Source organism: Chitinophaga japonensis (genome assembly GCF_007830125.1).
GTDB classification, from domain to species: domain Bacteria; phylum Bacteroidota; class Bacteroidia; order Chitinophagales; family Chitinophagaceae; genus Chitinophaga; species Chitinophaga japonensis.
In genome coordinates this window covers 288358-346028 of record NZ_VLLG01000004.1, presented here as the reverse complement: position 1 = coordinate 346028, position 57671 = coordinate 288358, and the positions used below count along the sequence as shown (strand labels likewise).

The window sequence follows — 57671 nt, the reverse complement described above, 5'->3', positions numbered from 1 at the left end:
GATAAAAAACTGCGGGATAAATATTAACAGATGAAAAAGATCAAGCTGCTGCTGGTGGAAGATGAAGTGATACTGGCCGGCGTGGTAAAGGAAACACTGGAAATGAACGGCTTTCATATCCGCCATGCGGAAAACGGGCAGCAGGGCTGGGAACAGTACCTGTCCTTCCGGCCGGAAGTATGCATCGTGGACATTATGATGCCCCGCAAGGACGGCATTTCCCTGGTGAAGGACATCCGCGCCGTGGATGAGCAGACGCCCATCATTTTCCTGACAGCCAAAAGCGAAACGCAGGACGTGATCAAAGGCCTGCAGACCGGTGCGGATGACTACATGAAAAAACCCTTCAGCCTGGAAGAGCTGATCCTGCGGATCAAAACCCTGCTGAAACGCGCCGGACAGGCCACTGCCGCTAAAAACAATACCGGCATTTTCCTGCTGGGCAGCTATACTTTTGATCACAACCGGCAGGAGCTGCGGCATACAAAGGAGCATATCCGCCTTTCCCTCCGCGAAGCGGACATACTGAAAATGCTGGCGGAGCGCCCGAATGCCACCACGCACCGCCGGAACATCCTGCTGGAGCTATGGGGCGACGACAATTTCTTCAATGCCCGTAATATGGACGTGTACATCAGCAAGATCCGCAAGTACCTGCAGCACGATCCTTCCGTACAACTGGTGAACGTAAGGGGGCTGGGCTACAAACTGGTCTTTTAACACTCATTAAGGATATACCAACACTCGTTAACCCGGTGCGGCAGCACGGCCCGCTACTTTTGCATGGTCAACAAAACACCGCAGACCATGCGAAACTTTACGACCCTTTGTTTTATTCTTTTTATACTCCTGGCAGGCGCCGGCGCCAGGGCGCAGGAGCGGGACACCATCCCGGCGGACAGCAGCCGGAGCGGCCCCCCCTTACGGATACGCACACTGAAGGAGGTGGTAGTGGAAAGCAGGCCGCCGGTGCGCCTGAAAGGCGACACCCTGGAGTATGACGCATCCCGCTTCAAAACCCGGGAAAACGCCGTGGTGGAAGAGCTGCTGCAAAAGCTGCCGGGCGTGAAGGTGGACAAAGGCGGCGCCATTACCGCGCAGGGAGAAACCGTGCAACGGGTGCTGGTGGATGGGAAGGAGTTCTTTGGCAATGATCCCGCCATCGCCACCAAAAACCTGCCCGCCGATATGGTGGACCGGATACAGGTGCTGGACAAAATGAGCGACCAGGAAGAATTTACCGGCATCGACGACGGCAACAAGGTCAAAACCATCAACATCATTACCAAAAAGGACCGCAAGCAGGGTTACTTCGGCAATGTATCCGCCGGCGGGGGACCGGACGGGAAATATGAGGGCGGTCTGAATATCAACAGCTTTGCCGGCGATCAGCAACTGTCCCTGCTGCTGAAGGCCAACAATGTGAACAAGAGCGGCTTTTCCGCTTCGGAGCTGCTGCGAATGGCGGCCGGCAACCCCGAGCTGTTCAATAACCTGCCGGCCTTTGCCATTTCGGAGCTAAGTAAAATGAAGGGCGTGCGCATCAACAGCGATGACCCTGCAGAAAAGGCGGAGCTGGCCCGGCCGGCCGGCAGGAACAACACGCAATACGGCGGCGTCAATTATAACAATGACTGGGGCCGGCGGCTGCAATGGCGCAGCAGCTATTTTTACAACCGCTTTACCAGCAGCAACGACTATACGTACAACCGGCATTACCTGCTGCCGGACACCGCGTACCAATTCCTGCAGGATGGCACGGCCTGCCAGTCCGGCAATGACCACCGCCTCAATGCCAGCGCGGACATTCGGCTGAACGAGCGCCATTCGCTGAAAATATCGCCCCAGGCCGTTTTCAATACTGCGGAGCAGTCCGGCAGCCGCCGGTACAGCTCTTCCGGCGCGGACGGCCAACAGCTACTGAACCAGGGATCGCAGGACCTGCATACCAGCAGTCACACCACGCAGGCCGGGGCGGACATCCTGTACCGGCGCCGCTTTGCCAAAACGGGGCGCACCCTGTCCGTGCAGGTAACGCCGGCCAGCTTTAATATGAGCAGCGTATCTTTCAACACTTCCCGGAACCAGTACTATAACACCGGGGCCGGGGAAGTAAGGGACAGCATCCGGCAGCAGACCAATGCCCGTTCTGAAAGCTATTCACTGGATAACAGCATCGTATACACGGAACAATTATTCCCCCACCTGGCGCTGAAGCTTCATGAGCAGTTGTGCTACAGCCAGGGGCGGTATCGGCAGCAAGCCCTCAATTTCAACCCTGCCGGCGGGGCCTACAACCTGGAAGATGCGCGCTACAGCGACCTGTATGGCAGCAACACCTTCAAAACCCTCACCGACATTGCCCTGGCAGGCAGCTACCGCCGTTTTAACTTCACGGCAGGCGCAGGTTGGCAGCATAGCCGCCTGGATGGCAGCTCCGATTACAAAGGCTACCAGGTGAGGGGCCGCTACGGCGCCTTCCTGCCACATGCGTATGCCCGCTACCGTTTTACCAGGTCCAAACGCCTGACGCTGCATTACAAATCCCGGGCAGTGCTGCCCGGCCTCAGCCAGCTCAGGCCCCTGGAAGATATTACGGACCCGCTGTACGTGCGCAAAGGCAACCCGGACCTGCAGCAGGCGGTAGATCACACTGTAACGCTGGCTTATCTCTCCACCAACGTGTACCGGAATACCTTTACCAATATACAGTTGCGGCTCTCTACCGTGAAGGACCAGTTTACCGACCTGTATACCACGGATAGCAGCGGCCGGCAACTGATCACCCCCATCAATGCCAGTGATAACTTCTCCGGCAGCCTGCATGCAGAAAGGTCCGTACCGCTGGGGGACAACGGCTCCAACCTCACCATGGGCGCGGCGCTGGCCTATGACCAGTATCCCGCCTATTTTAACGCCGTAGCGGATAAGATACAACAGTGGTCCCTCACGCCGGACCTGCAGCTCAGTTATTATCCCCTGCATGCCCTCAGCATCACAGCCAGGGGCAACGCCGCCTGGAATCACCGCCATAACGCCGCGGGCAACAGCCTTACGCAACAGTACTGGTTCCTGGACTACGGGCTGGAACTGGCAGCTATCCTGCCGGGGCAGTGGACGGCAGATGCCGGCCTGGCCTGCTATACCACCACGGGGCTAAGCGAAGCATATAACAATACCATTGCGCTGCTGAACGCCGGCATTACCAGGGACATCGGGAAGCGCTACATGCTGCGGCTGGAAGGACAGGACCTGCTGAACCGCAACAGGAGCTTTACCCGCCTGGCGCGGAACGGCTATACGGAAGACCGGCGCAACCAGGTCCTGGGACGCTACTTCCTGCTAAGCCTCATTTACAAGCTCCGGCATTTTACCAAAGGCTGATCATCACACTAAATCATATGAATATGTACAGAACACTCATGATCACAGCAGGGCTGGGATTGCTTTTTAAAACCGGCGCCGCGCAGGACAGCACACAGGGAAAGATCCACTACGAGATCACCTATCACCTGCACGCCGCCCTCAAGCCGGACCAGCAGCAGTACAAGGACCTGGTGCCCGAGAGCAGCACCGAAAACGCCGTGCTGGTATACAAGGGACAGCGCGTAAAAACCTTCCTGGACGATGCGGTGGACAAAGAGCAGGACGGGGTGAGCACCAAAATAACGGTATCCTCCTCAGAAGGCACTGAAAGATACCTGGACCTGGAAAAGGGTATCCTGTGGTGGGTGAACAAAGCGCAGGAACCTCCGGTCCTTGTAGAGAAAAAGCTCAGCGAAGCCGCGGCAGAAGAAAAGGTCAGCGAAAGCGCCGGCACCCGCCAAATACTGGGCTACACCTGCAAAAAGCTGGTAGTGAAAGCTAAAAAAGGCGGTACGCAAACGGTATGGTACACCACCGCGCTGCCCGTAAAAGCCGGCAGTCCCATTGGCGTGTATACGAACAGGGGAGTGGTGCTGGGGCTGGAGAGCAGGCTGGTGACCCTCATGGCCACCAGCGTGGAATTTGTGCCCGTAACGGAAAAGGAAGTACAGCCGCCGGCAGATATGAAAGTGGTGCAGCAGTAGGAAAAGCCCTTATTTTTTCAGATCTTATTACCTATCTTCTGAAAAAATAAAGGTTCATGCGTATCATTTTAACCAGCCTGTTGTTGTTTGTTGCAGCACACACCCTCCACGCCCAAACCGTGACCCGCGCCCGGGACCGGGGGATCACCATCGGCGTGCTGCCCACCGGGAAATGGAATGCTATTACGGATGTACCGGGCGTAAAGGTAGGGCACGCCACCCTGGTGAAAGGAGACCGTATACGTACCGGTGTAACGGCCATATTGCCGCATGACGGGAACATCTTCCAACAGAAGGTGCCGGCCGCCATCTTCGTGGGCAATGGCTTTGGCAAGCTGGCCGGCAGCACGCAGGTAGCGGAGTTGGGCAACCTGGAAACACCCGTGGTGCTTACCAACACGCTGAACGTGGCTACCGCCATAGAAGCCGTGATCGAATACACGCTGCAGCAACCAGGGAACGAGTCCGTGCAGTCTGTGAACGCTGTGATAGGGGAAACCAACGACGGCTGGTTAAATGATATCCGGTCCACGCCCGTGCGCAAGGCGGATGTGCTGCAGGCGATCCAAAGTGCGCAAAGCGGGCCCGTTGCCGAAGGCTGCGTGGGCGCCGGCACAGGCACCATCTGTTTTGGCTTTAAAGGCGGCATCGGCACAGCATCGCGGCTGTTGCCCGCAAAGCTGGGCGGGTATACCGTGGGGGTGCTGGTGCAGAGCAATTTCGGCGGCGTGCTGCAAATTGCCGGCGCACCGGTAGGACAGGAGCTGGGCAAATACTACCTGAGCGATCAGTTGAACAACATGGTAGACGGCTCCTGCATGATGGTGGTAGCAACGGATGCGCCACTGGACAGCCGCAACCTGGAGCGCCTGGCTAAAAGGGCTTTTATGGGACTGGCCAGGACCGGCGGCATTGCCTCCAATGGCAGCGGGGATTACGTGATCGCTTTTTCCACCGCCGGCGCCGCGCGCGTGCCCTATGTGGCAGACCAGCCGGTACAGACGGTGCCGGTACTGCATAATGAATTTGTAACTCCGTTGTTCATGGCCGCTATTGAAGCTACGGAGGAGGCGATCATCAACTCACTGTTTGCCGCTACCACTACCATTGGCAAGGACGGGCACAAGATCGAAGCGTTGCCGGTGGAGCGGGTAATGGAGATATTGCGGCAGTATGGGCGGGTGAAGGGAGAGTAGCGGGTATGGAAAAAGCATGTACGCTTCTTATAGCGTACATGCTTTCCAGTTAGCCAGTGAATAAATAGATGGAAATTTAAGCAATCAGTTTAAATAATAAGTGTGGATACCGGAGCCACTGCCTTTGGAACCGACGCCGCTCATGGAAACGCTCCATTTGGCGGGCTTGCCGCTGTAGGAGAATTTGAAGCTGGCGGTGGGGGTAGCCCATCCATAAGCCCAGGTAAGCTGCGCGTAGGTGTTGTAACGCTTGTAGCTGTTCTTTTTAGCAGCAGCGCTGCCCGCGCTCATCCAGGCTTCGGAGCTGCCCCAGTTGGACGTGATCCGGCCACCATCCACCAGGATGCTGTGCTTGATGATCACCTTGCCGCGGGTGCTGCCCCAGATCCATTTGATGGTGATGTTCCTTACTGTGGCAGTGTAAGTTTTCCGGAGATTGGCATCCTCCGATTCCGTTTCATCTTCCACCAGGAAAAGATTGGCCAGCATATGATCATATACCAGCCCCTGCTCGTTATACACGCACAAGGTGGTGAACCGCCTGCCCTGGCTGGTCCATTGCAGCTCCACTTGTCCCTGGCCTGCCCGCAGCAAGGTATCCAGCGCCTGGCCCAGTTGCGCGCGCAGGCTCAAACCGTCCTGCTCGCCGGCTGTACGCAGGGACTCTTCATTCCGCTCGCTGATGGAGCTTAAACGAAAAGATGAGGCATGCTCGCCGTCAAAATAGGGGACCAGGTTGTTACCGTCCATTAATTGTTTCCTGACATCGCTCAATTGCTGCGCGCTTACAGGCGTTTCAAGAAACCGGTACCCGGTGAGCCTGATATCCACCACGGCATGCTTGTTCCAATTACTGATAGTGGAATCCAGTTGCGCGCGGATGCGCACCTGGCTGACGTCCTGTTGTGCCGGTAAAGGGGCCGGGGCTTGTTGTTCCTTTTGACAGCTACAGAAAACAACAAAAGCAAAAAGGGAAACGACCAATGTTGATCGTGTTGTAGGGTAATGCATAAGATGAATTAGGTTAAACGGCTAACTGCATTCAAGTTAATTCCTTTTGATGAAGGGGGGAAAAAATAATTTTTATTTAAGGGAATATTAATATTAGCTTTTTTCAAAAAAAGTTGTATTTTACATATAGCTTCTTCAGGAGATGATTTTAACCCTAAACTTCAACCCTCAAAATTTAACAATTATGAAAAAGCTCATTTTTTCAGCCCTATGCTGCCTGGCTTTATCAGCCGTTGCCTTTGCTAACGAAGAAAAGAAAACCGATTCTCAAATCCCGGTAAAAACAGTAAAAGTAGAAACAAAAGAAAATAAGCCCCTTTTTGATTGTACTGTTACGCTTGACTGCGGCAATGGTACAAGCGCCTCCGGTACTGCGTCAAACTGCGCAACAGCAGGAAAAATTGCAGGTGCCGGCTGTGATGCCGTTCTGGAGCCAGCGGAACCATAAGATTACTTCCTGGAGAAGCATTCTTTTTAATACAATCCCTATATGAAAAATAAATTCCTGATAACCCTTGGCATTGGCATCTGGCTAATGCTCTGTACCCGGAGCGCCTATCCGCAGCAATACGGCGTAATAAAATATTATGCACAATCCGGCAGGCTTGCCCTCGCCTCGCCTCCAAATGAAAACGGCTATCCTTTTGAGTATGAAAATGAAGAAGGTATATTGTATTTCAACAATACTGTTTCATTGTATCAACAGCTTCAAAATGAAACGATCACGCAAGTAAGAGTAGGGCCGGAAGGAACAGAGCGGATAAAAGTATCCCGTCCGAACCGGGATACAACCGGATGGCTTTATTTTAAAAATATACCGGAAAGAAAAATTTTGTGCCGGGAATCATATTGGAACAAATCGACATTTGTTTACATAGGAGAAGAGCTTGATCAAATTGATTGGAATATAAGCAACCAGAAAAAGAACATTGGTAAATACGTTTGCGTGAAAGCCACTGCCAATTTTCTAGGCAGGAGTTGGATGGCCTGGTTTGCTCCCGAAATTCCTGTAAGCATTGGACCATGGAAATTATGGGGATTGCCGGGCGCTATACTGGAAGCTTCCGATAGCCAAAAGGATTTTCTGTTTACACTTAAAGAAATAGAGATACCATCCCATGCAGCGGATAAAAAGCTGAATGCCGGCCAAATGACCGGGCATACGACAATAACCAGGGAGGAATACAGAAAACAGAACACTGAGAAGAAAAATAAGTACGTAACCTATATGCAGACGGTTGCCAATGAAAATGATGGCACGGTTGAAATAAAATTTTACCCTGAAATAGAATTATATTGATATTTGAAGATAACAATTCCCAGGCTAAAGTGGCGCCTGACGCTCTTGGCTTTATTAAGTTATAGTAACGTTTTCCCTCAGGATAAAAAAATTGAAGGCACTGTGAAATCTGTAAAAGGAGAAACTTTGCCCTATGCTACTGTTACAATCAGGAGCCTGGACAAAGACGCTGCAATAATTGCGTTTGCCCAAACCAATGCAAACGGGTATTTTAAGCTGAATGTGCCTGTTGATGGTAATTACCTTTTAAATATAAGCATGCTGGGATATGAAGCTGTGAGCATTCAGGTGAATGCGGCCCCGGCTCCTCTAAGCATTGTTCTCACGCCCAGGGATATTCATCTCCGGGAAGTGATTGTGAAGGATTTTACTCCTGTAAAGTTCAAAAATGATACAACTTCTTACACCCTCAGCCATTTTAGCGATGGAACGGAAAGAAATATGGAAGAAGTGTTAAAAAAACTTCCGGGAATAAGGGTAAGTGACAATGGGACCATTACATTTAATGGTAAAAGCATAGACAGGATACTTATTGACGGAGAGGATTTTTTTTCCAGAACTTATAAGGTGCTTTCAAAAAACATAACCCCTGGCCTTGTAGAAAAGGTGGACGCCATTGAAAACTTTAACGAGGAAAAACTTTTAAAAGGAATACAGCGATCGGATAAAGTAGTACTTAATTTTAACTTCAGAAAGAAGCTGGCAGCCAATGTTTTTGGCAGTGGAAGTATGGGTGGCGGAATAAAGGACAGGTATATTGCCAATACAACGCTTTTTTCTTTCTTAAACAAAACGAGATTAGGAGTAATAGGCAATATCAATAATGTAGGTATAGAAACCCTGGATGAGGCGAAATATAATCTGAACATCCGGGAAGTTGACAACCCCCAAAGCCGCGCTGAAGATAATCCGTTAACGCTTCCTGTTGATATTCCAAAGCCTTTTGTACCTAATGTTGATCAAAACAGGTACCTGAACAACCGGGCCCGCCTGGGCGCTGTACAGGTAAATCATACGTTTAGTAGCCAGCTAAAGCTGAATGCCTATGGATACTTGCAGCGGGACCGTAATACCGGTAATGTTTACTCATTAAGCCGGTATTTTTTGCAGGACTCGATATTACAGATAAGCGAGTCGGGGCAAAATATGTATCATTCAAAACAGTCATTGCTGCGGTCCAGGCTGGAATATGCCCCTGACAGCCTCTCCGTTGTAAGACTAACAGGCCTGTATGCGGTAAATGATCCCTACAGCAATACCGGACTGGTAAGCAGTGTGGCGGAAAGGATAGAAACTATTAACGGAATGGCCGGAGAGCATGCAGCAACAGCATTTATCAAACTAGGCTATTTAAGAAGATTGTCCGCCTTTACCGCAATAAATCTTGAGTATGAAAGAACGTCCATTAATACGGAACAAACATTATTACTACATTCAGACAGTGCAGACAGGTACACTCTGCTGTTTGCCGGAAAAGACTCGCTATCCGGATTAATACAACAGTTTAAGCTCCCGCAATATCGTAGCTCGTTCAGAGGGCATTACATGGGGGTAAGAGGTAAACACAGCTATGAAGCCAGTATGACACTGGCAACTGATGAAGCGATTGTAAGATCCGATATTTATGTAAATGGCACCGAAAGAATAGAAGAGGCCAGCTACAGGAATGACCTGCATTTTAAAAGAACACAATATGCTTTGGAAGCCAGGAATGAAATGGCTTTTAATAATAAAGTAAAGGTAACTGCCGCTTTGTCCGCCAATAACATACAGTTACAATGGCGGAATAAAATAAATGCACAGCATAAGTCCCTGAGCGTGTTTTTTCTGCAGCCAGCGATAGCTGCCAGGGTAAATTTTAAACGTACAAGCAGGCTTTCACTTTCAGCAGTATTGAATACACTTGTATCGTCGCCCACTGATTTATACACAGGATGGGTGTTTACTGATTACCGGAATGTTTTAGCCAATAAGCCAGAATATAACATCAGCCGGGAGGCCGCTATAAATATTGCTTATGTTTATTTCAGCAGGGAAAAATACCTGAATCTTTTGGTTAGTGGAGATTTCAGATGGCGCACTTCTCCCTATATCATTAACTATCAGGTAAATGAATTATTAAATATCTATAACAGGACGCCTGCAAATGTTACTAATGCCAATATGAATATCAATGCAGTGCTCGATAAATTCATTTATACACTAAAAAGCAGGGCAGGGTTGAGGTGCGGCTTTTCTGACATTAGCATAAACAGGCGTGTTAATAATGCGCCAATCAGGTCTGACAATGTTTATAATTACGGGGTGGGCGGATTTATAGTGACGGCGTTTGACAAAATGTTCAATTTCAGTGTAGAGTCAAAATTCAACAAAATTGCGCTGGCTGGTAATAATAAGTCCTCCAGTTTTAATCCCCTGATTTTACAGAATAAAATATCTGTAAAGCTATCCCCGGTAAAATCAGTAACGGCCAGAATATCATTTGAAGAAATTAGATGGCCTAACCTGAGATCAGATTTTTTGGATGCAGTGGTTATATTCACCCCCCGGCATAATACGAAATATAGCTTCGAAATACGGGGCACCAATCTACTGAATACATCATCCCTGTCATTTGATAATATTACAAACACCGCTGCTAACAGGAATATATACTCCCTCGTTCCCCGAATAATTTATGGCAGCGTACTTTTTAATATAGGGAAGGGCCGTTAACCACTTCCCAAATAAATTTCAGGGCATAACCGGCAGTTGCCGGATGCGCTTACCCGTAGCGGCAAATATCGCGTTGGTGAGGGCCGGCATGATATGCCCTACGGCGGCTTCCCCAACACCGCCCGGCTTCTCCCGGCTGGGCACGATGTAGGTAACCACCTCCGGCATTTGTTCAATGCGCAGGCTCTTGTAATCATGAAAATTCCTTTGCTGCACCTGGCCGTTCCGGAAAGTAACCTCGCTGTACAGGGCGGTGGACAATCCATGCCCGATACTGCTTTCCATTTGCGCTACCACCGCATCCGGACTAACGGTCTGGCCGCAATCTATTACGCAGGTTACTCTATGCACTTTGACAACCGCATCATCTGACACGGACACTTCCGCCACCATGGCGGTAAAGCTGCGGACCGCTTCAAATACGGCCACCCCTCTGCCGCGGCCTGCAGGCAGGGGAGCACCCCACCCGCTTTTCTCCGCAGCCAGGTCCAGCACATGCTGCAGCCGGGGCGCTTCTTTGTACAACATGCGGCGGTAGGCTACGGGGTCCATTCCCGCTGCCAGGGCCAGTTCATCGGACAGGCTTTCCATGGCGAAAATGGTATGGCTGAGGCCTACGGCCCGCCAGTTGTCTACCGTGATAGGCCATACGGGCGTATTCAGCTCTATGCGCTGATCGGGGATCGTTTTTACATAGGGCGCGGTGTGCATTCCTTCAATAGAGAACTGGTCGATACCGTTAATAACGGCTAATTTTTCGAAGGGGCCGCCGGTCATAACGGACTGCCCTACACTGACCTGTTTCCAGGCAACGGGGACGCCGCCTGCATCCAGTCCCACCTTGAAACGGTGCAGGAAGGCCGGCCGGTACATGCCGCCCTGGATATCATCTTCCCGGGACCAAACCGTCTTTACCAGCTTGCCGGAGGCTTTGGCCACTTCCACGGCTTCCCGTACAAAATCCGAGCGGGTCACGTTCCTCCTGCCGAAGGAGCCGCCCAGGAACAGGGTATGCACGAACACCTTTTCCAGGGGCAGGCCGGTGATCTCCGCCGCCGCGCGCTGATCGTCCGTTTGCGTTTGCGTACCGGTCCATATCTCGCATTTGTCCGCGCTCAACCGCACGGTGCAGTTCAGCGGCTCCATGGGGGCGTGGGCCAGGAAGGGCTGGTAATATTCCGCTTCCACCACATGCGCGCAACGGCCCAAAGCCTCGTCCGGGTTGCCGGCCTGCGTGGCGGTGAGCCCGCCTTTGTCTGCACGCTGCCGCAGCTCCGCCAGCAGCGCATCACTGTCTATACCGGCGCCTTCGCCCAGGTCCCACTGCACCTGGAGCGCATCCCGGCCTTTCTTCGCCGCCCAGTAATGATCCCCCAGCACGGCAACGGCGCCGGGAATGGCCACCACCTGGCGAACACCGGGAACCGCCAGGGCAGGAGCCGCATCATAGCTTTTTACCCGTGCCCCGGCCACCGGGACAGGCGGCCGCGCTATTACGGCCGTGAGCAGGCCGGGAAACTGCACGTCCATCCCGAAAACAGCCTGGCCGTTGACCTTGGCCGGCGTATCCAGCCGCTTTACTTTCCGGCCGATGAATTTCCAGTCCGCCGGGTCTTTCAGGGGCACTTCTCCGGGAACGGGCAGGGCGGCGGCATCTTCCACCAGTTCGCCATAGCGGATCTTTTTATCGCCAATAATAACCTGCCCGTTCTCCGTGCGGCAGTCCTTTGCATCCACGTGAAAACGGTTGGCGGCCGCCTGTACCAGCAGATGCCGGGCGGTAGCGCCGGCCTGGCGGTAACGGTCAAACTCGGAGAGCAGGCTGGTAGAGCCGCCGGTGCGCTGCGTACCGTACAGCGTGTGAAAATAATCCGGCGCCGCCGGCGCGTGCTCCGGCTGCATTTTTGTCCAGTCGGCATCCAGCTCATCGGCGATGAGCATGCAAAGGGAGGTCCAGATGCCTTGTCCCATTTCACAATGGGAAAGCAGGACCGTCACAGAATCATCCACGCCTATACGCAGGAAGGCGTTCGGCGCCAGGTCCGCGGCGATGGCCGCATGCTTCATACGTTTTCCGGCGCCGGCAGCCGGTATGGTAAAGGCGATCACCAGTCCGCCGGCAGCCATAGAGGCTGTGCGGAGAAATTGTCTGCGATTGAGCGTTTGGGGAGCATCCATAGTAGCTGGCTTTTATTTTAAAGAACGCGCGTATACGGAAAGTGTTTGCGGAACAAGGGGTTTATACAAGGAAATACAGGATATGTACAAGAGATGGCCGCTGCGGGGTGGAAAATATCGTAATTTCATTCCCCGGCTGCGCCCTCTAAATGATCGTATATGTTAATTGCAGGTATCTATTTAAACCCGGTGATCTTTTGTATTATCCTGCTGGAAATCATTATCTTTTGTAACCAGTTACAGTCCTTCCTGGCCCGGCGCCATGAAAAGGAGCGGTTATGGCATCTCATCCTGGTGGGGTTGTTAATATTATATAACCTGGCCGAGAATCTTGTTATGCTGCCGGACCCGCGTATACCTGTTCCCATGACCCTGCAGATCATCATCAACCAGGGGTTTGGCTACCTGGTAACCGCTTACATGCCCTATTATACGGTAAAGACCACCCGGCTGCAGGGACTGGAGTTTCACCGCAAATACGGGTTCCTGTTCCTGGTAGTGCCCTTTTTAGTTTTTTATGTTGGCTATTTCCCGGTTACCCGTGATCTTGCCAATACCCTGCTGTACACCTATATTATTACCGCTTCCTATGCCTGCTACGCCCTGTTTGACGTGGCCAGGGTGCTGATAAAAACACAGCGCAGGGAAAGGAACTGGCCGCTTTTCCGGGAAAGAGCCTGGATCTATGCCTCCCTGGTCTTCTGGTGCAGCTCCCCGGTGATAGGCGTGTTCCTGGGGCAGCCCAACTGGGTGGTAGGCGTATTCAATAACGTGGTGTTCATGCTGTTGAATATCACGCTGATGCGGCAAACGGTGCAAAAATCCCGGGCGGAGTACACCCAGTTGCAGCAATACGCCCTGAACCTGGAAAAAGAAGTGAACAAACAAACGGCGGAGCTCAAGCGATCCAACGAGCAAAGGACCAACGCCTTCGTGAACCTGGTGCATGAGACCAAAACGCCCATCACCCTCATGAATAACTACCTGGAAGAGTATATCCAGCAGCATGGTTATAACGAGGACCTGCTGATCGTGAAGCGGAACCTGGCCAAGCTGAATAATGATATCAGCAACCTGTTTGACCTGGAGCGGTATAATAAAGGCCTGCCCATCTACAATTATGCCCAGGTGATCAGCTTTAGCCAGGTGGCGACCGACAACCTGGTCCTGTTCCGGAATTACTGCCGTAAAAAGAAGCTGGCGCTGAAAGAGACCATTGCAGCAAACGTGCTTGTGAAGGCTGATCCCGAGGCGGTCAGCCGTATTGTGGTGAACCTGGTGGAAAATGCCATTAAATATACCGGGGAAGGCGGGGAGATCAGCGTTTCCCTGGGCATTTCCGGCAACCAGTTGCGCTTTACCGTGCAGGATAACGGTATCGGCATTGAGCCCGGCCTGCAGAAAAAGATCTTCGAGCCCTACTACCAGATCAATATACAGAAGAAAAGCGCCCAGGGTATGGGCCTGGGCCTGCCCATGGTGAAGAAGATCGTGGACAGTTTGCAGGGGAAGATCGTCATTGACAGTGATCCCCGGAAAAAGAAAGGCACCCGTGTTACCGTGCTGCTGAACCGGCATGTGCTGGCCAGGAACGAGGCCGTGACGGAGGACTTTAGGATCAGCACCTCACCGGGACTAGAGGCGCCGGATGTCAACATCAGCGATACCCCTTACGATCCCCGCAAGCAAACCATCCTGCTGGTGGAGGATAACCAGGCCATGATCAGCTACCTGCTAAAAAAGCTGAAGGAGAAATACAATGTATGCGTGGCGTTCAATGGTAATGAGGCCCTTCGGAAAGTAAAAGGGTATCCCGTTCCGCCGGACCTGATCATCTCCGATGTGATGATGGATAAGGTAGACGGGTTCAAATTTGCACGCATTATTTCCGAAAGCCCGGACTATAACCATATCCCTTTTATTTTCCTGTCGGCCAAATTCACCAGCAAAGACAAGCTGGAAGGGCTGAAGCTGGGCGCCCTGGATTATATCCCCAAGCCTTTCCGTATGGAAGAGCTGATCCAGAAGATCAATTCCGTGCTGGACAATGCCCTCCGGCAGAAAAAAAGCCTGCTGAACCATACCATCAGGGCCCTGCAGAAAGTAGCGCAACCGGAGCTTAAGCAGGCGGCCGGCGGTTTTGAGCTCAACTGCAGCCAGTATAACCTTACCAGCCGGGAGGTGGATATTGCCCGGCTGATCTGCGGGGGACATTCCTATAAAGAGATAGGGGACAGCCTGTTCATTGCCGAGCGGACGGTAAAAAAGCACGTACAAAACATATTTGAAAAAACTAATGTATCCAATAAGGTGCAGCTTATCAACAAGCTGCAGGCGTAAGCGCTTGAAGTAGGAAGTAAGAAGTAAGAAGCAGGAAATAGGAGATTGAGGTGGGGTTTCTTACATCATACTTCCTACTTCCTACTTCATACATCCTGCACTGGCAGGGGACACTACTAACTTGTACGTATAAAAATAGTACCAAATCCTTATTGTCTTTTCCTGTCCGGGACACGAAATTGCCCTTATTCCATAGGGCGATACGCCACCTGTGGAATAAAAAAACAGCCTATGCGTTTGCCTGAAAAAGAAATAACGGAACAACCTTCGTATGAGGTGCTGAAATCCATTTTTCATGCAGCCCTGCATGAAATTGGCGTGCCTATCAACGGGGTGGTAACGGCAGCCACGTTTCTGAAACGGGAGATAGAGAGTGGAGACAAGGCGTTTGTAGAGGAGCTTTTACAAATGATATTTTCCGCCGCCAATAACCTGAATGAGATCTTTGAGCGGGTAAGAGAGGCAGTCAGGCAGGAAAACCAGCAAAATTTTCAAATTATGGAAACCCATTTTGATTTCAGGAGGTGGCTGGACAATGTGCTGTTATCCATGTCGGCCCTTTTTATGGACAAAACGATCTCGGTTGTAAAGCAGGTCGCCAAAGATTTCCCGCTTTTTATTTATGCCGATAAGGTGTACCTGACGCAGATCGTGTATAATTTGCTCATGAACGCCCTGAAATATAGTCCGGCCGGTACGGTGGTATCCGTTACCTGCCTGGCGGCAGCAGACCGGTTCAGCATAGAGATCGCCGACCAGGGCGCGGGCATTGCAGCCGCCGAGCTGCCGCTTATTTTCCAGGAATACCGCCAACTGGCCAACGGGTTGAAATCCCAGTTAGGCGGCATTGGCCTGGGCCTTTCTATCGTAAAGAACTTAACGGAAGCCATGGGAGGCGAAATTACCGTAAAGAGCGAAGTAGGTGCGGGCAGTACTTTTACGGTTACGCTTCCTTTAAGATCAGGGCCGGCCTGAGTCCATTGTGACCCGAGGGGGATGAAATTATTTCCCCGTATAACTGGTAACTACCTCAATGGCACCAATAATGTTTTTATTAAACTCCTCTAATTCTTCGGCAGGAATCCAATATGAGCTTTCAGGTTTAATAAGGTTAGGCTGAGGGGAGAATGGACAGGATTCAAGTTTACTTTATTTAACATAATATAAATTATAGGGCAAACCTTAAGAAAAATAATATTATTGCTAGCTTTGAATACGCTAAACGTTATAGACACTTCCATTAAGACAACTTAACTACAAAAATGAGTAGCCCAATTGTATTTGGAGAAATTCCAAGCATTAAAGAAGGACATTGGTTTAAAGGCAGAAAAGAAATGATGCAAGCAGGTTGCCATAGAAAATGGGCGGCAGGAATTGACGGAAACAGAAATGATGGCGCCGCTGCTATAGTACTCTCCGGAGGTTATGAAGACGATGAAGATCTAGGCGATGAAATTTTATACACGGGCGCTGGCGGTAATGATCCCAATACCGGGAAACAAATTGAAGATCAATCTTGGGAAAATCCTGGTAATGCGGGGCTGCGGCTAAGCATGAACCAAGGTTTGCCAGTTCGAGTTTTTCGTGGCTACACACATAAATCCAAATTTTCACCCCAAAGCGGCTATGTATATGCTGGATTATACAGCGTCGTAGATGCATGGCAGGAAACAGGTAAAAGTGGGTTTAAAATCTGTAGATTTCGCCTTCTATATATTGGCCAAAACGAAGAAAGAAAAACACCCGAATCCATTGAACTTGATTATAGTAATCGTGATAAAGAAAGGAAAGGAACTGTCATATTAAGAATTGTAAGGGATACTAAAATTGCTCATGATATAAAGGAATTGTACGACTATAAATGTCAAGTATGCCAGTTTACAATAATCACAAAATCTGGTAAATATGCAGAGGGGGCTCACATCAGACCGCTAGGGAAACCTCATGATGGCGATGATAATCCTAATAACGTGCTTTGCCTCTGCCCTAACCACCATGTAATGTTTGACAAAGGCTTATTTTCGATACAGGATAATTTGAAATTAATTGGAAATGTATCTGGCGAACTATTTGTCCATCATAAGCATAAACTAAATACCTTGAACTTACAATATCATCGGAAAATCAATGGATATAATTAAAGTTGTTTGCGGTATCATCTTCAAAGAAGATAAAATTTTTATTTGCAGAAGAAAACAACATAAATCGTTAGGCGGTTACTGGGAATTTCCAGGTGGCAAGGTTGAAGATGGTGAAAATGAGGAAGATTCATTGTCCCGAGAGTTGCATGAGGAACTTGGTATGAAAGTTAAAATTGATACCCATTTCAAGACCGTCGTCCATTCATATGACAATTTTACTATTGAATTAATTTCATACATATGTCAATTCCGAGAAGCCAATTATAACTTGACGGACCATGATGCATATGAATGGGTACTAAGCGATGATTTACATAAAAAGAACCTAGCACCTGCAGACATTCCAATAGCAAACGCACTTGTCAACTTCAACTTATCAAGTATCCCTCCCCCTCCAACAACCCCAAAAAAGAAATAACTTTGCCCGGGAACCGTGCAGGCCTGTACGTTCCCCTGTACGTGTAGCTTTTATTCTTAACCCAAACCATGTCTTTATGAACTTTCATTCCACGCTCCGAAATGTCCTGCCACTCCTGATGCTGCTGGCGCTGCTGGCCGGCTGTAGCAAAGACGATGATGCCGTAGATCCCGGTAAAATTGACGGCAAATTTGCTTGCTTCGAAGGCGAGGTGAATGGCGAAATTTCCAAGCTCCCGGAAAACGGATTCGGCATTGACATCCAGATCACCCGTATTGATGAAAATAGTGCAACGGTAGAGATCATTCCTTATGGCAACCAGGACCCCATCGATTTTCCCATACAGGAATGCTCCATTGAAACCGACCAGGACGGATTTTTAGTGCTGCGCGCTAAACCAGACCAGTCGCTATACGTTATCTTTTACGACGCGGAGACCATTGACTGCTATCCCGCCAGCGGTACTCGGCTGTCTGCTTCCAGGAATGGGCAGCAACCTGACTGGTGGGATGACTAAAAGGCCGGAAAACCTGGTGAATGTGAGCGCTTTTATGTAAATTACATAAAGCGCTTTTTTGCGCTTGTACAGATCGGCTTCATCCACAACCGGCTATTTATGAAGCAAGTTTTTCTCTTTTGGGCCCTGGCAGCATGTTTTATCCCGTCCCTCCTTTTCGCGCAAAAGGTGATCGTCATTAAAGTAGATGGCAGTATTAACCCCGTATCCGCAGACTATATACACCGCGGTATACAGCGGGCGCAGGAAGAAAAGGCGGAATGCCTGCTCATCCAACTGAATACGCCCGGTGGCCTGCTGAAATCCACGCGGGTCATTGTGAGCGACCTGCTGGAAGCGCCGGTGCCCGTTATAGTGTATGTAGCGCCCGGCGGCGCCCATGCCGGCTCTGCCGGCGTGTTTGTGACCATGGCGGCCCATATTGCGGCCATGGCGCCGGGTACCAACATCGGGGCGGCACACCCGGTGAATATGCAGGGGCAATTAGACTCCGTAATGAGCGCTAAAGCCACCAACGACGCTGCGGCCTTCATCCGCGCTATTGCGCAAAAACGGGAACGGAACCTGGAATGGGCCGAAAAAGCCGTGCGCAACAGCCTCTCTATCACAGAAAAAGAAGCCGTGGAAATGGACGTGGTAGACCTGGTCGCCAATAATACCACAGACCTGCTGCGCCAGGTAGATGGCCGCACCGTTGCCGTCAACGGCGGCGCTCAAACGCTGCACACCGCCCGTGCGGAAGTGGTAACCGTGGAAATGGGCATACTGGAAAAGCTACTGGACCTCATCAGCGATCCCAATGTAGCCTACCTCCTGCTGCTGATGGGCATGTACGGCATCCTGTTTGAGCTGTATAATCCCGGCGCCATCCTGCCCGGCGTGGTGGGTGTCATCAGCCTGATCCTGGCCTTTTACTCCATGCACACCCTCCCTATTAACTACGCGGGACTGGCACTGATCGTTTTTGCCATCGTGCTGTTCCTGCTGGAAATAAAGATTGTAAGCCACGGCATCCTGGCCATCGGCGGGGTGATCTCCCTCCTGCTGGGCTCCCTGATGCTGATCCGCTCCGATGGCATGCAGGAAACCGTGCGTATATCCAGGAGCGTGATCATTGCAGCCGTAGCGGTATCCGCGCTGTTCTTCCTGGTGATCCTGGGCCTGGGCGTGAGAGCCTTGCGGGCCAAGCCCTCCACCGGAGAGGAAGCCATGACCGGCGAGCTGGGCGAATCACTGGAACTGCTGAACCCTTCCGGCACCGTACGGGTACATGGGGAGATCTGGCGGGCGGTTGCCACCAGCGGCGCTATTGAACAAGGTGAAAAAATACGGGTAACAGGCATCAAAGGCCTCACCCTGCAGGTAGAAAAAGCTGAATGACTAAAATATACGTTATGCAAACATTTTCTGTATGGTCGATCGTTCTCATTGTTTTTGCCGTTATTCTCCTGGCCAGTGCTATCCGCATCCTGCGCGAGTATGAGCGCGCGGTGGTGTTCCGGCTGGGCCGGCTCACCGGCATCAAAGGCCCCGGCCTGATACTGCTGATCCCCGTGATCGATAAAATGGTGCGGGTCAGCCTGCGCACCGTGGTAATGGATGTGCCGCCGCAGGATGTGATCACGCAGGACAATGTATCCGTAAAAGTGAATGCCGTGGTGTATTTCCGGGTGATACAGCCCGGGAAGGCCGTGGTGGAAGTGGAAAACTACCTGATGGCCACCTCCCAGCTCTCGCAAACCACGCTGCGCAGCGTATTGGGACAATCAGAGCTGGACGACCTGCTGGGCCAGCGGGAAAAGATCAACCAGAAGCTGCAGCAGATCATCGACGCACATACGGAGCCCTGGGGCATCAAGGTATCCAACGTGGAAGTGAAACAGATAGACCTGCCCCAGGAAATGCAGCGGGCCATGGCCAAGCAGGCTGAAGCGGAAAGGGAGCGCCGCTCCAAGGTGATTGCCGCCGAAGGCGAGTTCCAGGCCTCCCAGCGCCTGGCGGATGCGGCCCAGATATTAGGTGAGCAGCCCAGCGCGCTCACCCTGCGTTACCTGCAGACCCTGCGGGAAATTGCAACGGAAAATAATTCCACCACCATCTTCCCCGTGCCGGTAGACTTGTTGAAACCATTCCTGGAACAGCGGCTCACTAAAGGTTCCGAATAGGCGCCTACAAGCGGAATCGGATGCCGGCCGTTACGCCCAGGCCGCCTATGTTGATGTAGGACTTCAGGTCATTGGAAGGCCGGTTGTTATCCTTGTATTCCGTTTGGGCGCCCTCCTGCCCTACGGGCGTATTGGAGTTTTGATCCAGCGTGGTCACATAATCCGTATGCCTTTCCGCGGTGGACAGGTCCTCCAGGCCCCGGTGCTGCGTGCTGATCACCTGACCGTTGGAAGTATTGATCACCTGGGTATTTTCGTCGTAGCTGGTCACTTCCTTTTTCTTGCTCTCCGCCGGCACATTGCGGTATTCCGTTTCCACGTAAATATCCAGGCGCCTGCCTACCGGGATCACTACGCCCAGCGCGCCCTGGAAGCCCAGCGTAATGTTGGGATGCACTTCCTCCTCGCGGTGGATGGCCGTTTGAGCCACTGCGCTGGCGGAAACAGGCGTATTGGTATTGGCCGTTGTTTCAATATGCAAGCGGCCCCAGAAAGGGATCACCATCCCGAAACGCACGTAGGGATTGATCTTCTCAAATCCCGGGTTGATAACGATGCCCGGCGCAAAGTCAAATGCATTGGCATACCCACGCGACTCAATGCTGCCGGCCTCCTGGCCGGTGCCTTCCACCGTGGTGACCTGCCTCGTCATCAGGTTCTCCTTGCTGTGATAATAGTTGATCGCTCCCTCCAGCGCAATGTAGCGGTTAATGTTCCAGCCAAAAGCGATCCCGCCCCTGGCGCCGGCCCCGTAGGAACCGGTGAGCACCTTGTCGGAGATCGTAGTGGTTTCCCCGTTAGCCGGGTTGTACGACTGCCGGATGTCATGCGGCGGATAAGGTCCTACATCCGGGAACTGCCCGGGAAAAACACTGAAGAAATAACCGCCGCCGGCCTTGAGGTAGAACTTCGATGCGGGGGCTGTGGACGGGCTTTGTGCGAATAATGGGTGCAAACCGGTTAACAGGAATATAACCGTGGAAAGCATGGTAATGCGTTTCATATGTAAGACTGTTTTGGTTAACGGATATGGCGTACCGGAAGTTACGCAATAAACGGTTGCAAATCAAAAATTCAATGATTAACTTGTTTGTTATGCAAACTGGTACAAAGCGCTTCCACACCGCACTGCTGGCCCTGCTCACGGCCTGCGCAGGCTTGCCGGCCACTGCACAGCAGGCTAACGGGCAAAGGCCCACGAACATCATTCTTGTAGTAGCAGATGACCTTGGCTATGGCAACCTGACCTGTTACAATCCAGGTAGTAAAATACCTACACCGCATATTGACAGCCTGGCGCGGCAGGGCACCCGCTTTACCCGGTTCTACGCGGGCAACACGGTATGCGCGCCCTCCCGCTGCGCGCTGATGACGGGCTATCACATGGGGCATGCCTATATACGCGGCAACGCGCGCGAGCACCTGCGCCCGCAGGATACCACCCTGGCGCAGCGCCTGCAGGCCAGGGGCTACGTAACCGGTATGTTCGGCAAGTGGGGCCTGGGCCAGGAAAATGACGCCGGCGCACCGCAGCTCAAAGGCTTCGACGAGTTTTACGGCTACCTGAACCAGCGGCACGCGCATTATTATTTCACGGACCATCTTTTTGAGCTGAAGAACCGGCAACTGGAACAGGTGCGCACGGATTCCCAGTACAGCCATGGCCTGATCATGGACCAGGCGCTGGATTTTGTGCGCCGCCACCGGCAGGAGCCGTTCTTCTTATACCTGCCGGTCACCATCCCGCATGCGGAGCTGCTGCTGCCCCGGGAGGACCTGCAGCCTTTCCTGGACAAGGACGGCAACAGCAAATTCTCCCCGGAAAAACCCTTTGTCCAGAAAGGCGACGGCTATCATAGCCAGGCGCAGCCCCGTGCCGCCTTTGCCGCCATGATCAGTCGGCTGGACAGGGATATGGGCCGCCTCATGCAAGCGCTGCGCGAGCTGGGACTGGACAGCAATACCTATGTTTTCTTTACCAGCGATAATGGCCCGCACAAGGAAGGCGGCGCAGACCCGGTATATTTCAACAGCAATGGCCCCCTCCGGGGCATTAAACGCGACCTGTATGAAGGAGGCATCCGCGTGCCCATGATCGCCTGGGCGCCGGGCAAGGTGCCGGCCGGCCGCAGCAGCGGGGAGGTATGGGCCTTCTGGGATGTGCTGCCCACCCTCTGCGAGCTCACAGGCGCGCCGTCTCCGGGGAATATCGACGGCATTTCCTTCCTGCCCGCCATCCGGGGCAAAGCACAGGCGCAACAGCATGACCACCTCTTCTGGCAGTTCAACGAAGGCCGGCTCAAACAGGCCCTGCTGCAGGGCGACTGGAAACTGCTGCGCTTTAAGCAAAAAGACAAGCCCGAAGTACTGGAGCTCTATAATATCCGCCGGGATATGGGCGAACAACACAACCTGGCCGCGCAATACCCGGAGCGGGTGCAGGCCCTGAAGGCTTTGATGCGGGCATCCGTTAGCCCATCCGCCAGCCCGAAGTTTGACTGGAGTGAATTAAATTAGAACGCTTCCGCCAGAGACAAATAAAAGCCGGACTGCCGCGGCTCGCCGGGCCTCTTCTCGCCCCAGCCGTAATCTATACGGATGGTGAGCCTGGCGCTTTCATCATAGAACCAGCGGGCGCCTATGCCATAATTCGGTTTGAAACGGGAAAGGGCAAAATAGCTGTTGGCGTACACGGTGCCAGCGCCGGCAAAGGCGGCCAGCGCAAACTTGGGCTGCATGTGTATGAACCAGATATTGATGGGAATTTTCGGGTCCAGGAAATAGCGGTATTCCGCCTGCATGGCCAGGTAGTTCTGCTCCCGGTAGCGGCCGGTGTAGTAGCCCCGCATCAGCAGGTCGTTCCCCATTTCCGGCAGCAGGTAAAAGGGTATTTCATCCCCCTGTACAGAGGTGAAAGCGGCATTCAGCCCCAGGGTGCTTTTTCGGGAGAGTGGAATGAAATGACGCCCCTGCAGCTCATATTTGGCAAGCGCGCGGGTGCTCAGGAACGATGGCGCCACTGCAACATTCAGCCGCAGCCAGGTGCCCCGCGTGGTGTAGTTCTGGTTGTCCCGGTTGTCAAAAATGCCGGTAGCGCCAATAAAGGTCACATGGCCGCCATCCTTGCCCTCGAGCGGCATGCCCGGGTATATGCCTTTACTGTCACCGGAGCTGTAGGTATCGTGCTGGTACAGCAGCGACAATCCTGCATAAAAGTGGCGGCCAATGCGCCGCTCGCCTTCCAGTTGCACCTTGTACCGTTTATTGTTCAGCAGGGACTGGTCTGCCTTATGCGTGGTATCGCCGATCCCGTAAAAATAGATCGGGTAGTCGTGGTAGCGGAGCTGGGTTTTGATATGCCAGTCATTATTGCGGGTCCAGATGTCCGTTTTCAGGTCTATCTTATACTGGTTCTCTGTAGTGAGGGACGGTATAAGATTGATGGTGGAGTTCCGCGTGAGCGGGCTGGGCCGCCGCTTGTCCGTGTAAAAGGAATACAGCATGGCCGCGCCTATTTCCAGTCCTTTCTCCTGCGAATAGCCCAACACCGGCAGCACAAAAAAGCTGCGCTTGTGCACCACGGCGGTATCCGGGGCCATAGAGATGGTGTCCTGCCGGTCCTGGGCCCTGGTTATGCCCGCACACAGCAGCAGTATAACGGTAACGAATAATCTGTTCTGCATTGAATATTTTTACTTCCTGTCTGCATGGCCCAGGCTTTTGCCGGGGTTTACCTTGTCGCGCACCAGTTGCTTCAGCTCCTTTATTTCCGGGAAATGCCCGTATTCCTTGCGGTCAAACAGCTTCTCCCCTTCCACGTAAATGATATAGCTGCCAGATACCTCGCTGGGGCGGAGGGTAACGCCGCCCAGGTCGTCGGCAAACGTGGTCAGCAATTCCTGTGCCATCCAGGAAGCGCGGAGCAGCCATCCGCATTTGGGGCAGTATTCTATGGTGATGTTCGGTTTCATTATAATTAATAATTAAGAATTAATAATTAATAATCGTGGCACTGGTGTTTCAATGAAACACTATTGTTCAAAATTATTAATTATTAATTATTCATTCTTAATTGCGCTGCGCGTCGGGAGAAGCGACAGCGATTGCCGGGATAAAAGTATACTGATCAGCGTTAGTACCGCGCCGGCCAGGAAAGGTGCGCCCGGGAAATACACCGGTGCGCCGGACTCCGTGAACCAGGCAAAAAGATTGGTCATAACAGGCGGCCCGATAATGGCCGTGGCGCTCATCAGGCTGGTGAGGGCGCCCTGCAGCTCTCCCTGCTCGCTGGCGGGCACCTGGGTAGAGATCACGCCCTGCAATGCCGGCCCGCAAATACCGCCCAGGCAGTACGGCACCAGGAAGGCGAACATCATCCAGCCCTGGCTGGCAAAGGCAAACAGCGTAAGCCCCACGGTGTACAGCAGCAAGCCCGTGTAAATGGACCACTTCTGCCCCAGCTTCGGAATGGTGATCCGGATGAGCAGGCCCTGTACCAACGCTATCAGCAGCCCTACGAAGCCTAGCGAGTACCCTACCCATTTCTCGTCCCATTCAAACTTCTGCATGGTATAGTAGCTCCAGGTGGACTGGACGGCATGCGCCGCCACATAGATCAGTATGAGGGAGGCGATCAGCCCTGTTACGATGGGATAGCGCCAGAGATGCGCCAGGGAGCCTACGGGATTGGCCCGTTTCCAGTCAAACGCGCGGCGGTTCTCCGGCATTAACGATTCCGGCAGTATGAAATAGCCATACAGCACATTCAGGAAAGTGAGCGCGGCGGCCGCCAGGAAAGGCGCCCGCGGTCCCCAGTGGCTGAAAAGCCCGCCTATCACCGGCCCTATGATAAAGCCGAGACCAAAGGCGGCGCCCACCATGCCGAAATTCTGGGCCCTTTTTTCCGGTTCACTGATATCCGCAATATAGGCGGTAGCGGTAGTAAAACTGGCGCCGGTAGCGCCGGCAATAATGCGCCCTACAAACAGCCAGCCGATAGTAGGCGCAAAGGCCAGGAAAAGATAGTCCAGCGCAAATCCCAGCAGCGCCAGCAGCAGCACCGGCCGCCTGCCATAGCGGTCACTAAGCCCCCCTACTATGGGAGAGCAAAAGAACTGCATGGTGGCAAAGGCGAACAGGAGCCAGCCGCCGTAGCGGGAGGCCTCGCTCAGTCCCTCTCCGGTGAGGTGCTCAATAAGACTGGGCATTACGGGAATAATGATACCAAAGCCGATAACATCTATCAATACCGTTACAAAAATGAACCCCAGGGCAGCATTCCGTTTAACAGTCATATAATCCGGGAAATTTGGCGCAAGTTATTTTATTTAATTAATAATGAATAATTAAGAATTAATAATTTTGAGCAATAATGCTCCGGTGAGCACATTTGTTACGTATCATTGTTAATTATTAATTCTTTCCAGTGATGTTCCGCAACCCCTTCCCCATTATTTATGTAAAGGACCTGGCTTCCTGCGTGGACTTCTATTGCCGGGTGCTGGGCTTCGGGCATATCCGCCAGTGGCCGGCGGCGCCGGAAACGCCCTCCTACGTATTCCTGAAGCTGGGAGATGCCGCCCTGGGACTGACCCTTTACGAGGCTGCAGAAGAGCATGTGGAAAAAAATATCCTGCTCAATGCCAACAAACAGTTTGAGCTATGCCTGTACACGGACAACGTGGACCTGGCCTGCGAACGGCTGGAGCTGCAGGGCGCGCGCATGCTGGTGCCGCCGGTTACCAAGCCCTGGGGCCAGCGGGTAGCGTATTTTGAAGACCCGGAAGGGAATGTGATACATCTCAGCGGGAAAGGATGATCTCACGCGCCGGAACGCACATGACTTTGATTACTCGCCTTTTAACATTACTTTTAGGCCCGCAGAACAGGCAAGCCCCCCATTGCCGCTGCTATACGCCAACAACTGAACAATGTATGCCGGCATAACATGAGAGTACTGCTATTCCTATTCCTTTTACTTACCTGGATATTCATATTCCCGGACCGGTGGACCTTGTCCGCCCAGCCGCCACCTATAGACAGCCTGCTGCATGCCCTGCAGTTGCATCCGCAACGTGACACGGTACGCGTAAAGCTGCTGAACCAACTGGGACGGGCCTATTTTACCAAAGACGCCGTAATGGCCGCCCTTTATGCGCAGGAGGCCTGGCACCTGGGCGACAGCCTGCAGTATACCGAAGGGCTGATATGGGCCACCCGCAACCTGGCCCTGGTGGAGAACACTAAAGGCAACCTGGACAAACAGATGGACCTGACCATGAACGCCCTGCAACTGGCGGAACGCTCCGGGCAACTGCGCGCCACCGGCATCCTGTATAATGATATCGGCAATATATTCATAGAGCAGGAGCATCCTGAACAGGCGCTGCCCTATCTCAAACGCTCCCTGCTCATCAAGCAACGCCTGCATGAGCAGGCGGAAAGCGCCAAAACGCTGAACAACATTGGCTCTACCTACATGCAGTTGCGCAAGCTGGACTCCGCCCTGCTGTACCTGCGGGAATCGGAAAAGCTGAAGCTGGCCCTGCACGACGAGCGGGGCCTGGGCTTTACCTATGAGAACATGGGCCTGATCTATGAGCTGCAGGGACAGTACGCCGCCTCGCTCCATTACCTGGAGGAATCCCTGCGCTACTACACGGCATCGGACAACCTGCCCGGCACCGGCAAGGCCCACCTGAACCTGGGCAAGGTGAACACCCTGCTGAAACGTTACGCCGCGGCGGCAACGCACCTGCAGAAAGCCGCCGGCATCAATGCCTCCCAGCAGAACGCCAAGAACGAAATGATCTATTACCTGTACCTGGCCAGGCTGGACTCCTCCCGGCAGGATTATACCGCCGCCTTGCAGCACTATAACCAGTACATGGAGCTGAAAGACCAGTTCTTCGCCGTGGAAAAGGCGAGGATCATCAACAATACCCGGGAGAAATACGAATCCGAAAAAAAGCAGCGGGAAAACCAGTTGCTCAAAAAGGAACAGCAGACGAACCTGTCCACCATCCGCCAGCAGCGTGTGCTCGTAGCCGTTTGCTCGCTGCTGCTGCTCATCCTGTTCGTGATCACGCTGCTGCTGTACCGCCTGTACAGGCGGCAGCAGGAGCTGTCGCAGCAACTGAACAGCCGGAATGAGGAAGTATCCCTGCAGAACCGTATCATACTGGAGCAGAACACCACGCTGGAGAACCTGAACCAGGTGAAGGACAAGATATTCTCCGTGATCTCCCATGACCTCCGCTCGCCCCTTTCCATCCTGGAAGGGATGCTGTTCCTGCTGCGCGACCGGAAGATACCGGCGGAACAGTTCCGGCAGTACACAGACGAGCTATGGCGGGACATGAAGAACACGGCCTACATGATGGACAACCTGCTGAACTGGGCCAGCAGCCAGATGAAGGGCATCCGGGTGAAGGCAGATGATTTCGAGATCACGGAGGTGTTCAACCGGGAGTTTGAGCTGCTGCAGTCCCTGTCACGGCAAAAAGAAGTGCAGCTTAGCCACCAGTTGCTGCGGCCGGTGCTGGTATACGCAGATCCCGAAATGATCCGGGTGGTGCTGCGCAACCTGATCAACAACGCTATCAAGTTCACGCCGGCCGGCAAAGGCATTCATATTTCAGGACAGGTGAGCGGCGCTTTCCTGGAGATCTGTATACGGGATGAAGGGATCGGTATTCCTGAAAAGGACCAGCATAAGGTATTCTCCAATATTTACTACTCCACTTCGGGCACGCAGAATGAAAAAGGCTGCGGCCTGGGACTGCCGCTCTCCAAGGATTTCGTGGAGCGGAACCAGGGCCGCATCTGGTTCAGGAGCCAGCCCGGCCAGGGCACCAGCTTTTATTTTACGGTACCGCTGGCCGAAGAGGAAGCCCTCACCGATACGCAAATACGGGGGTATGCGAATGTGCAGATGGATTAATTTTTTACCTGCTACTGCTGAAAGGTGTCTCCCTGGCTAAGATCGCCGGTATCAAACCCTTTTTTGAACCAGTGCATGCGCTGTGCGGAGGTGCCGTGAGTAAAAGCATCCGGCACCACGTGGCCCTGGGTGGCCTGCTGCAGTTTGTCGTCCCCAACGGCGCTGGCCGCATTGAGCGCTTCCTCCATATCGCCGCTTTCCAGTATGTTGTCCATGCGCTGTGCGTGATGCGCCCATACGCCGGCCAGGAAATCGGCCTGCAGCTCCAGTTTTACGGACAGCTTGTTGTATTCCGTCTGGCTCAGGCGGGCGCGCATGGCCTGTACCCGGTCGCTGATGCCGAGCAGGTTCTGCACGTGATGTCCTACCTCGTGCGCAATCACATAAGCCATGGCAAAATCGCCTACCACGTTAAAGCGCTGCTGCATTTCATTGAAGAAGGTCAGGTCCAGGTACACCTTGCTGTCTGCCGGGCAGTAGAAAGGACCCATGGCGGATTGGGCAAAGCCGCAGCCGCCTTCCGTGGCATTGCTGAACAGCACCATTTTGGGCGGTATATAGGTTTTGTTCAGTGCGCGGAACTGTTCTGCCCATACATCCTCCGTATAGGCCAGCACGGTAGAAGCAAAGCGCGCCGTTTCATCGCTGCCTTCCGTTACCTGTTCCGTAGATTGTACGGCGCCGCCTCCCCCCTGCTGCACCTGCTGCAGCACCTGCTGGGGATCCTTGTTGAACAACAGGGCCAGCACAATGATAATAATGCCGCCAATACCGCCGCCGATGCCAATGGTGCGCATACCACCGCCACCGCGCCGATCTTCCACGTTATCGCTTAATCTTTTGTTTTGCCAACGCATGAGAGAAGGGATTTTTTACAAGTTACAATTTTTCTGTTATGTGCTGATGCGGAGCTACCGGCTGTTGTAACCGGACAGCGCGATCAGTTTTCCCACATCGCGGATCATGATCTTTCTGCCGTGCGTATCCAGTATGCCGGCTGTTTTGAATTCCGTTAAAAAGCGGGTTACATTCTCATCACCGGTTCCTACTATGTTCGCCAGGTCCTTGCGGGAAATATTGATCACGATATCCTTGCCGGGCGGGGCCTCATCCTTGAATTTTTCGCGCAGCACGATCAATGCGATCGCCAGCCTTTCCCTTACGGACCGTTGGGCAAGAATGGATATGCTGTTGGTCAGCACGGTGAACTCGTGGCTCAGGGTACGGAGCAGTCGCTGGGGCAACACGGTGGAGCGTTCCAGCGCTTCCAGGAAATCCTCTTTGGGAATGCAGGCGATGGTGCTGTCTTCCAGCACGGCGGCGGAGTCCGGGTACCGCTCATTCGTCAGGATGGCGTGATAGCCGATCAGCTCCCCTGAATTGGCCACGTAAAATATCTGCTCCTTCCCGTCCCGGTCTACCTGGTACTTCTTTACCTTTCCCCGTTTTATAAAGAAGATGCCCTGCGGCACCGTGCCTTCCCGGAACAGTATTTCGCCTTTCTTATATTCCTGTTCCATCATATGGGCGCAAAGCTGCTCATACTCTGCTGCAGGCAGGTTGTTTAAAATGGATTGTGATTTAAAGTTCCATTTATCTATGGGAAACAGGCCGGTGATGCTCATACAGCATCAAAGATAAGGAATGCGCCAAAACTGATCTTTTTCAGTTTTCAGGTTGCAAAATTGCAATGCAACGGACGGTGTACGGGGGTACCTTTGCGGCATGAAAGTAACAACTGTTTCGCGCCCGCGGATACACTTCACCAGTGACCATGAATGGATCGACTATAACGGAACGGTGGGTTTTGTGGGCGTTTCGGCCTTTAAGCTGAAAGGAATAAAGAAAATTGACGCTATCAAATGGCACCGGCACAAGGGCACCATTGAAAAAGGCACTTTAATAGCGGAACTGCATGCGGAGGACTACATTATCCCTATACATACACCCGTTACCTGTAAGTTTTTAGGCGCCAACCAGCAACTGAGCGACAACTACAACCTGATACTGGAAAGCCCGCAGGACAAGGGCTGGGTATTCTTTGTCAGCCCGATGAAATTTGCCGGACAGGAGCCCCTGCTTTCCCCGGAAGATTACCAGAAACACATTAACCCGCTGCCGCGCTCACGACCTGAACCATGAACAACATTTTATTAAAACCAACCTGCTATATGAACGATGCCGCTTTTGACTGGCTGTACCCTGAGCGGATACAGCTTTTGTCAAGGCGGCACTGGACGCCTTTAAGCGTAGCAAAAAAAGCCGCCCGTTTCCTGGCAGACGCACCGGGAAGAAAGATACTGGACATCGGAAGCGGGGTCGGGAAGTTTTGCCTGGTGGGCGCCCGTTTCTTCCCGGAAGCGCATTTCTGCGGGGTGGAGCAGCGCCGGGAGCTGTATTACTACGCCCTGGCCGCCAAGGAGGCCACCCGTACCGGGAATGTGGATTTCATCAACGCCAATTTTACGCAGATAGACCTGTCGGAGTACGACGGGTTTTATTTCTATAACGCCTTTTTTGAGAACCTGGATGATAATGACCGTATAGACCAGCAGATCGAATACTCCTCCAGCCTGTATGTATACTATTCCCGCTACCTGTTCAAAGCGCTGGACAGTAAGCCCAGCGGTACGCGGCTGGTCACCTTTCACAGTATGGAAAACGAGGTGCCGCCCAGCTACCAGGTGGTGGATGCTTCCATCGACCTGTTGTTAAAAATGTGGGTAAAGCGATGAGATGATATGTTCATTCCCAAATTATTCCATACCCTGCAGGGGTATACAAAAGCACAGTTTCTAAAGGACCTGCAGGCCGGCCTGATCGTAGGGATCGTGGCCCTGCCGCTGGCCATTGCATTTGCCATTGCCTCCGGCGTGTCGCCGGAAAAAGGGCTGGTGACCGCTGTAGTGGCGGGGCTGGTAATTTCCGCGCTGGGCGGTAGCCGGGTGCAGATAGGCGGCCCTACCGGCGCCTTTATCGTGATCGTTTACGGCATTGTGCAGGAGTACGGCGTGAATGGTCTGATCATCGCCACTTTTATGGCCGGCATCCTCCTCGTTATTATGGGCATTGCGCGGCTGGGCACCCTTATCAAATACATTCCCCATCCCCTGATCACCGGCTTTACCAGCGGCATTGCGCTGATCATTTTCTCCTCCCAGGTAAAGGATTTCCTGGGCCTGCAGATGGGAACGGTGCCGGCCGGCTTCCTGGAGAAGTGGGCGGCCTGCATGCAGCACATCTCTTCTATAAATATATATGCATTGGCGTTAGCCGCCGGCACAGTGGCGATTATTGCCTGGTGGCCAAAGGTTACGCGTAAAATACCCGGATCGCTGGTGGCCATTATTTTGTCTACCGTCTGTGCCCAGCTATTCCATTTACCTGTGGAAACCATCGGGAGCAGGTTTGGCAACATTCCTGCTTCCTTCCCGGCGCCTTCGCTCCCGCATGTGGACCTGGAGACGGTGAAACAACTGATCCGGCCGGCTTTCACCATCGCATTGCTGGGCGGCATTGAGTCCCTCCTGTCCGCCGTGGTAGCGGATGGCATGGTGGGCGGCCGGCATAAAAGCAATATGGAGCTGGTAGCGCAGGGCGCTGCCAATATGGTATCCTCCGTGATGGGCGGCATTCCTGCCACCGGGGCTATTGCCAGAACAGCCACCAATATCCGGAACGGGGGCCGCACCCCGGTAGCGGGCATCATCCACGCCATTACCCTGCTGCTGATCATGCTCTTCCTGGGCAGGTGGGCGGCATATATTCCCATGGCCGCGCTGGCCGGCATACTGGTAAGCGTAGCCTACAATATGAGCGAATGGCAGAACTTCGTAGCCATCCTCAAGGGCCCCAGGAGCGACGCCACCGTACTGGTCATCACCTTTTTGCTCACCGTGCTGATAGACCTCACCGTGGCCATCGAGATCGGGATGATACTGGCAGCCTTCCTTTTCCTGCGGAAAATGACCCAGGTAAGCCAGGTGCACATCCTGAACCGGCAATTGCCCGTAGCCAACCATCACATTCCGCCCGGGGTGGAAGTATTCGAGATCACGGGGCCTTTCTTCTTTGGCGCCGCCTATAAGTTCAAGGATGCCAGCAAGCTGATAGAGAAAGCGCCCAAAGTGCTGATCCTCCGCCTGCGGGAAGTGCCTATGATAGACGCCACAGGCCTTCATACCCTGCAGGAAGTATATCATGACCTGAAGCACCGGGGCACCCGGCTGGTACTGTCCGGGGTACAGCATGAGCAGGTGATGACGGCATTGCGCCAGTCCCGTTTGTTATTTGCCATCGGCAAAGCCAATGTACTGCCCACCTTTGAAGCGGCGCTGGCCAGGAGCGGACAGCTTGTGGCGGAGATGCCCGCGTAATATTACCGCATGCATTGGGATACAGCGCCGATTCGGTAACTTTAATGCATGTCTAATCCCGCTATTTTATACACCCGTATCACGAAAGTGGACCACGCGCAGATGACGGAAGCAGAAGATGCGCTGGCTGCCGAAGAACCGCTGGAGATCAGGCTGTTGCACGGCCCTGCGCATAACCGCCGGCAGCAGCGCGTTACCGTTACCATGCGCACGCCGGGCGATGACCGCGAGCTGGCTACCGGCTTCCTCTTCACTGAAGGCATGATCCGCTCTGCCGCCGATATCGCGGATATCCGCACCCCGGACAACGACAGCAACCTGCTGCAGGTGTCCCTCCGTGAGCATGTACAGCCGGTGCTGCCACCGGTGCAGCGTAACTTCTACGCCAACTCCGGCTGCGGGGTTTGCGGCAAGGCTTCCACGGCGGATATCTTTACGCCGGTAAGGCAGCGCCCTGCTTCCTCCGTCTTTACCTTCCCGGCTGCGCGCCTGCTGGAGCTGCCGGGCATCCTGCGGCAACAGCAATCCCTGTTTGAAAATACCGGGGGCCTGCATGCAGCCGCCCTCTTTGATGCAGACGGGCAATTGCTGCTGCTGCGGGAGGACATCGGCCGGCATAACGCGGTAGACAAAGTTATAGGCGCCGCGCTGGCGACTGCCGGCGGAACGCACTTACCCGGCTGCCTGCTGTTGCTGAGCGGGCGGGCGGGGTTTGAGCTGATCCAAAAGGCCGCTATGGCCGCCATTCCGATGGTGGCGGCGGTAGGCGCACCTTCCGGCATGGCCGTAAAGATGGCGCAGGAATGGGATATTACGCTGATCGGTTTTTTAAGACAGCAACGTTGTAATATTTATACCAATGCGGAACGCTTAACACTTAATGCATGACGCAATTGCTTTCATTCAGCGTTACGCGTTCTGCCAAATGAAAAGAAATGGATACACAACCCGCTGCTGAAAACCCCGAACGCTTTACGGGATTAAAGCTTAGCAAGCCCAAAACAGTGGCCGCCGGGCTGCCGGCCGTACTGGTAAGCGCCCGGCACATACTGGCGGAAGCCGGCGCCCTGCGGGGCATGAAAGCGCTGCTGCAGCTCAACCAGCAAAACGGTTTTGACTGCCCCAGTTGCGCCTGGCCCGACCCGGACGACGAACGTTCCTCCTTTGCGGAATACTGCGAGAACGGCGCCAAAGCCGTGGCGGAAGAAGCCACCCTGAAAAAACTGACGCCCGCCTTTTTCTCGGAAAACAGTGTGGCTTCCCTGGCGGAGCTGAGCGATCATGAGATCGGCCGGAAAGGCCGCATTGCGCAGCCCATGTACCTGCCGGCAGGCGCCACCCACTACCAGCCCATTAGCTGGGAAGCCGCTTTTGATAAGATAGCCTGGCACCTGAACAGCCTGGCCTCACCGGATGAAGCCATTTTCTATACCTCCGGCCGTACCAGCAACGAGGCGGCTTTCCTCTACCAGTTGTTTGTGCGGGAATACGGCACCAACAACCTGCCGGACTGCTCCAACATGTGCCATGAATCCAGCGGTGTGGCCCTGGGCGAATCCCTGGGCATCGGCAAAGGCTCTGTTACCCTCGACGATATTCACCAGGCGGAGGTGATCCTGATCCTGGGGCAGAACCCCGGCACCAATCACCCGCGCATGCTGAGCGCCCTGCAGCGGGCCAAAAAGAACGGCGCCGTCATCATCGCCATCAATCCCCTGCGGGAGGCCGGGCTGCTGCACTTCCTGAACCCGCAGACGGTGAACGGCATCCTGAACATCAAGACCAGGCTGGCCGACCTGTTCCTGCAGGTGCGGATCAACGGGGATATGGCCCTGCTGAAAGCCCTGGCCCTGCTGCTGCTGGAAGCGGAAGCCAGGCAGCCGGGCGCCGTGCTGGACGCTGATTTCATAGCCACGCAAACCGCTGGTTATGACAGCTATGTGCAGCACCTGCAGCAATACAGCTTTACACAACTGGCGGCAGATTGCGGGGTGCCGCCGGAGCAGATCCGGGCTGCGGCGGAAGTATTGCAAAAGAAAAAGAAGATCGTGGCCTGCTGGGCCATGGGCCTTACCCAGCATAAGAACGCGGTGGACACCATCAGGGAAGTGGTGAACCTGCTGCTGCTGAAAGGCAGCATCGGCAAGCCCGGCGCCGGCACCTGTCCCGTGCGCGGGCACAGCAATGTACAGGGCGACCGCACCATGGGCATCTTTGAAAAGCCCTCCCCGGACCTGCTGCGCCGCCTGCTGGAAGTGTACGGCTTTGTGCCGCCGCAAACACATGGCTACGATACCGTAGCGTCTATCCGGGCCATGCTGGACGGGCAGGCCAAAGTGTTCATGGCCATGGGCGGCAACTTCCTGTCCGCCACGCCGGACACCGCGCTCACAGCCCGCGCCCTGCGTCAGTGCCGCCTCACCGTACACGTATCCACAAAGCTGAACCGCAGCCACCTGGTGCATGGGCAGGAAGCCCTGGTACTGCCCTGCCTGGGCCGCAGCGACCAGGACCTCCTGAACGGCGAGCCGCAGTTCGTGACCTGCGAAAACTCCATGGGCGTGGTACAAATGTCCAAAGGGGTGCTGCCGCCGGTATCCCCGGAGCTGCTGAGCGAGCCGGCCATCATCTGCCGGCTGGCCAGGACTACGCTGGGCCACCGCTCCAGGGTAAACTGGCTGCAGTATGAGCAGCATTATGATCATATCCGCCAGGACATTGAAAAAGTAATTCCCGGCTTTGAACAGTATAATGAGCGGGTGCGGCGGCCCGGCGGTTTCTACCTGCCCAACACTGCCCGGGAAGGCCGTTTTAACACGGAAAAAAGCGGGCGCGCGCATTTCAATATCGCGGACACTACCCCCCTGCTGCTGGCGGACGATGAATACGCCATGATGACCATCCGCAGCCATGACCAGTTCAATACCACGGTGTACGGCCTGGACGACCGCTACCGCGGCGTGCACAACGAGCGCCGGGTGATATTCATGCATGAAAAGGACATTGCCCGGGCGGGCCTGCAGCCCGGCAGCGTGGTGGACCTGGTGAGCGAACAGGATGGCCGGCGCCGGGTGGCGCACAAATTCATCGTGGTAGCCTATGATATCCCGGAAAGGTGCACGGCCACCTATTTCCCGGAAACCAACGTGCTGGTGCCCCTGGGTAGCGTGGCGGACAAGAGCAATACGCCGGTGTCCAAGCTGGTGATCATTAAAATTGTTAAAGACCTGTCAGGCTTTTAGAAACCTGAGAGGTCTGCTTTACCTGAACTGTAAAAACTGCGGGGAACGCAGCGCGGAAATATCAAAGCGGAAGTCCACTACGGTCGTGATCTCGAAGAACAGCGGGTTCACGGGCGCCGGGGCGTCCGGCATATAGAAGGCGGCTACGCGCAGGGTATTGAATGACATGTTCTCGTTGCGGATGCGCACCCCCAGGCCCACGGCGCTGCGCAGCGGGTTCTTGAAGATGCTGTTATTATTCTCCGTAAGCTGCGTGAACTGGAGGTAAGAAGAAAAATTGAACTTGAAGCCCAGCACTTTCAGCGGGCTGTAATACACCGTTTCCGATCTAACGTTCAGCCGCTGGTAGCCCGTCATGCGGGTGCCGCGGTAGCCCCATATGCCGTTCTCCACGTCTATGCTCAGGGGTTTGTAAAAGAAATTATTGGGATTGCCCAGGTAATCAATGCTGTTGAACTGCCGGAGGTACCCGCCGGCAAAATTGTTCAGCAGGCGGCTATAATACTCCACCCGGGCATGTATCACGGCGTCCTCGGAAGCCCGGTTGCGCCAGAAGCTGCTGAGGCCCAGCATGGTATTGAAAAGTCCCTGCCGCCGGGTGCTCCAGAACTTCTGCATTTCCAGCGCCGTATACAGGCGTCGGCGTCCCTTCCAGCTTTCCCAGCCGGAGGAGATGGCCGCATTGTAGCCCAGGGGAATATCCTCCGTTCTGCCAAAGCCGAAGAAATGGTGCGCCTTGAAGAAGTCCTGCCGGAAAGCCCTGAGCTGCGCCAGGTAATAGCGCCGGTCATTGTACACCGGGTCTGCCTGGAACTTGGGCTGGTGCGGGCTTCGCTGGAAGAACAGGTTATAGTGGCGCAGCAGGATGGCCACGTTGGGCTTGTAGCTTTCATCCAGCTCCTTTTTGGTGGGACGTATGAAGTTATAGCCTATCCATCCGTCTATTACCTGGTAGCGGTAGTCGCGGTACAGGCTGTCCGGGCGGCTCCAGTGGTTGATGGAGAAATTCTCGGCCAGGAACAGGCCCCCTACCAGGGCCGCACTGTTGCGGTACAGGGGCCGGTTGATATTGATATAATAAGACCCTTCGAGCACGCCGGTATCCAGGGCCACCGGCGTATAGTCGTTCAGGGTAGTATACCCTGCGGAAGCATCGATAAAGGAGCCGGCTACATTGAACTTGGTATAGCGGATAGAGGTGCCCCAGGGCGGCTGCCAGTCATTACGCCAGGATACGCCTATATCTATCGCCTGGCCGGCGCCGAACAGGTTGTTGTTGGAAACGCCGCCTCTGAAAGAGGTGGTGGTCAGGTTAGACAGGTCTGCGCCGTACTCAAACACGTCCTTGGTCACCACCAGCAGGTCCACGGAATCGGGGGAAGCCGCCGCGTTGATGATGTACAGGCGGGCATCCTGGATAAAGGGCCGGTTACGCAGGTAGCGTTCATTGTCGGCCATGGTGTAGGGATCTATGGTGTCGTGCTCCCGGAAGAACAGGGATTGCCGGATCACCCATTCATTGGTGGTATAGTGCAGGCGGTTGGCCAGCTTCAGCAGCCGCATGCTGGAAGAGAACGTGGTATCATTGATATTACGGGGGCCAAACACCTGCACCTGCCGGTAGTAGATATCGCGCACTACCCGGCCGGCAAAAGGCTGGAAGTACCGTTCGCTTTTTACCAGCGAGCTGTCGGCGCTTACCGGCTCCGGCGCGTCCTGGCGGGTAATGCGCCGGATCAGCGAATCGCGGTAATTTTTATTGCGTATGGAATCCCGGTATTCACCCAGGCGTCTGAAAAAGCCGTTACGGGCAGGTTTGGGCGTAGTGTCCTGCTCCTGTTGCGGATGGTCCCCCCCGCGCATTGTCCCACCCTGCACTATGCATGGCTGCACGAGGCAGCAACAGCAGATCAACCGGCATATTATTTTAATGAGTCTTCCCAATCGTTTCAGACAGCTTAAATCACGTGTAACAGTGGCTGTAATCTATTAAAAAAAAGCAAAACGAAAAAAAGGAAAACTGCCGGCGTCTATTTCCTTAAAAGGCCTGACAACAGGGAGATCAGGAACAATACCACGAAAATGAAGAATAACACCTTGGCAATGGAAGCCGCCCCGGCCGCAATACCGCCAAAACCGAATACAGCCGCAATAATAGCAACGATAAAGAAGATAAGTGCCCAGCGTAACATAATAACAGTTTTTGGTGATATAAGTGCGGAAGCAATTATCATTCCAGAACAGCTACCAGCTAACTGCTGATGATCGTGGTTTCCCAGCCATCGTAGCGGCCGTTCATTTCCCGGGCCAGCTCCCAGAGGTACATCACCACCTGGTCTATACTATGCTCGTCTGCCCGGTCCCTGCGGGAAATATGCAGCACCAGGGGATATTCCGGGTCCCTGCTCCGGCCGCTTTCCTCCAGGCGGAAGCCGTCCTGTTTTACATGCAGCCAGTACTGTTCCCGTTCCCCTTCCCGGCCGAAATGGATCCAGTGGTCGATCTGCCGCTCCTTTTCCCCGATGTCCCCATATTTTTTCAGCATGCGCAGCACCTTGCGGTTCTGTATGCGCTGGAATTCCTGCACATCCGGCAGCAGGAAATCGAAATACAGCTCCCAGGTGCGGTCCTCCTTTACCCCGTAATCATAGCGGTAGGCAGGAAAATTGATCATTACATCCGCAATGGCTTTGTCATGCAGCAGGGTGTTGCCGGTATAGAAATAAAAGTCCCTGACGCCGTTGGAAATGGTGCGGCCCACAAAATAAGCATTGAGCTTCACCTCCAGTTGTTCTACCAGGGAATCCTCGATCTCGCCGAGCATGGCAAACTCATCGCCCTGCGGAAAGCCATCTGCCCGGGGATGGTTGAGGTACACGGAAATAAAAATGGCGTGCGGCTTGTCCTTCAACGGCGCAAAACGGCGCAGGTCCAGGTCTAAGCCTATAATAGCGGGATTGTCCTCGATAGAACAGGTATAAATGTCCCAGTCTGGTTGGTAATCACGGTGCATATGGCTACGAATTGGAATTGGAAGTGGCTGTAAAGGTACGAAGTTTGCACCCTCGTTCTTACTCCTTATTTCCCATTCATCATAAATGCTTTTCAACCGGTTGAATTCCTATTACTTTTACAGGCCAGATAAAGCAGGAATTGAAGCAAAAACTGAGAAGAAATATACATATGCGGACTTTTGTTTTTTTAGGGATATTATTCATTACGGGCATCGCAACGGCAATAGCGCAGGAGCGTGGCAGGGCCGGCGGCGGCAGCGGCACCATCTATGGAAAGCTGGTGGACGCGGCAGGCGGCAAGCCGGTGGAATATGCTTCGGTGGCACTGTTGCGCCAGGCGGATTCCTCGCTGGTGACCGGCATGCTGTCCAAGGGTAACGGCGATTTCAGCTTTGAGCAGGTGGCCCAGGGACGTTATATACTGAGAGTGAATTTCATAGGTTATACGACCATCTATAAAAATGTGCAACTGGCGCCCGGCAACAGCAGCAAGGATGTAGGCAATGTAGTGCTGAAAGCTAATGTAAGATCGCTGGCCGGCGTGGAAGTAGTGGGGGAAAAACCTACCTATACCATGGCCATCGATAAAAAAGTGTTCAATGTAAGCAAGAGCCTGGCCACCACCGGCGGCACCGCGGAAGACGTGCTGAAACAGGTGCCCTCCGTGAACGTGGATATTGACGGCAATGTATCGGTGCGCAACGGCAGCCCCACCATATTCGTGGACGGGCGCCCTACCACGCTCACCATCGACCAGATACCGGCAGACGCGATAGAAAGCATAGAAGTGATCACCAACCCCTCCGCCAAATATGATGCGGAAGGGATCAGCGGCATCCTCAACATTGTGCTGAAGAAAAACCGCAAAGCGGGGATCAACGGCACGGCCAATGCCGGCATTTCCTCGCTGGGCGGCGTAAATGCCGGCGCCAACCTGAACCTGCGGCAGGACCGTTTCAACTTTTTCCTGAGCTATAACCTGCGCAGCCGTAAAGGATGGATGAACAGCCACCTTTTCCGGAAGAACATCGGCTCCGATACCATTACCTACCTGGACCAGTACCAGGACGGCGACCGTTTCCGCCGCTTCCAGTTTGGCCGCGTGGGGGTAGACTGGTTCATTGACAACCGCAATACCCTGACCATTTCCCAGGGCATTGTGGCCGGCAATTTCGGGAACGATAATGACCAGACCTTATATGACCTGGACGCCAGCCAGCAGCGTATCCGCTACGGCACCGGCATTGACAACAGCGAACGCAGCTTCCGCAACTACTCCACCCAGTTGGGATTCAAGCATACCTTCGCCAAAACAGGCCATGAGCTGACGGCAGACGTGAACTACAACCGGGCCAACGGCGATAACAGCACGGATTACTCCCTCCAGTATTACAATATGGCGCATGAGCCGATTGTGGAGCCCCGCCAGCCGGAGCTGCGCTATGGCCGCGGCGACGGTAATACCACCTATTTCACCGGCCAGATAGACTACGTGGACCCTGTGACGGAAAACTCAAAACTGGAGGCCGGCTTAAGGACCACGGCCCGCACCTTCAACAACCAGATGACCACCATGGGCCTGAACTATCAAACCGGCGAGTTTGAGCTGGACAGCGCCCTGTCCAACAGGTACCACTATAAAGAGCATGTGAACGCCGCGTATGTCAACTACAGCGGCACCATCAAGGACTTCGGCTACCAGGCCGGCGTAAGGGCCGAACAGTCCTTCTACAACGGCAATATGCAAAGCGCCAAGAACAGCGAGTACGAGATAGACTACCCGGTGAGCCTGTTCCCCAGCGTATTCCTGTCGCAGAAGCTGAAGGGCGATCATGAGCTGCAGGCCAACTACAGCCGCCGTATCCGCCGCCCCTGGTTCCGTGACCTGCTCCCCAACCTGGAATACAATGCGCAGAGCGCCAGCCGCGGCAACCCGGCATTACGGCCGGAGTTCACCAACTCTTTTGAACTGTCTTACCTGAAAACGTTTGCGCAAAAGCACAACGTAATGGTATCGCTGTATTACCGGAACACCAACAACGCCATTACGGACTTCTATACCGATACCACGCTGATCCTCAACGACCAGCCGCAGAAAGTAGTGCTCTCCTACCCGGTGAACGCCGCTACCCGCAATGCCTGGGGCGCGGAATTTACCGTGCGCAACGAGATACTGCCCGGCTGGGACATTACCACCAACCTGAACCTGGCCCAGACCAAGGTGAACGCCGACAACCTGGGCACCGACCTGACCAACAGCGGCTTTGTATGGTTCGGCAAGGTGAACAGCAACACCAAGCTGCCCTGGAACCTGCTGCTGCAGGTAACCGGCAACTATGAATCCAAACGGATACAGCCGCAGGGCGAAGAAGCGGCAGAGTACCAGATAGACATGGCCATCCGGAAAGATTTCCTGAAGGATAAATCCCTTTCGGTGACCCTGGCCCTGGAAGACATCTTTAACCAGGACAGGGACCTGAGCTGGACCCGCACCGAATTTGCCGAACAGGAAAGGTACCGCAAGCGCGCCTCCCGCGAGCTGCGCCTGAACGTATCCTGGCGCTTTGGCAAAATGGATGTGAACCTGTTCAAACGCCGCGTAAACCGCGGCGGTGAGGGCGACCAGCAACAGCAGATGGATAATGATGGGTGATGGAATGATAAATGTAAAATTTTACATTTGGAATTTTACATTCTATATTTGACCCTCATGGCAGAAAATATACACCACAACCACTCCATTACCCTTCGTTTCCTGGCCCAGCCTTCCGATGTGAACTTTGGCGGCAAAGTGCACGGCGGCGCCGTAATGAAATGGATAGACCAGGCAGGCTATACCTGCGCCGCCCAATGGAGCGGGCAATACTGTGTAACCGTATACGTAGGCGGCATCCGCTTTTACCAGCCCATTGCCATCGGCCACCTCGTAGAGATCACCGCTTCCGTGATCTACACCGGCAACAGCAGCATGCATATCGCCATTAACGTGTATGCGTCCAACCCGCGGGAAAGCCACCGCATTAAAACCACCCACTGCATCATGGTATTTGCGGCCGTGGACGATAACGGCAAAACCGTGCCCGTGCCCAAATGGACGCCGGAAACGGAAGAAGAGCTGCACATGCACGATTATGCCCAGCGCCTGATGGACCTGCGAAAGAATATAGAAGAGGAGATGAAACCGTATTTGTAATTGCAGCTAGTGTGTGAACTGCATCTCGCTGAGGTTCTTATACAAGCCGCCGGCTACGCCGATCAGCTCCTTATGGGTACCTTCCTCCACGATCTGTCCTTTGTCCAGCACAATGATCTTGTCTGCCTTGCGAACGGTGGACAGGCGGTGAGCGATCACGATGGAGGTACGGCCTTCCATCAGTTTTTCCAGGGCGTCCTGCACCAGCCTTTCCGACTCGGAGTCCAGGGCGGAGGTAGCCTCATCCAGTATCAGGATGCGGGGATCCTTGAGCACGGCGCGCGCAATGGCAATGCGCTGGCGCTGCCCGCCTGACAGTTGTATGCCCCGCTCTCCCACCACCGTATCCAGCCCCTGCGGAAAGCGCTGTATGAATTCCCAGGCATTGGCCTTCCTGGCTGCTTCCATAATTTCGTCGTCTGTCGCCCCCGGCTTGCCGTAGGCAATGTTCTCGCGGATGTTGCCGCCAAACAGGAACACGTCCTGGGGCACTACCGCCATCTGCGCGCGCAGGGCGGACAGCGGGATGTCTGCGCTGTTCTTTCCGTCATAGGCGATATGCCCGCCCACGGGATCGTACAGGCGCAGCAGCAGCGATACGATGGTGCTTTTGCCGGCGCCGCTGGGGCCTACCAGGGCCACCTGCTGGTCGGCTTCCACCTGGAATGACACATCCGTCAGCACATGAATATCTTCCCGGGAGGGATAGTGGAAGGTAACGTTCTCAAAGGAGATCTGCCCGCCCAGGTGATGCTCCGGCGCTACCTGCGAGCTGTCTGTGATGGGCTCTGCCGGCTCGTCCAGTATTTCCAGGAGGTTTTCCGTAGCCCCCATGCTTTTCTGGATATTGGTATATACTTCCGCCAGGCCGGTAACGGAGCCGCCGATAAAGCCGGAGTAAATGATAAAGGAGAACAGCTCGCCGGCGGAGGACATTTCGCCGGTGGAGATGAGCAGCGCCCCTTTCCAGATAACGGCCACCATGGCGCCGAAAATACCCATGATCAGGAAGGAGGAAAAGGCGCCCCGGTACTTGCCGCTTTTCATGCCGGTGGCGGCGGCTTCCAGGGTCTTTTGCCGGTAGCGTTTCATTTCAAAGAACTCGTTGGCGAAGGCCTTTACGTTCAGGATGCCCTGCAGGGTTTCCTCCACGATGGTGTTGGCCTCCGCCACCTGCGTTTGCACCTGCTTGGAAAAACGGCGTATAAAGCGGCCGAAGAAATAGGCAATGAGCATGATGACCGGGAATATGGCCAGCATGAACACGGTGAGCTTGGCGGAAGTATGCAGCAGCAGGGCAATGCCCCCCACGATCACGATGATCTGCCGGATAAATTCCGCGATGGTGGTGGTGAAGGTTTCCTGCAGCAGGGAAATGTCTGAGGAGATACGGCTGCCCAGCTCTCCCACCCTCCTGTTCAGGAAAAATTTCATGGGCAGCCGGATGAGGTGGTTGTAAATATGCTGCCGCAGGCTGGCCAGTGTTTTTTCCGTAACGTTCACAAACAGCACGATGCGGAAATAGGAAAACACGGCCTGTCCTACCAGCACGGCCGCCAGCAGCAATCCCAGGCGGTTGATGTTCTCCATCAGGTGGCCCTGGGCGCTGGAATCCACCAGGTCGCCCAGCAGCTTGGGAAAGGCCAGTCCCGCCAGGCTGGAAATGAACAGGAAGAGCATACCCAGGCTGAACTCCGGCCAGTAGGGCTTTACATACTTGTACAGCCGCAACGTTTTCCGGAGGGATTGTATATTGAAGTTCTTACGGAAGCTTTTCTTGAAATCGAAGTATCGCATCGGTCCGGATCATTAAAAAATTACTGTTCGTACAGCGTATAAGGGTTCATTGATATTTGTTCAGTCAGCATATAGGACGAACAGGCGGGGCAATATATTTTAAATCCGGGAGATAAAAAAAGCGGGGCGGAAAAAAGAAAGGATCACAAAACCTGGCCGGCCCTGTGATCCCTTTCCTTCTCACAATTGACGGGTAAAACCCTTATTGATCTGTACGTCTTTCCGTACCGTAGCGGGCAGAATCGGAGCCCGGGTTGATAGCGCCCGGCGGCTGTACCGCGCTCGGGGCTGTATCCCTTGTCATGGCGGTATCCGGCATGGTCAGCACGCTATCGGGTGATTCCAGCATCGAGGAATCCGTATTGGTATTCTGGCCGCTGCCGCAGGCGGTTAAGAGTGCGCCGGAAAGGCCGGCCGCCAGCAGCAGGTATAAACACTTGCTTTTCATACGATAATATTTTTATTTTTTAAAGGTCGTATGGAACCTCGCATTAACCTGCCCCTGTATTAGCAATGTTTATCATGCTCGGTTTCATACATTAATAGTTTTATGTTACAGTAATGAACAGTTTTTAACGGCTTATTGCCCGCCATCTTCCGGCGGCACCCGGTTCATGGAAGAAGTATCCGGGTACATGGAAGTATCCCGCATGGCGCCCGAGGTGTCCTGTATCACATCGGAAGAGGTGTCTATATCATTCATATCCTCGCCGGTGCCACTGTTGCGGGAGCTGCCGCAGGCGAACAGGAACATGCTGATGATCATAGCCAGGCAAATGGTCATCCCCAGTTTGTAAAGCGACGCCTTTTCTATTTTTATTTTATTCATATCAGGAAGCATTTACGTTAAACAATAAAAATATGGTCCTGACCAACGCAGAGAAAGAATTATGCCAACCGGCGAAAAGCCGCCTGTTCCTGTATTTATGGATGTAAGGTATGCTGTACCTTTGTTGCATGAGCCGATCATATGCTGACCTTCCTCTACATTATGGGCATGTACCGCCCTGGCTGGCCCGCCGCATGAGCCAGTTGGGCGGCGCCATTACCGAAGCCATCGCGGGCGAGTACGGCAAGGGGGAAGTGCTGCGGCGGCTGAGCGATCCCTGCTGGTTCCAGGCGCTGGGCTGCGTGCTGGGCATGGACTGGCATTCGTCCGGCATTACCACCAGCGTGATGGGCGCGCTTAAAAAGGCGCTGAACCCCATGGCCCGGGAACTGGGCATTTACATCTGCGGCGGCAAGGGCAGGCATTCCCGGGAAACGCCGGCGGAGCTGCTGGCCATTGCGGAGCGTACAGGCCTGCCCGGCCCCCTGCTGGTGCGCAGCAGCAGGCTGGCCGCCAAGGTGGACAACACGGCTATCCAGGACGGCTTTCAACTGTACCTGCATTCCTTCATTGTTTCCGACGAAGGGGAATGGGCGGTGATACAGCAGGGCATGAACGACGCCAGCGGAATGGCCCGGCGTTACCACTGGCACTCGGCAACCATGCCTTCTTTTACGGAAACGCCCCATACTTTCATTTACGGGCAAAACCAGGGGCAGATCCTGAACCTGACGGATACCGCGGCCGCGCCCACCAAAACAGGCCTGCTGCAGGTGGTACAGGAAGGGCCGCGTATGCTGCCGGAAATACGCCGGCTGGTAATGCCGGGACATCATGATGTAAGGGCCCCGGATGTGGACCTGAAACGGCTGGGCAGCGTACTGGCCTTAGCGCATGAGCGGGGGCTGCATGATTTTGAATCGCTGCTGCTGCTGGAGGGCGTAGGGCCGCGCACCCTGCAGTCCCTTACCCTGGTGAGCGAGGTGATCTACGGCACCCCTTCCCGCTTTACGGACCCGGCCCGCTTTTCCTTTGCCCATGGCGGCAAGGACGGGCACCCCTTCCCCGTACCGGTGAATGTATATGACGAAACCATCCGGGTGCTGGGCCATGCCCTGCAAAAGGCCAGGGTGGGACAAACAGAAAAGCAGGAGGCCATTAAAAAGCTGTCTGCACTGTCGGAGCGGCTGGAGCAGGATTTTATTCCCAATGAAAATTTTGAGCAGGTAATTGCCCGGGAAAGGGCCGATTCCTGGCAACACGGCGGGCGCACAGTGATGGGCCGGGCCACGCCGCCGCCCGGGAAAAAAGGCGGGCAGCAACTGGAGCTGTTCTGAGATGGGGTGGAAATTACACAATATGAAGAATGAAGTGGGAAGTATGAGGTATGAAGTGCGAAACGGGGTATATGAGGGGAGCGACAGCAGTTTCACAGGAGTTTACCGGGAGTTGCACAGGGACTGCAGGGGGAAAATACCGGAAAACATACAGGAAGCACCGAAGGAACAGGGGTAAAAGAAAAGAGGTTGCTTCTTTCGAAACAACCCCTTTAGTCTCTTTTGCTTATTTCCTACGCTGGCATTGTCCAGTTCAGGTGCTGAGGGTTTGTTCTCAGGCTATTTTTCAATAACCACCCCTTTTAAGTAAAAGAAACGTTCACTTATATACCCGCCAAGTTCGTGCCAGATATGCCGGCATTGGTCCCTTTTTTGGAACTGTTTCTGTAAAATCATTGATATATGGCACGTTATTCAAAAAAAGCGCAGGAAACGGTAGCAGAAGCCGTGCACAAGCAAAAGCAGGGCAAGCTAAAAAGCGGCTCCAGGGGGCCTAAAGTGAAGAGCCGCAAGCAGGCTATCGCCATCGGGCTGTCTGAAGCGCGGGAAAAGGGCGCCAAAGTGCCGCCTCCAAAAAAATCAGGCAAAAAAAAGTAGCCGCCCCCCATGCACTATGATACCCTAAGCATACCGGAGGCCACCCGCCTGCAGCAGGCGCTGCGGGAAAAGCTGGTGATACAGCCCCGCGATTTCCCGCTACAGGTAGTTGGCGGCGCCGATATTTCGTTCAACAGGTTCAGCACCACGGTATACGCCGGCATTGTGCTGCTCAGCTTCCCCGCTTTGCAGCCGCTGACGTATTCCCTGGTGAAGAAGGAGGTACATTTTCCCTACGTACCGGGTTACCTGGCTTTCCGGGAAGTGCCCGCTTTAATGGAAGCCTGGGAGCAACTGCCCCTGAAACCGGATGTGCTGGTGGTGGACGGCCACGGGATCGCTCACCCCCGCCGTATGGGCATTGCCGCACATTTTGGCGCACTATCGGGGCAGGCCAGCATTGGCTGCGCCAAGAAACGGCTGTTTGGCACCTATACCGAACCGGGGCCGGAACGCGGCGCCTATACGCCCCTGCTGCACAAAGAGGAAGTGATCGGCAGCGTGCTGCGCACCAAAGCCCACGTAAAGCCGGTGTTCGTATCGCCCGGGCATCGCATGGATGTGCAGGACAGCCTGTCGCTGATCCTGCAGTGCTGCGGGCGCTACCGGCTGCCGGAACCCACCCGCCTGGCCCATGCCGCCGTGAACCGTTTCCGGCTGGGCGAACTGCCCGAAGGTATTACACAAATTCCCGCGGATCATTAAAATTTCCGATTTTATTAATGTTGGAAATGATTAACAATCAATATATTTTATATCTTGTACGCCCAACGGAGTGCAAGGTTTATAACTATTCTATATATTTAATTAATTTGCATTATACAAAGGACTACCATGAAAGCGTCAACTATTAGCTTCCCTAGTGTATTTGAGACCGCATTCGGCAATACAGAAAACTCCTCCAAAGACCTGCTGAACGGCATTAAGGTAAAAAAAGATGAAACCTGGTATATCGTGGGCAACCTTGCGAAGCGCGGGGGCATCAATCCCGGGCGCATCACCAATGCGGCGCCGATGGAAGACGATTATGATATCCTTTTCAAATCTGCCATGATCAACGTGGCGGACAAGGTGCAGCAGCCCCTGTCCATCACCATGGGCTTTCCTTTCTCTACCTACAACATTTACAAGCAGGCGGCCGAGCAGTTCCTGGGCAAACGGCATTTCCTGATCGAATATGATACGCAGACCTTCAATACCAAGGGCAGCATTAAGAAAGCGATGCTGGACATCGAGAAGTTCGAGATCATCCCGGAGATCGTGGGTGGCATTATCGGCCTGAAGAAGACCCTCGGCGAGCCTAACCTGGACAACTTCATCGCGGTGAGCTTCGGCTTCGGCACCATTGAAGGCGGCATGGCCACCGGCGACGGCCTGATCAACCGTACCTGCTTCAGCTCCCACGGCATCAAGTACGCGATCAACAACCTGGCCCGCGAGCTGAATAAAAAATACTACCTGGACATGAAGAACGAGCACCAACTGGACGACGCTTTCATGAAAGGCTCCATCTTCACCAACCGGAAAAGAATAGACCTGAAAGAAGCCCGCAAGGAGGTGCTGACCCAATATTACAAAGAGGTGGTGTCTCCCCTGCTGCGCAACTACTTTACCGACCTGGATTTTGAGCAGTGCCAGAAGATCTACCTCATGGGCGGCGGTGCGCATTACCGTGAATTAACGGATGCTTTTGTAGATGAATTCCGGGATTTTATACCTGTGGAAGTGGCCCCTTCTCCCGAAAACCTTATCAGCATCGGGTACCTGTACAACTCGCTGCGCATATCCGATGATAAACCCCAGCGAAGCGTAGGCGTGGACCTGGGAAATGCTTCGTCTATCATTTCTATCTTTGAGGAAGAAAAGTTAAATTTATCAGGCAGCGCTAATCTTTGATGAACTCTATAACCGAACTATTCAGGAATGCCCTCGGTAAACACCGGTTCCTGTTACCACGCCAGGTAATAGTGCAGGGCGGTATTGAAGCTACTATCCCCGGGCGTATTGACGGCAGCGTAAAGGGCGATGTAAGAACGGAGGGATTGCTGATCATAGGCCAGCAGGGCAGCGTGCGCGGCAACGTATATGCTACGGACCTGGTGGCCTACGGTAAAATTTACGGCGACATTTACATCAGCAACAAGGCGGTGATCAGTAACGTGGCCTACGTAAAAGGCGACGTGAACGCCCTGGTGCTGGAGGTAAAGGAGGGCGCCGTGATAGAAGGCGCCATCCGTAAAAGCGTGGCCGCCCGGCAGGCCCCGGAAACCGACAAGCCGGATGAAGCCGCCGCACCGGTAGGCGAAAAAGAAACGCCACCCCCGGATGAGGAAGTGGCGAACTGGTTTTGAGGACTCATGCTACTCCAGCACCATTACAAATCCACCCCCTGCAGGCAGGGTAAGGTCTGATCTCTTTTGTCTTGTTGTATCCAGGACAGTTGTTGAAAACAGTTCACCTCCTGTACCGTCTGCAAACAGCGTAGCCTTGCTTTTCTTAAATGAGGCCATGTCAAGATCAATTGTCCTGTCATTTTTATCGCCATTAATGCCGGCCACGTACCAGCGATCACCGCTTCGCCGGGCAATAACAGCGTATTTCCCGGGATAGCCTTCGATAAATCTCACATCATCCCAGTTATCTGGCAGCTTTCTTAAAAACGCCTTCACATCCTCAGGCACCTGCACCATTCCTTCCGGCGATTGTGCGTAATGCTGTATACCCGATAAGAATAAAACGGAAAGGGCCAGTTCAAAAGCGGGCGTGGTTTTCCGGGTGCAATTAGACGATGTAAGCCCCGTAAGGTTCATGGGTGTAAAATCCATCGGGTCAAATGCGTTCCTGGTGAAGGGCAGCATAGCGCAGTGGTTGGCCTGCTTATCGGCAGCTTTCTGGTCAAATGTCACCATCTCCATGCCATAAATCGCTTCGGCAGTCATAAGGTGAGGATAGGTTCTTTGCCAGCCTCTCGGCAATGTAGCACCGTGAAAGTTTACCAGCAGCTTATATTTTGCCGCATCATTCAAAATGTCAATATAGTATTGAATCATGCTCCGGCCATCTCCACCGAAGAAATCGATCTTTACGCCTTTAATGCCCAATGCCTGCAGGCGGCTGAATTCCTTTTCCCTTCCTTGCTTCGTCAGCAATACGTCTTTAGGGTGATATTTGATCGTGTTCCAGTCACCTGCAGAATTGTACCATAATATCAGTCCAACATTTTTCTGTTTTGCATATGCTGACAGTTCGGCTATTTTTTCATACCCGATCCTGGTATCCCAGTCTGCATCTATCAGGCAGTATTGCCAGTGCATATCATGGGCATAGTCAATATACTTTTTTTGCTCACTGTAAGTGATATTGTCATCCTTGCTGTTGATCCAGCTCCAACTGGCTTTCCCGGGTTTTACAAAAGAGGCGTCCTTTAACACGGCGGCCGGCGCCAGATCGGTGCCCAGGGTTGATTCTGCCATTGTTTTCAAACTTCCAATTGTTATAATACGCCAGGGCGTAAGCCACGGCTTATTATTTACCGGCAAATAGCCGCCGCCTGTAAACACTTCCCTCGGATCGGCAAAGCCGATTGAATAAACAGACGAGGCAGAATCATTGATCAATCTTGTGCCGCAATAAGCGCCATCAAGCGCTGCTTCGGTGATCAACACCCATATATCATTTGTTTTAAACAAAGCGGGGTACACCCAACCTGACTTTAAGGGCGATACCGTGCCAACAGGAATGCCCTGCAGATAATGTTCCTCATAAGACGGGTGACAATGCTCGAAACCTGTTTTTGCTTCACTCATCGGCTGCAACCAGGCGCTTGTTTCTTTGTCAAATGAAAACGAGGAGCATTCCTTAACTATCGTCTCAGTATCCTTTATCCAGGGGAAGGAATACCGGAAAGCCGCCCCGTCGTTGGACAGCCGGAAAATGATGTCCATTTTTTTCTCTTCTTCATTGGCAAATGACATCACCAGTTGATTGGCCTGGTAAAGGATGCTGCTTTTCTTTGCATTCTTCGTTTGGTAACTATCCGTTATACGTTCCGGTTTGGATGCCATGACCAGTTTCATGCCTTTCGTAAAATCATGCCCCTGCATCATCACGCCCAGGGCCGAAGGCTGAATGACGCCAACACCGGATTTTTGTATCGCGTATTGAATTTCACCTGAAGCCGACAAAAACACGTTTAGGGCAATGGATTTGTCCGGGCTCTGTAATTGGGCAAGCCGCTGCGCCTGTAACCGGTTCACTGTCCCTATCCCCCATCCACTCATGCCGATGAGGAGCCCGGCTAAAAGAATTGTTTTTTTTACACTCATTTTCAATACTATCATGATTTATAATTTTATCAAATTCACAAAGCAGCCATTAAGGAACGATAAGCTTCTCAGTGAAGCTAAATGCCTGCAGATCTATCCTGACAATGTAGAGTCCTGCCGTTAGCCGCGCGTCGATCTCTATCTTGTTATTGCCTTGAGCGGTCTTTTCGTAAAGCATTCTGCCCACGTTATCATAAATTCTTACGACCGCTTTCCCGGAAATTTTCGGAAGAAGGATCGTAAACCTTCCTTCACTGGCGGGATTCGGATACAGGCTAATAGCATCCTCATCCATATTGGCTTCCGTTAGCGATGCCGGTTGTACCCTGGCAGCCGCAGCACTGCCTGATGTCAGGGTGACGTTAAAGGTCTGCGTGCTCTGGCATCCCCCGCTATTGGTGTAGGTAGCTACATAGCTCCCTGCCTGGCCGGCCTGGATGTTTGAAATGGTTATTTCACGCGTAGCAGCACTGAAATTACCCGGCCCGCTCCAGCTCCACGATCCTCCCTGGACAGGCTGGGGCCCAAACTGCACGCTGCCGCCTGCGGTTACAACAGTATTGGCGGTCTGCTGCCAGCCTCCGCCATTTACCCGTACGTAGGGGGTGATGGCAGTGGGCGTACAGGCGACGGGCTCTCCATAAACGATACCTCTACCGGCTGTACTCATATATACTCTTCCAAAGACATTCCTATCTCCCTGCACGAATTGCCCGTTACCCGGACCGCCATATTCATGCGCATCATCATTTACCCGAACCCACGAAACACCCTGGTCTGTTGAGCGATAAACACCTCTGACATTGTTGATGGTGCCCCAAATGTAAATTGTGGGATAATTTGCCCCGGGGGCAGCCACTCCAAAACCAACGGCTCCACAATTGGCAACACCGCTTATGGTTGAAAACGTTTGTGCGGAGTTGGTTGAACGCGCCAGCCCTCCGTTGTGCAAAGCTATCCAAACATGACCTTCCATCCCGGGCGCCAGCCGGATGACTTTTGAGCCGCCGCCCGCAACGGAACCGGCCTGGGAAAATGAAGCTCCGCCGTTGGTGCTCACCATTACTGCGCCATTCCCGGGATTGTAGGCATAAAATTTATTGGAATTGACCGGGTCGCCAACCGGCCGCGCTTCATTAAAACTTAAACCACTTACCGCAGACCAGGAAGATCCGTTATTAGTTGACCGGTATGTGACAGCAGATTCCCTCGGGGAATGCAACACGATATTACCGTCAGCAGATAATGCCACCTGTCCCTGGGTGCCGTTCATGCTATTTTGGGTCCAGGTTAATCCCATATCATTAGAATAATACATGGAGTTCCCTACCCGGACAATTTTGCCTGTATTCCGGGCAGCTACGGCCAGGCCGGTGGTGGTGCCCATCTGTGGATTATGAATTGGTGCGTATTGATCAACATTGGCGGCGTGCCTGAATCCATCATAATCGCCAATAACAGACACTACAGGGCCATTGGGGATACTTTCCAGGCCCAGCGGCACGGTTTCTTCAAGTCCTCTTACGGTAAAATGCCAGGTACCGCCGGAGCTGATGTTATCATTCCTGAAAATACCATTGCCCGAAGTGACCCAAACCCTTTCCGTATTGAAGGGATCAAATTCTATGGAGCCTGCCCAGTGGATGGCGTGCCCGCCAACCCAGGTTATGCCATCGGGATCCAGGGTAAATCCCCGGTCTACCACATCCACCCAACCTGAACCACCATTTGTGCTGAGGAATATCCTGTCGCCCCAGGCCCCGTTCTGGTTCATATAGGTGTTGATAGTAGTAGCCACAATCCTGTTGGGATTATTGGGGTCAACGCTGATTCCCCCGAATGCCCTGTTGAATCCGGCGGGTGTAATGTTTGTCCAGGCACCGGTGGAAATGTTGTACTTCCAGATCTGCCCGTTGTCCATGGGCTCCGGTGCTGACCAATGCGCATGCGGTCCCGCACCATTGCCATAAGTGAGATACAGGTTTCCGTTGCTTGCCAAAGCCGCCCGATGCGGCATATAGGTGGTGGTAGCGCCGGCAACAGCGGAAAAAGACTGCCCGCCATTATCACTCCGGTACAGGTTGGTGCTTCCGCTGCGTGAAACTCCGACAATGATCCTTTGGGTAGCACCGCCTGCAACACTGCTTCCGTCTAACACCACAAAACTAATCCCGTTCTCATTGGGGGTTGTGGTTACATTCAGTGAGCTCAACCTGCTCCAGGTGGCGCCCGCGTCGGTGCTTCTGAATAATCCGTTCCAGCGGGTGCCACAGTACAGAATGTTGCTGTTGTGGGGGTCCACTACAAGCTTTTCACCGGTTTGCCGCCCCATACCATTGCCATGCGCCTTGAATTGATTGCTGACATCTGTCACGGTAAAGGTATTGCCATAATCGTCAGACCGGAGAATGGCCGTTTTCCCATTGTTGAAATAAGAGATGCCTACCAGCATATAGACCCTGTTGGGCGATTGGGGGTCTATGGCCAAAGACTCGACACCAAGGAAACCGACTTCATCGTCCGACACCCAATCCAGCAAGGGGACCCAACTCGAAGTGGCAGCATTCCAGCGGTAGGCTCCTCCCACGTCTGTCCGGGCATACACCAGGTTTTGCTCGGTTTTACCCGGGATTATTGCAGAAACAAATCCACCACCGCCAATAGCCACATTCTTCCAGGCATAGTCTGCCGTGGCCTGGGCCTTCAGTTCAGCGCCCTGGAACCCAATAGTTACGTGAAGAAAACTGAGAAAGGCCAGTAATTTTGTTTTCATAGCATTTATGTAGTTTAAGTAAATCCCGGTGGACCGGGGGCATCCGGAAAGATCTTATGCCGTGCGCCACTGCCTGTGACGCGGGAAGGTTAGCAGCAGCAGGCCTATTTTCATAACGGGCGATCTTTCTTTTAATTGATGCCGTAAAACTACAGGGATGTTCTTTAAGGCAGGGTTCTCAAATGTTACAAACTATGGCAAAAAATGTTGCAGCTCCTGGTTTTACTCCGCGTTCAGGTTCCGGGAAGGGTTCGTCAGCACGGCACTCATTACATGGGCGGCTATGGTGATGAATGCAATGCCCAGGGCAAATGCACCCGCTATTATAAATATCCACCCATTTATCTCCACCCGGTAGGCAAACCGCTGCAGCCAGCCATTCAACACCCTCCAGGCTACCGGCGAGGCAATAACAAACCCCAGTAGCACCAGCCGTAGAAAATCTTTGGAAAACAGGGCCATGATACTATACATGCCGGCGCCCAGCACCTTGCGTATGCCGATCTCTTTTATGCGCTGGCGGGTGGCAATATGCGCCAGGCCAAATAACCCGGCGCAGCATATCAATATAGAGAGCAATGCAGCCATGTGAATGATCTTCTTCCAGCGCAGCTCCTGGAAATAGGCGGCCGCGTTCTGCTCGTCCAGGAAGCTGTAATGGAAGGATGATCCCGGCAGCGCCTCCTGGTATGCTGCAGCCAGCGCCGCCAGGGCCTGCTGCTGTTTTTCTTTCTCCACTTTCAGCCAGATGTCCCCGCCAAACCAGTCGCTCCGGATCATGACCATCGGCTGGATGCGTTCCCGCAGGGAGCCAACATGAAAATCCTTTACTACACCGATAATGGTCCGGACCTCCCTGTCAAAATATTCGTCCGTTCGTATCTGCGCACCGACCGGGTTGCGAAGGCCGGCCGCTTTTACAAAGGCCTCGTTCACAATGGCGCCGTTCCGGCCGCCGGCAATGCCGCCCTGTAAATTATGCCCTTCCTTTAATGTAATGCCCAGGGCTGGCAGGTAATGCTCATCGATCACCCGGTGCACGGCCATTACCGTGCTGTTCCCGGTCTTTACCGCGGACGCGCCTCCGCGGATGCCGCCAAAGGATATTTCCCGGATGCCCGGCCTGCCGGCAAGCCGGCTTTTCAGCAACTCCTGCACGTGCTGAAGGTCCCGGTCGCCGGTAATGCTGGTATGCACCACCTGGTGCGGCTCATACCCCAGGTCTTTGGTCCGTACATAATCCATCTGCCGGTAAAACACCAGGGTAGCCAGCACCAGGAAAACGGCGCAGGCGAACTGCACTACGATGAGCGCCCTGCCCGGAATATTGCGGCCTACCAGCTTTTGCCTGCCGTACAATGCCGCTATCATGCCGTAACCGGACAATACATAGGCGGGGTAGGCACCGGTAAGCACCACGATCAGCGCCAGCGCCGGCGTGCCATACAAGAGCAGCCTGGCGTCCAGCATATCCGAAAAAAGGATCTCCTTCCCGGACAGCGTATTGAACAGCGGGAGCGCCATCCAGGTAAACAGTATTGCCAGCAGGCAGCCAGCCAGGCAAAGTGATCCTGATTCCGCCAGGAACTGCAGCATCAACTGCCTGCTGCTGCTCCCGTTTATTTTTCTAACCCCTACTTCCCGGGTCCTTCCAAGCGACCCCGCGAGGGTGATGTTGACGAAATTGATGCCTGCCATTAAGAGGATAAAGGCGGCAATGCCCAGCAGGATGCGGGAAAAAACCGGGTTGCTGCCATTGATAACCCCTCCCTCCCGGCTGTCTCCCGGCTGGTATAAGGGGTGCAGGTGCATGTCTGTAATGCGCTGCAGCCCGTAATGCACCAGGGGCGCCGGGCCGTTTTCCTCCCCCTGTGCCGCCAACTGCGCTTTCGCCGCCGCGGCGCTCACCCGGTCAAACTTCCGCGCTACCGCGTTCATGTCCGCGCCGGGCTGCAGCACTATAAATGTGCTGAGGTACTGGTTCAGCCAGTCCCTGTCATCAAAGGAAAGCTGCAGGAATCTGAAAGAAAGCAGCACGTCAAACCGGATGGATGAGTGGCGGGGCGGGTCTTTCACTACGGCAGTAATGACCAGGGGCTTTCCCAACCGGCGCGCGGAGGGGTCGGCCTCCATGGTAAGCAGGCGGCCTGTTACCTCCGTACTGTTAAAGTATCTCAACGCCGTACTTTCCGTAATAACGGCAGCGCCAATGTCGTTCAGTGCTGTTCGCGGATCTCCCTTTATCAGGCGGAAAGAGAATGCATCAAGAAAATTATCGTCCACGAATAATAGCTGTTGTTTCAGCACTTTACCATTGGCGGCAAGATCACCGTAAATATCCCCGCCCATTACCCTGACGTACTGCTGCACCTCCGGCACCTGCGCCTGGAAAGCCGGGCCCTGCACCTGCCCGGTGCCGCCCAGGGTCTGCGGCTTGTCTCCCGGCTGCCTGGTTACGGTGGTGGTTATACGATACAGGTTGGGCGCCTGCTCATGAAAGGCATCATAGCTGTGCTCATCTTTCATGTACAGTACTGCCAACAGCAGGCAGGTGATACCGGTAGCCAGCCCGGTTATGTTGATAACTGTGTAAAGCGCGTGCTTCCGGTGATGGCGAAAAGCGATCCTGAGGTAATTTATGATCATATATATATGGTGACTATTCTGTTCTTAAACTCTTTACAGGATTGATCAGTGCAGCCCTTACCGACTGCCCGCTCACCGTTACCAGCGCAATCAGCAATGCGCCGATCCCGGTTGCCGCAAATATCCACCAGGAAATTGCGGTACGGTACTCATACCCTTCCAGCCAGCGCTGCATACCGTAATAGGCGATGGGCGCGGCAATCACGAGCGCAATCAATACCAGCAGCAGGAACTCCCCTGACAGCAGGTGCCACAGGTTAAGCACGGAAGCGCCCAGCACCTTGCGTATCCCGATCTCCTTGGTGCGCTGTTCCGCCATGAACAGGGCCATGCCGAACAACCCCAGGCAACTGATGAAGATGGCCAGTATGGCGAAGCTGCTGGCCAGCTTACCGATGCGGGTTTCCGTATCAAATTTGCGTGCGTATTCCTCATCTACAAACTGGTAGTCGAACGGCTGGGCCGGTGAATATTGTTTGAAAACGGCCCCAATTTTAGCCAGCGCCGTGCGGGCGCTCATTTTGGGATCCAGCTTCAGTATTACATAGCTGTCCGGGGGCTTCGTCATCGCAAAAATGGAAGGACGTACCTGCCGGTAGGGAGATTCGGTGATCATGTCCCGGATCACGCCAATCACGGTGTAGGGCTTGCCGCCCCATTTAATGACCGCTCCTACCGGTTTTTCAAGTCCCATAAACCTGACGGCGCTTTCGTTGATCACAAAAGCGGCCGAATCCGTTGCAAAGGCGGCGGAGAAATCCCGGCCTTCCCTGAACCGCCAGCCCACTGTTTTACCAAATTCATATGATACTATTGTAAAGGGGAAATCAACGGATTGGGCCGGGTCTTTACCCTCCCAGGTGAAATCACCTTCCGTGCTCCAGGACTCCGTTACCGGGCTGCTGGAGAGCGCCATTTCCGTAACAGCACCTGCTGATTGCAGTTCCTGCCGGATGGTGGCAAAGTGATCGTAGATATCGTAGGTAAGCATTTCCATCATCACCAGCCGGTCATAATTATACCCCATAGGCCGGTCCCGTGCATGCTGCACCTGCCGGAACACAATGATTGTTCCTATGATCAAAATAATGGACACGGTAAACTGTCCTACTACCAGCATCTTGCGGGGCATGGCAGCCCAACGTCCTGCCCGGAAAGTGCCCTTTAATACCTTTACCGGGCGAAAAGCGGAAAGGTACAGCGCCGGATAGCTGCCAGCCATCAAGCCGGTAAGCAGGCTGCCACTCAATATGCCTGTCCAGAACAGGGGATTGCTCCAGGGTATATGGACCTGCTTGCCGGCCATGTCATTGAACACCGGCAGCAGCAATTGTACCAGCAGCAGGGAGCATCCCAATGCCAGCATCACCACCAGCAGGGATTCGATGAAGAACTGTGCAACCAACTGCCCACGTAGTGACCCTATTGTTTTGCGGATGCCTACTTCCTTTGCCCGCTTTTCAGAGCGGGCGGTGCTCAGGTTCATAAAGTTGATGCAGGCCAGCAGCAACACAAATCCGCCGATGATGCCGAACAACCATACCAGTTC

47 protein-coding genes and 1 riboswitch (1 of these 48 running past the window's edge) are annotated in these 57671 nt (G+C 53.7%); of the genes, 29 read left to right on the top strand and 18 right to left on the bottom strand.

Annotated features, from left to right (window positions below; translation table 11 throughout):
• The first annotated feature begins 30 nt into the window (after positions 1 to 30).
• The 4 genes from LX66_RS18495 to LX66_RS18480 all read left to right on the top strand — a co-directional run bounded on the left by LX66_RS18495 (position 31) and on the right by LX66_RS18480 (position 5266).
• On the top strand, positions 31 to 720 hold the full coding sequence (locus LX66_RS18495) for a response regulator transcription factor (protein ID WP_145716318.1): 690 nt from the start codon (positions 31 to 33) through the stop codon (positions 718 to 720).
• An 87-nt stretch (positions 721 to 807) separates the two neighbouring features.
• Positions 808 to 3384 carry an outer membrane beta-barrel protein gene (locus LX66_RS18490; RefSeq protein ID WP_158642675.1) on the top strand — a complete coding sequence of 859 codons (2577 nt, stop codon included), beginning with the start codon at positions 808 to 810 and terminating at the stop codon, positions 3382 to 3384.
• A gap of 23 nt (positions 3385 to 3407) precedes the next feature.
• Entirely contained in the window at positions 3408 to 4070 is a 663-nt protein-coding gene (locus tag LX66_RS18485) for a hypothetical protein (protein ID WP_145716314.1), read from the top strand.
• Between the two features lie 56 nt (positions 4071 to 4126).
• On the top strand, positions 4127 to 5266 hold the full coding sequence (locus LX66_RS18480; protein ID WP_145716312.1) for a DmpA family aminopeptidase: 1140 nt from the start codon (positions 4127 to 4129) through the stop codon (positions 5264 to 5266).
• An 84-nt stretch (positions 5267 to 5350) separates the two neighbouring features.
• On the opposite strand, the gene LX66_RS18475 is transcribed toward LX66_RS18480, so the two are convergent.
• Positions 5351 to 6277, bottom strand: a complete 927-nt coding sequence (locus LX66_RS18475) for a hypothetical protein (RefSeq protein ID WP_145716311.1) — start codon at positions 6275 to 6277, stop codon at positions 5351 to 5353.
• Positions 6278 to 6461: 184 nt separating this feature from the next.
• Here LX66_RS18475 and LX66_RS18470 point away from each other — a divergent pair, with 184 nt between their 5' ends.
• The 3 genes from LX66_RS18470 to LX66_RS18460 are packed head-to-tail and all read left to right on the top strand — an operon-like array spanning position 6462 to position 10292.
• On the top strand, positions 6462 to 6725 hold the full coding sequence (locus tag LX66_RS18470; RefSeq protein WP_145716309.1) for a hypothetical protein: 264 nt from the start codon (positions 6462 to 6464) through the stop codon (positions 6723 to 6725).
• A gap of 42 nt (positions 6726 to 6767) precedes the next feature.
• Positions 6768 to 7577, top strand: coding sequence for a GLPGLI family protein (locus tag LX66_RS18465; protein WP_145716308.1), 810 nt, complete (start codon positions 6768 to 6770; stop codon positions 7575 to 7577).
• A gap of 3 nt (positions 7578 to 7580) precedes the next feature.
• Positions 7581 to 10292, top strand: coding sequence for a carboxypeptidase-like regulatory domain-containing protein (locus tag LX66_RS18460; protein WP_145716305.1), 2712 nt, complete (start codon positions 7581 to 7583; stop codon positions 10290 to 10292).
• Between the two features lie 18 nt (positions 10293 to 10310).
• Here the strand turns inward: LX66_RS18460 and LX66_RS18455 are convergent, their stop codons facing one another.
• Positions 10311 to 12470 carry a xanthine dehydrogenase family protein molybdopterin-binding subunit gene (locus LX66_RS18455; protein ID WP_145716303.1) on the bottom strand — a complete coding sequence of 720 codons (2160 nt, stop codon included), beginning with the start codon at positions 12468 to 12470 and terminating at the stop codon, positions 10311 to 10313.
• 159 nt (positions 12471 to 12629) lie between these two features.
• On the opposite strand from LX66_RS18455, the gene LX66_RS18450 reads away from it, so the two are divergent.
• The 7 genes from LX66_RS18450 to LX66_RS18420 all read left to right on the top strand — a co-directional run bounded on the left by LX66_RS18450 (position 12630) and on the right by LX66_RS18420 (position 20051).
• Complete coding sequence (locus tag LX66_RS18450) at positions 12630 to 14810, top strand: ATP-binding response regulator (protein WP_145716301.1); 2181 nt, start codon at positions 12630 to 12632, stop codon at positions 14808 to 14810.
• 231 nt (positions 14811 to 15041) lie between these two features.
• Positions 15042 to 15785, top strand: coding sequence for a sensor histidine kinase (locus LX66_RS18445; RefSeq protein ID WP_145716299.1), 744 nt, complete (start codon positions 15042 to 15044; stop codon positions 15783 to 15785).
• 287 nt (positions 15786 to 16072) lie between these two features.
• Positions 16073 to 16951, top strand: a complete 879-nt coding sequence (locus tag LX66_RS18440) for a YDG/SRA domain-containing protein (RefSeq protein WP_145716297.1) — start codon at positions 16073 to 16075, stop codon at positions 16949 to 16951.
• On the top strand, positions 16938 to 17369 hold the full coding sequence (locus LX66_RS18435; RefSeq protein ID WP_145716295.1) for a (deoxy)nucleoside triphosphate pyrophosphohydrolase: 432 nt from the start codon (positions 16938 to 16940) through the stop codon (positions 17367 to 17369). Before LX66_RS18440 ends, LX66_RS18435 begins: the two co-directional genes overlap by 14 nt.
• A gap of 76 nt (positions 17370 to 17445) precedes the next feature.
• Positions 17446 to 17886 (top strand): hypothetical protein, encoded by a 441-nt coding sequence (locus tag LX66_RS18430; protein ID WP_145716293.1) that lies wholly within the window; start codon positions 17446 to 17448, stop codon positions 17884 to 17886.
• A gap of 99 nt (positions 17887 to 17985) precedes the next feature.
• On the top strand, positions 17986 to 19266 hold the full coding sequence (locus LX66_RS18425; protein WP_145716291.1) for an NfeD family protein: 1281 nt from the start codon (positions 17986 to 17988) through the stop codon (positions 19264 to 19266).
• A gap of 14 nt (positions 19267 to 19280) precedes the next feature.
• On the top strand, positions 19281 to 20051 hold the full coding sequence (locus LX66_RS18420; protein ID WP_145716289.1) for a slipin family protein: 771 nt from the start codon (positions 19281 to 19283) through the stop codon (positions 20049 to 20051).
• Positions 20052 to 20055: 4 nt separating this feature from the next.
• Here the strand turns inward: LX66_RS18420 and LX66_RS18415 are convergent, their stop codons facing one another.
• Complete coding sequence (locus LX66_RS18415) at positions 20056 to 21054, bottom strand: outer membrane beta-barrel protein (RefSeq protein WP_145716287.1); 999 nt, start codon at positions 21052 to 21054, stop codon at positions 20056 to 20058.
• Between the two features lie 92 nt (positions 21055 to 21146).
• On the opposite strand from LX66_RS18415, the gene LX66_RS18410 reads away from it, so the two are divergent.
• Positions 21147 to 22568, top strand: coding sequence for an arylsulfatase (locus LX66_RS18410; protein WP_145716285.1), 1422 nt, complete (start codon positions 21147 to 21149; stop codon positions 22566 to 22568).
• Here LX66_RS18410 and LX66_RS18405 read toward each other — a convergent pair.
• The 3 genes from LX66_RS18405 to LX66_RS18395 form a co-directional block, all read right to left on the bottom strand.
• Positions 22565 to 23734, bottom strand: coding sequence for a BamA/TamA family outer membrane protein (locus tag LX66_RS18405; protein ID WP_145716283.1), 1170 nt, complete (start codon positions 23732 to 23734; stop codon positions 22565 to 22567). The genes LX66_RS18410 and LX66_RS18405 overlap by 4 nt on opposite strands.
• Positions 23735 to 23743: 9 nt before the next feature.
• Entirely contained in the window at positions 23744 to 24022 is a 279-nt protein-coding gene (locus LX66_RS18400; RefSeq protein WP_145716281.1) for a SelT/SelW/SelH family protein, read from the bottom strand.
• Between the two features lie 87 nt (positions 24023 to 24109).
• Entirely contained in the window at positions 24110 to 25345 is a 1236-nt protein-coding gene (locus tag LX66_RS18395) for a TCR/Tet family MFS transporter (protein WP_145716279.1), read from the bottom strand.
• 134 nt (positions 25346 to 25479) lie between these two features.
• Between LX66_RS18395 and LX66_RS18390 the strand changes: the two genes are divergently transcribed.
• The gene (locus LX66_RS18390) at positions 25480 to 25869 is read left to right on the top strand and encodes a VOC family protein (RefSeq protein ID WP_145716277.1); all 390 of its coding nucleotides are present in this window, start codon (positions 25480 to 25482) and stop codon (positions 25867 to 25869) included.
• 129 nt (positions 25870 to 25998) lie between these two features.
• Entirely contained in the window at positions 25999 to 27993 is a 1995-nt protein-coding gene (locus tag LX66_RS18385) for an ATP-binding protein (RefSeq protein WP_145716275.1), read from the top strand.
• An 11-nt stretch (positions 27994 to 28004) separates the two neighbouring features.
• Here the strand turns inward: LX66_RS18385 and ypfJ are convergent, their stop codons facing one another.
• Together ypfJ and LX66_RS18375 are read right to left on the bottom strand one after the other, a co-directional pair.
• Positions 28005 to 28850 (bottom strand): KPN_02809 family neutral zinc metallopeptidase, encoded by an 846-nt coding sequence (gene ypfJ / locus LX66_RS18380; RefSeq protein WP_145716273.1) that lies wholly within the window; start codon positions 28848 to 28850, stop codon positions 28005 to 28007.
• A 54-nt stretch (positions 28851 to 28904) separates the two neighbouring features.
• Entirely contained in the window at positions 28905 to 29618 is a 714-nt protein-coding gene (locus LX66_RS18375) for a Crp/Fnr family transcriptional regulator (protein ID WP_145716271.1), read from the bottom strand.
• A gap of 100 nt (positions 29619 to 29718) precedes the next feature.
• On the opposite strand from LX66_RS18375, the gene LX66_RS18370 reads away from it, so the two are divergent.
• The 5 genes from LX66_RS18370 to LX66_RS18350 are packed head-to-tail and all read left to right on the top strand — an operon-like array spanning position 29719 to position 35611.
• Complete coding sequence (locus LX66_RS18370) at positions 29719 to 30135, top strand: hypothetical protein (RefSeq protein ID WP_145716270.1); 417 nt, start codon at positions 29719 to 29721, stop codon at positions 30133 to 30135.
• Positions 30136 to 30164: 29 nt separating this feature from the next.
• On the top strand, positions 30165 to 30728 hold the full coding sequence (locus LX66_RS18365; protein WP_158642674.1) for a class I SAM-dependent methyltransferase: 564 nt from the start codon (positions 30165 to 30167) through the stop codon (positions 30726 to 30728).
• Positions 30729 to 30734: 6 nt separating this feature from the next.
• Entirely contained in the window at positions 30735 to 32369 is a 1635-nt protein-coding gene (locus tag LX66_RS18360; RefSeq protein WP_145716266.1) for a SulP family inorganic anion transporter, read from the top strand.
• Between the two features lie 48 nt (positions 32370 to 32417).
• On the top strand, positions 32418 to 33257 hold the full coding sequence (fdhD, locus tag LX66_RS18355; RefSeq protein WP_145716264.1) for a formate dehydrogenase accessory sulfurtransferase FdhD: 840 nt from the start codon (positions 32418 to 32420) through the stop codon (positions 33255 to 33257).
• A 47-nt stretch (positions 33258 to 33304) separates the two neighbouring features.
• Complete coding sequence (locus LX66_RS18350) at positions 33305 to 35611, top strand: FdhF/YdeP family oxidoreductase (RefSeq protein ID WP_145716262.1); 2307 nt, start codon at positions 33305 to 33307, stop codon at positions 35609 to 35611.
• A gap of 18 nt (positions 35612 to 35629) precedes the next feature.
• Here the strand turns inward: LX66_RS18350 and LX66_RS18345 are convergent, their stop codons facing one another.
• The 3 genes from LX66_RS18345 to LX66_RS18335 form a co-directional block, all read right to left on the bottom strand.
• On the bottom strand, positions 35630 to 37474 hold the full coding sequence (locus LX66_RS18345; RefSeq protein WP_145716260.1) for a BamA/TamA family outer membrane protein: 1845 nt from the start codon (positions 37472 to 37474) through the stop codon (positions 35630 to 35632).
• A gap of 167 nt (positions 37475 to 37641) precedes the next feature.
• Positions 37642 to 37803 (bottom strand): DUF1328 domain-containing protein, encoded by a 162-nt coding sequence (locus tag LX66_RS18340; RefSeq protein ID WP_145716258.1) that lies wholly within the window; start codon positions 37801 to 37803, stop codon positions 37642 to 37644.
• A 59-nt stretch (positions 37804 to 37862) separates the two neighbouring features.
• Positions 37863 to 38624: a DUF695 domain-containing protein gene (locus tag LX66_RS18335; protein WP_145716256.1), complete on the bottom strand. Its 762-nt coding sequence runs from the start codon at positions 38622 to 38624 to the stop codon at positions 37863 to 37865.
• Between the two features lie 170 nt (positions 38625 to 38794).
• Here LX66_RS18335 and LX66_RS18330 point away from each other — a divergent pair, with 170 nt between their 5' ends.
• Together LX66_RS18330 and LX66_RS18325 are read left to right on the top strand one after the other, a co-directional pair.
• On the top strand, positions 38795 to 41278 hold the full coding sequence (locus tag LX66_RS18330) for a TonB-dependent receptor domain-containing protein (protein WP_145716254.1): 2484 nt from the start codon (positions 38795 to 38797) through the stop codon (positions 41276 to 41278).
• Between the two features lie 57 nt (positions 41279 to 41335).
• Positions 41336 to 41818 carry an acyl-CoA thioesterase gene (locus tag LX66_RS18325; RefSeq protein WP_145716252.1) on the top strand — a complete coding sequence of 161 codons (483 nt, stop codon included), beginning with the start codon at positions 41336 to 41338 and terminating at the stop codon, positions 41816 to 41818.
• A gap of 6 nt (positions 41819 to 41824) precedes the next feature.
• On the opposite strand, the gene LX66_RS18320 is transcribed toward LX66_RS18325, so the two are convergent.
• The 3 genes from LX66_RS18320 to LX66_RS18310 form a co-directional block, all read right to left on the bottom strand.
• Positions 41825 to 43615, bottom strand: a complete 1791-nt coding sequence (locus tag LX66_RS18320) for an ABC transporter ATP-binding protein (RefSeq protein WP_145716250.1) — start codon at positions 43613 to 43615, stop codon at positions 41825 to 41827.
• Positions 43616 to 43817: 202 nt separating this feature from the next.
• Positions 43818 to 44063, bottom strand: a complete 246-nt coding sequence (locus LX66_RS18315; RefSeq protein WP_145716248.1) for a hypothetical protein — start codon at positions 44061 to 44063, stop codon at positions 43818 to 43820.
• 132 nt (positions 44064 to 44195) lie between these two features.
• On the bottom strand, positions 44196 to 44444 hold the full coding sequence (locus LX66_RS18310; protein WP_145716246.1) for a hypothetical protein: 249 nt from the start codon (positions 44442 to 44444) through the stop codon (positions 44196 to 44198).
• 128 nt (positions 44445 to 44572) lie between these two features.
• Here LX66_RS18310 and LX66_RS18305 point away from each other — a divergent pair, with 128 nt between their 5' ends.
• The 5 genes from LX66_RS18305 (at position 44573) to LX66_RS18285 (ending at position 48729) form a co-directional block, all read left to right on the top strand.
• On the top strand, positions 44573 to 45781 hold the full coding sequence (locus LX66_RS18305; protein ID WP_145716244.1) for a DUF763 domain-containing protein: 1209 nt from the start codon (positions 44573 to 44575) through the stop codon (positions 45779 to 45781).
• A 213-nt stretch (positions 45782 to 45994) separates the two neighbouring features.
• Positions 45995 to 46092, bottom strand: a riboswitch (TPP riboswitch).
• Between the two features lie 91 nt (positions 46093 to 46183).
• Positions 46184 to 46378: a DUF6496 domain-containing protein gene (locus tag LX66_RS18300; RefSeq protein ID WP_145716242.1), complete on the top strand. Its 195-nt coding sequence runs from the start codon at positions 46184 to 46186 to the stop codon at positions 46376 to 46378.
• Positions 46379 to 46387: 9 nt separating this feature from the next.
• Positions 46388 to 47083: a deoxyribonuclease V gene (gene nfi, locus LX66_RS18295; RefSeq protein WP_145716240.1), complete on the top strand. Its 696-nt coding sequence runs from the start codon at positions 46388 to 46390 to the stop codon at positions 47081 to 47083.
• A 129-nt stretch (positions 47084 to 47212) separates the two neighbouring features.
• Positions 47213 to 48274 carry a ParM/StbA family protein gene (locus LX66_RS18290; protein ID WP_145716238.1) on the top strand — a complete coding sequence of 354 codons (1062 nt, stop codon included), beginning with the start codon at positions 47213 to 47215 and terminating at the stop codon, positions 48272 to 48274.
• Positions 48274 to 48729, top strand: a complete 456-nt coding sequence (locus tag LX66_RS18285) for a bactofilin family protein (protein ID WP_145716236.1) — start codon at positions 48274 to 48276, stop codon at positions 48727 to 48729. The genes LX66_RS18290 and LX66_RS18285 overlap by 1 nt, the downstream gene beginning before the upstream one ends.
• A 9-nt stretch (positions 48730 to 48738) precedes the next feature.
• On the opposite strand, the gene LX66_RS18280 is transcribed toward LX66_RS18285, so the two are convergent.
• From LX66_RS18280 to LX66_RS18265, 4 genes are all read right to left on the bottom strand, one after another.
• Positions 48739 to 50718 (bottom strand): glycoside hydrolase family 97 protein, encoded by a 1980-nt coding sequence (locus LX66_RS18280; RefSeq protein WP_244620448.1) that lies wholly within the window; start codon positions 50716 to 50718, stop codon positions 48739 to 48741.
• A 34-nt stretch (positions 50719 to 50752) separates the two neighbouring features.
• Positions 50753 to 53476: a T9SS type A sorting domain-containing protein gene (locus LX66_RS18275; RefSeq protein ID WP_158642673.1), complete on the bottom strand. Its 2724-nt coding sequence runs from the start codon at positions 53474 to 53476 to the stop codon at positions 50753 to 50755.
• Positions 53477 to 53698: 222 nt separating this feature from the next.
• Positions 53699 to 56122: an ABC transporter permease gene (locus LX66_RS18270; RefSeq protein ID WP_145716234.1), complete on the bottom strand. Its 2424-nt coding sequence runs from the start codon at positions 56120 to 56122 to the stop codon at positions 53699 to 53701.
• Positions 56123 to 56135: 13 nt separating this feature from the next.
• A protein-coding gene (locus tag LX66_RS18265; protein WP_145716232.1) for an ABC transporter permease crosses the window boundary here: on the bottom strand, positions 56136 to 57671 show its 3' portion. The gene runs 852 nt beyond the window's last position; only the last 1536 of its 2388 coding nucleotides appear in the window; the start codon falls outside the window, past its right edge; the stop codon is at positions 56136 to 56138.

Bases quoted from the DNA above. Each gene is read 5' to 3' on its own strand.
- LX66_RS18495 (WP_145716318.1), top strand. From the start codon at position 31: ATGAAAAAGATCAAGCTGCTGCTGGTGGAAGATGAAGTGATACTGGCC.
- LX66_RS18490 (WP_158642675.1), top strand. From the start codon at position 808: ATGCGAAACTTTACGACCCTTTGTTTTATTCTTTTTATACTCCTGGCA.
- LX66_RS18485 (WP_145716314.1), top strand. From the start codon at position 3,408: ATGTACAGAACACTCATGATCACAGCAGGGCTGGGATTGCTTTTTAAA.
- LX66_RS18480 (WP_145716312.1), top strand. From the start codon at position 4,127: ATGCGTATCATTTTAACCAGCCTGTTGTTGTTTGTTGCAGCACACACC.
- LX66_RS18475 (WP_145716311.1), bottom strand. From the start codon at position 6,277: ATGCATTACCCTACAACACGATCAACATTGGTCGTTTCCCTTTTTGCT.
- LX66_RS18470 (WP_145716309.1), top strand. From the start codon at position 6,462: ATGAAAAAGCTCATTTTTTCAGCCCTATGCTGCCTGGCTTTATCAGCC.
- LX66_RS18465 (WP_145716308.1), top strand. From the start codon at position 6,768: ATGAAAAATAAATTCCTGATAACCCTTGGCATTGGCATCTGGCTAATG.
- LX66_RS18455 (WP_145716303.1), bottom strand. From the start codon at position 12,470: ATGGATGCTCCCCAAACGCTCAATCGCAGACAATTTCTCCGCACAGCC.
- LX66_RS18450 (WP_145716301.1), top strand. From the start codon at position 12,630: ATGTTAATTGCAGGTATCTATTTAAACCCGGTGATCTTTTGTATTATC.
- LX66_RS18445 (WP_145716299.1), top strand. From the start codon at position 15,042: ATGCGTTTGCCTGAAAAAGAAATAACGGAACAACCTTCGTATGAGGTG.
- LX66_RS18440 (WP_145716297.1), top strand. From the start codon at position 16,073: ATGAGTAGCCCAATTGTATTTGGAGAAATTCCAAGCATTAAAGAAGGA.
- LX66_RS18435 (WP_145716295.1), top strand. From the start codon at position 16,938: ATGGATATAATTAAAGTTGTTTGCGGTATCATCTTCAAAGAAGATAAA.
- LX66_RS18430 (WP_145716293.1), top strand. From the start codon at position 17,446: ATGAACTTTCATTCCACGCTCCGAAATGTCCTGCCACTCCTGATGCTG.
- LX66_RS18425 (WP_145716291.1), top strand. From the start codon at position 17,986: ATGAAGCAAGTTTTTCTCTTTTGGGCCCTGGCAGCATGTTTTATCCCG.
- LX66_RS18420 (WP_145716289.1), top strand. From the start codon at position 19,281: ATGCAAACATTTTCTGTATGGTCGATCGTTCTCATTGTTTTTGCCGTT.
- LX66_RS18415 (WP_145716287.1), bottom strand. From the start codon at position 21,054: ATGAAACGCATTACCATGCTTTCCACGGTTATATTCCTGTTAACCGGT.
- LX66_RS18410 (WP_145716285.1), top strand. From the start codon at position 21,147: ATGCAAACTGGTACAAAGCGCTTCCACACCGCACTGCTGGCCCTGCTC.
- LX66_RS18405 (WP_145716283.1), bottom strand. From the start codon at position 23,734: ATGCAGAACAGATTATTCGTTACCGTTATACTGCTGCTGTGTGCGGGC.
- LX66_RS18400 (WP_145716281.1), bottom strand. From the start codon at position 24,022: ATGAAACCGAACATCACCATAGAATACTGCCCCAAATGCGGATGGCTG.
- LX66_RS18395 (WP_145716279.1), bottom strand. From the start codon at position 25,345: ATGACTGTTAAACGGAATGCTGCCCTGGGGTTCATTTTTGTAACGGTA.
- LX66_RS18390 (WP_145716277.1), top strand. From the start codon at position 25,480: ATGTTCCGCAACCCCTTCCCCATTATTTATGTAAAGGACCTGGCTTCC.
- LX66_RS18385 (WP_145716275.1), top strand. From the start codon at position 25,999: ATGAGAGTACTGCTATTCCTATTCCTTTTACTTACCTGGATATTCATA.
- ypfJ (WP_145716273.1), bottom strand. From the start codon at position 28,850: ATGCGTTGGCAAAACAAAAGATTAAGCGATAACGTGGAAGATCGGCGC.
- LX66_RS18375 (WP_145716271.1), bottom strand. From the start codon at position 29,618: ATGAGCATCACCGGCCTGTTTCCCATAGATAAATGGAACTTTAAATCA.
- LX66_RS18370 (WP_145716270.1), top strand. From the start codon at position 29,719: ATGAAAGTAACAACTGTTTCGCGCCCGCGGATACACTTCACCAGTGAC.
- LX66_RS18365 (WP_158642674.1), top strand. From the start codon at position 30,165: ATGAACGATGCCGCTTTTGACTGGCTGTACCCTGAGCGGATACAGCTT.
- LX66_RS18360 (WP_145716266.1), top strand. From the start codon at position 30,735: ATGTTCATTCCCAAATTATTCCATACCCTGCAGGGGTATACAAAAGCA.
- fdhD (WP_145716264.1), top strand. From the start codon at position 32,418: ATGTCTAATCCCGCTATTTTATACACCCGTATCACGAAAGTGGACCAC.
- LX66_RS18350 (WP_145716262.1), top strand. From the start codon at position 33,305: ATGGATACACAACCCGCTGCTGAAAACCCCGAACGCTTTACGGGATTA.
- LX66_RS18345 (WP_145716260.1), bottom strand. From the start codon at position 37,474: ATGCGCGGGGGGGACCATCCGCAACAGGAGCAGGACACTACGCCCAAA.
- LX66_RS18340 (WP_145716258.1), bottom strand. From the start codon at position 37,803: ATGTTACGCTGGGCACTTATCTTCTTTATCGTTGCTATTATTGCGGCT.
- LX66_RS18335 (WP_145716256.1), bottom strand. From the start codon at position 38,624: ATGCACCGTGATTACCAACCAGACTGGGACATTTATACCTGTTCTATC.
- LX66_RS18330 (WP_145716254.1), top strand. From the start codon at position 38,795: ATGCGGACTTTTGTTTTTTTAGGGATATTATTCATTACGGGCATCGCA.
- LX66_RS18325 (WP_145716252.1), top strand. From the start codon at position 41,336: ATGGCAGAAAATATACACCACAACCACTCCATTACCCTTCGTTTCCTG.
- LX66_RS18320 (WP_145716250.1), bottom strand. From the start codon at position 43,615: ATGCGATACTTCGATTTCAAGAAAAGCTTCCGTAAGAACTTCAATATA.
- LX66_RS18315 (WP_145716248.1), bottom strand. From the start codon at position 44,063: ATGAAAAGCAAGTGTTTATACCTGCTGCTGGCGGCCGGCCTTTCCGGC.
- LX66_RS18310 (WP_145716246.1), bottom strand. From the start codon at position 44,444: ATGAATAAAATAAAAATAGAAAAGGCGTCGCTTTACAAACTGGGGATG.
- LX66_RS18305 (WP_145716244.1), top strand. From the start codon at position 44,573: ATGAGCCGATCATATGCTGACCTTCCTCTACATTATGGGCATGTACCG.
- LX66_RS18300 (WP_145716242.1), top strand. From the start codon at position 46,184: ATGGCACGTTATTCAAAAAAAGCGCAGGAAACGGTAGCAGAAGCCGTG.
- nfi (WP_145716240.1), top strand. From the start codon at position 46,388: ATGCACTATGATACCCTAAGCATACCGGAGGCCACCCGCCTGCAGCAG.
- LX66_RS18290 (WP_145716238.1), top strand. From the start codon at position 47,213: ATGAAAGCGTCAACTATTAGCTTCCCTAGTGTATTTGAGACCGCATTC.
- LX66_RS18285 (WP_145716236.1), top strand. From the start codon at position 48,274: ATGAACTCTATAACCGAACTATTCAGGAATGCCCTCGGTAAACACCGG.
- LX66_RS18280 (WP_244620448.1), bottom strand. From the start codon at position 50,718: ATGATAGTATTGAAAATGAGTGTAAAAAAAACAATTCTTTTAGCCGGG.
- LX66_RS18275 (WP_158642673.1), bottom strand. From the start codon at position 53,476: ATGAAAACAAAATTACTGGCCTTTCTCAGTTTTCTTCACGTAACTATT.
- LX66_RS18270 (WP_145716234.1), bottom strand. From the start codon at position 56,122: ATGATCATAAATTACCTCAGGATCGCTTTTCGCCATCACCGGAAGCAC.